General features: G+C 63.5%; 50 protein-coding genes, 4 tRNA genes and 1 other RNA gene (1 of these 55 running past the window's edge). 15 read left to right on the plus strand and 40 right to left on the minus strand.

All coding sequences use genetic code 11. The annotated features are described in order from the left end of the window. A protein-coding gene (gene rnr, locus R2676_RS07510; RefSeq protein WP_206275362.1) for a ribonuclease R crosses the window boundary here: on the minus strand, positions 1–255 show its 5' end (the start). It extends 2,340 nt beyond the left edge of the window; the window shows 255 of its 2,595 coding nt (coding positions 1–255); its start codon is at positions 253–255; its stop codon lies beyond the left edge, outside the window. Positions 256–325: 70 nt separating this feature from the next. Here rnr and R2676_RS07515 point away from each other — a divergent pair. Next, positions 326–410 (plus strand) — tRNA-Leu (locus R2676_RS07515). Between the two features lie 370 nt (positions 411–780). Here the strand turns inward: R2676_RS07515 and R2676_RS07520 are convergent. The 17 genes from R2676_RS07520 to ndk all read right to left on the minus strand — a co-directional run bounded on the left by R2676_RS07520 (position 781) and on the right by ndk (position 18,351). Continuing rightward, positions 781–1,353: a phosphoribosyltransferase gene (locus R2676_RS07520; RefSeq protein WP_027677618.1), complete on the minus strand. Its 573-nt coding sequence runs from the start codon at positions 1,351–1,353 to the stop codon at positions 781–783. 116 nt (positions 1,354–1,469) lie between these two features. Then, positions 1,470–2,810, minus strand: a complete 1,341-nt coding sequence (locus R2676_RS07525; protein WP_206275363.1) for an adenylosuccinate synthase — start codon at positions 2,808–2,810, stop codon at positions 1,470–1,472. Positions 2,811–2,905: 95 nt separating this feature from the next. After that, on the minus strand, positions 2,906–4,069 hold the full coding sequence (locus tag R2676_RS07530) for an ATP phosphoribosyltransferase regulatory subunit (RefSeq protein ID WP_206275364.1): 1,164 nt from the start codon (positions 4,067–4,069) through the stop codon (positions 2,906–2,908). 56 nt (positions 4,070–4,125) lie between these two features. Further along, positions 4,126–4,326, minus strand: coding sequence for a DUF2065 domain-containing protein (locus R2676_RS07535; RefSeq protein WP_027677621.1), 201 nt, complete (start codon positions 4,324–4,326; stop codon positions 4,126–4,128). A 76-nt stretch (positions 4,327–4,402) separates the two neighbouring features. Beyond that, positions 4,403–5,317 carry a protease modulator HflC gene (hflC, locus tag R2676_RS07540; protein WP_027677622.1) on the minus strand — a complete coding sequence of 305 codons (915 nt, stop codon included), beginning with the start codon at positions 5,315–5,317 and terminating at the stop codon, positions 4,403–4,405. Positions 5,318–5,329: 12 nt separating this feature from the next. After that, positions 5,330–6,706: an FtsH protease activity modulator HflK gene (hflK, locus tag R2676_RS07545; RefSeq protein ID WP_206275365.1), complete on the minus strand. Its 1,377-nt coding sequence runs from the start codon at positions 6,704–6,706 to the stop codon at positions 5,330–5,332. 55 nt (positions 6,707–6,761) lie between these two features. Next, on the minus strand, positions 6,762–8,015 hold the full coding sequence (hflX, locus tag R2676_RS07550) for a GTPase HflX (RefSeq protein WP_206275366.1): 1,254 nt from the start codon (positions 8,013–8,015) through the stop codon (positions 6,762–6,764). A 73-nt stretch (positions 8,016–8,088) separates the two neighbouring features. Further along, complete coding sequence (gene hfq / locus R2676_RS07555) at positions 8,089–8,328, minus strand: RNA chaperone Hfq (RefSeq protein WP_027677625.1); 240 nt, start codon at positions 8,326–8,328, stop codon at positions 8,089–8,091. 299 nt (positions 8,329–8,627) lie between these two features. Then, complete coding sequence (der, locus tag R2676_RS07560) at positions 8,628–9,971, minus strand: ribosome biogenesis GTPase Der (RefSeq protein ID WP_027677626.1); 1,344 nt, start codon at positions 9,969–9,971, stop codon at positions 8,628–8,630. 197 nt (positions 9,972–10,168) lie between these two features. After that, positions 10,169–11,347: an outer membrane protein assembly factor BamB gene (gene bamB, locus R2676_RS07565; RefSeq protein ID WP_206275367.1), complete on the minus strand. Its 1,179-nt coding sequence runs from the start codon at positions 11,345–11,347 to the stop codon at positions 10,169–10,171. A 48-nt stretch (positions 11,348–11,395) separates the two neighbouring features. Beyond that, positions 11,396–12,031: a YfgM family protein gene (locus tag R2676_RS07570; RefSeq protein ID WP_206275368.1), complete on the minus strand. Its 636-nt coding sequence runs from the start codon at positions 12,029–12,031 to the stop codon at positions 11,396–11,398. A 65-nt stretch (positions 12,032–12,096) separates the two neighbouring features. Further along, entirely contained in the window at positions 12,097–13,419 is a 1,323-nt protein-coding gene (gene hisS / locus R2676_RS07575; protein ID WP_027677629.1) for a histidine--tRNA ligase, read from the minus strand. Between the two features lie 98 nt (positions 13,420–13,517). Further along, the gene (gene ispG / locus R2676_RS07580) at positions 13,518–14,804 is read right to left on the minus strand and encodes a flavodoxin-dependent (E)-4-hydroxy-3-methylbut-2-enyl-diphosphate synthase (protein ID WP_206275369.1); all 1,287 of its coding nucleotides are present in this window, start codon (positions 14,802–14,804) and stop codon (positions 13,518–13,520) included. A gap of 49 nt (positions 14,805–14,853) precedes the next feature. Further along, positions 14,854–15,945 (minus strand): RodZ domain-containing protein, encoded by a 1,092-nt coding sequence (locus R2676_RS07585; protein WP_206275370.1) that lies wholly within the window; start codon positions 15,943–15,945, stop codon positions 14,854–14,856. Further along, entirely contained in the window at positions 15,938–16,735 is a 798-nt protein-coding gene (pilW, locus tag R2676_RS07590) for a type IV pilus biogenesis/stability protein PilW (protein WP_206275371.1), read from the minus strand. The genes R2676_RS07585 and pilW overlap by 8 nt, the downstream gene beginning before the upstream one ends. Further along, a complete protein-coding gene (rlmN, locus tag R2676_RS07595) occupies positions 16,732–17,883 on the minus strand; it encodes a 23S rRNA (adenine(2503)-C(2))-methyltransferase RlmN (RefSeq protein WP_102067006.1) in 1,152 nt (383 codons plus the stop codon). The genes pilW and rlmN overlap by 4 nt, the downstream gene beginning before the upstream one ends. 42 nt (positions 17,884–17,925) lie before the next feature. After that, on the minus strand, positions 17,926–18,351 hold the full coding sequence (gene ndk, locus R2676_RS07600; RefSeq protein WP_004626298.1) for a nucleoside-diphosphate kinase: 426 nt from the start codon (positions 18,349–18,351) through the stop codon (positions 17,926–17,928). Between the two features lie 366 nt (positions 18,352–18,717). Here ndk and R2676_RS07605 point away from each other — a divergent pair, with 366 nt between their 5' ends. Beyond that, positions 18,718–19,419, plus strand: coding sequence for a Bax inhibitor-1/YccA family protein (locus tag R2676_RS07605; protein WP_027677634.1), 702 nt, complete (start codon positions 18,718–18,720; stop codon positions 19,417–19,419). A gap of 93 nt (positions 19,420–19,512) precedes the next feature. Here R2676_RS07605 and rlmD read toward each other — a convergent pair whose 3' ends face one another. Continuing rightward, a complete protein-coding gene (rlmD, locus tag R2676_RS07610) occupies positions 19,513–20,865 on the minus strand; it encodes a 23S rRNA (uracil(1939)-C(5))-methyltransferase RlmD (RefSeq protein ID WP_206275756.1) in 1,353 nt (450 codons plus the stop codon). 160 nt (positions 20,866–21,025) lie between these two features. Between rlmD and R2676_RS07615 the strand changes: the two genes are divergently transcribed. Then, entirely contained in the window at positions 21,026–21,889 is an 864-nt protein-coding gene (locus R2676_RS07615) for an endonuclease/exonuclease/phosphatase family protein (protein ID WP_206275372.1), read from the plus strand. A 37-nt stretch (positions 21,890–21,926) separates the two neighbouring features. Here the strand turns inward: R2676_RS07615 and rpoS are convergent, their stop codons facing one another. Genes rpoS through surE form a run of 4 tightly spaced genes read right to left on the minus strand, consistent with a single transcriptional unit; the run spans position 21,927 to position 25,616 of the window. Continuing rightward, the gene (gene rpoS, locus R2676_RS07620) at positions 21,927–23,063 is read right to left on the minus strand and encodes an RNA polymerase sigma factor RpoS (protein WP_206275373.1); all 1,137 of its coding nucleotides are present in this window, start codon (positions 23,061–23,063) and stop codon (positions 21,927–21,929) included. Between the two features lie 8 nt (positions 23,064–23,071). Beyond that, positions 23,072–23,899 carry a peptidoglycan DD-metalloendopeptidase family protein gene (locus R2676_RS07625; protein ID WP_206275374.1) on the minus strand — a complete coding sequence of 276 codons (828 nt, stop codon included), beginning with the start codon at positions 23,897–23,899 and terminating at the stop codon, positions 23,072–23,074. 1 nt (position 23,900) lies between these two features. After that, positions 23,901–24,845: a protein-L-isoaspartate(D-aspartate) O-methyltransferase gene (locus tag R2676_RS07630; RefSeq protein WP_206275375.1), complete on the minus strand. Its 945-nt coding sequence runs from the start codon at positions 24,843–24,845 to the stop codon at positions 23,901–23,903. A gap of 15 nt (positions 24,846–24,860) precedes the next feature. Beyond that, on the minus strand, positions 24,861–25,616 hold the full coding sequence (gene surE / locus R2676_RS07635; RefSeq protein ID WP_206275376.1) for a 5'/3'-nucleotidase SurE: 756 nt from the start codon (positions 25,614–25,616) through the stop codon (positions 24,861–24,863). A gap of 211 nt (positions 25,617–25,827) precedes the next feature. Between surE and R2676_RS07640 the strand changes: the two genes are divergently transcribed. Then, positions 25,828–26,802: an NADPH:quinone oxidoreductase family protein gene (locus tag R2676_RS07640; protein WP_009238416.1), complete on the plus strand. Its 975-nt coding sequence runs from the start codon at positions 25,828–25,830 to the stop codon at positions 26,800–26,802. A 75-nt stretch (positions 26,803–26,877) separates the two neighbouring features. On the opposite strand, the gene R2676_RS07645 is transcribed toward R2676_RS07640, so the two are convergent. From R2676_RS07645 to R2676_RS07675, 7 genes are all read right to left on the minus strand, one after another. Beyond that, positions 26,878–27,984, minus strand: a complete 1,107-nt coding sequence (locus R2676_RS07645) for an alkene reductase (RefSeq protein ID WP_102066998.1) — start codon at positions 27,982–27,984, stop codon at positions 26,878–26,880. Between the two features lie 97 nt (positions 27,985–28,081). Continuing rightward, on the minus strand, positions 28,082–28,711 hold the full coding sequence (locus R2676_RS07650; protein ID WP_206275377.1) for a TetR/AcrR family transcriptional regulator: 630 nt from the start codon (positions 28,709–28,711) through the stop codon (positions 28,082–28,084). Between the two features lie 91 nt (positions 28,712–28,802). Beyond that, positions 28,803–29,594, minus strand: coding sequence for an ABC transporter permease (locus R2676_RS07655; RefSeq protein WP_027677644.1), 792 nt, complete (start codon positions 29,592–29,594; stop codon positions 28,803–28,805). 23 nt (positions 29,595–29,617) lie between these two features. Continuing rightward, positions 29,618–30,430 (minus strand): ABC transporter ATP-binding protein, encoded by an 813-nt coding sequence (locus R2676_RS07660; protein ID WP_206275378.1) that lies wholly within the window; start codon positions 30,428–30,430, stop codon positions 29,618–29,620. Between the two features lie 64 nt (positions 30,431–30,494). Next, entirely contained in the window at positions 30,495–31,544 is a 1,050-nt protein-coding gene (locus R2676_RS07665) for an ABC transporter substrate-binding protein (RefSeq protein ID WP_206275379.1), read from the minus strand. A gap of 89 nt (positions 31,545–31,633) precedes the next feature. After that, positions 31,634–32,842, minus strand: a complete 1,209-nt coding sequence (locus R2676_RS07670; protein ID WP_206275380.1) for a CaiB/BaiF CoA transferase family protein — start codon at positions 32,840–32,842, stop codon at positions 31,634–31,636. A gap of 22 nt (positions 32,843–32,864) precedes the next feature. Then, a complete protein-coding gene (locus R2676_RS07675) occupies positions 32,865–33,779 on the minus strand; it encodes a LysR substrate-binding domain-containing protein (protein ID WP_206275381.1) in 915 nt (304 codons plus the stop codon). 211 nt (positions 33,780–33,990) lie between these two features. On the opposite strand from R2676_RS07675, the gene R2676_RS07680 reads away from it, so the two are divergent. After that, on the plus strand, positions 33,991–35,331 hold the full coding sequence (locus tag R2676_RS07680; RefSeq protein WP_206275382.1) for a carbohydrate porin: 1,341 nt from the start codon (positions 33,991–33,993) through the stop codon (positions 35,329–35,331). Positions 35,332–35,345: 14 nt separating this feature from the next. Here R2676_RS07680 and recR read toward each other — a convergent pair whose 3' ends face one another. From recR to R2676_RS07700, 4 genes are all read right to left on the minus strand, one after another. Then, positions 35,346–35,966 (minus strand): recombination mediator RecR, encoded by a 621-nt coding sequence (gene recR / locus R2676_RS07685; RefSeq protein ID WP_102066993.1) that lies wholly within the window; start codon positions 35,964–35,966, stop codon positions 35,346–35,348. After that, on the minus strand, positions 35,966–36,265 hold the full coding sequence (locus tag R2676_RS07690; RefSeq protein ID WP_102066992.1) for an antibiotic biosynthesis monooxygenase family protein: 300 nt from the start codon (positions 36,263–36,265) through the stop codon (positions 35,966–35,968). Before R2676_RS07690 ends, recR begins: the two co-directional genes overlap by 1 nt. 23 nt (positions 36,266–36,288) lie before the next feature. Next, positions 36,289–36,636, minus strand: coding sequence for a YbaB/EbfC family nucleoid-associated protein (locus tag R2676_RS07695; protein WP_027677651.1), 348 nt, complete (start codon positions 36,634–36,636; stop codon positions 36,289–36,291). 85 nt (positions 36,637–36,721) lie between these two features. After that, positions 36,722–38,926, minus strand: a complete 2,205-nt coding sequence (locus R2676_RS07700; protein WP_206275383.1) for a DNA polymerase III subunit gamma/tau — start codon at positions 38,924–38,926, stop codon at positions 36,722–36,724. A 126-nt stretch (positions 38,927–39,052) separates the two neighbouring features. Between R2676_RS07700 and ffs the strand changes: the two genes are divergently transcribed. Further along, an RNA gene (ffs, locus tag R2676_RS07705) (signal recognition particle sRNA small type) lies at positions 39,053–39,151 on the plus strand. A 53-nt stretch (positions 39,152–39,204) separates the two neighbouring features. Here the strand turns inward: ffs and R2676_RS07710 are convergent. Further along, positions 39,205–42,726: a UvrD-helicase domain-containing protein gene (locus R2676_RS07710; RefSeq protein ID WP_206275384.1), complete on the minus strand. Its 3,522-nt coding sequence runs from the start codon at positions 42,724–42,726 to the stop codon at positions 39,205–39,207. After that, positions 42,723–45,566, minus strand: a complete 2,844-nt coding sequence (locus R2676_RS07715) for a PD-(D/E)XK nuclease family protein (RefSeq protein WP_316856986.1) — start codon at positions 45,564–45,566, stop codon at positions 42,723–42,725. The genes R2676_RS07710 and R2676_RS07715 overlap by 4 nt, the downstream gene beginning before the upstream one ends. A 216-nt stretch (positions 45,567–45,782) precedes the next feature. Between R2676_RS07715 and trxA the strand changes: the two genes are divergently transcribed. The 3 genes from trxA to R2676_RS07730 all read left to right on the plus strand — a co-directional run bounded on the left by trxA (position 45,783) and on the right by R2676_RS07730 (position 49,200). Beyond that, the gene (trxA, locus tag R2676_RS07720; RefSeq protein WP_004626253.1) at positions 45,783–46,109 is read left to right on the plus strand and encodes a thioredoxin TrxA; all 327 of its coding nucleotides are present in this window, start codon (positions 45,783–45,785) and stop codon (positions 46,107–46,109) included. A gap of 188 nt (positions 46,110–46,297) precedes the next feature. Continuing rightward, the gene (rho, locus tag R2676_RS07725) at positions 46,298–47,560 is read left to right on the plus strand and encodes a transcription termination factor Rho (RefSeq protein ID WP_027677655.1); all 1,263 of its coding nucleotides are present in this window, start codon (positions 46,298–46,300) and stop codon (positions 47,558–47,560) included. Positions 47,561–47,826: 266 nt separating this feature from the next. Further along, a complete protein-coding gene (locus R2676_RS07730) occupies positions 47,827–49,200 on the plus strand; it encodes a sigma-54 dependent transcriptional regulator (RefSeq protein ID WP_206275386.1) in 1,374 nt (457 codons plus the stop codon). Between the two features lie 132 nt (positions 49,201–49,332). Here the strand turns inward: R2676_RS07730 and R2676_RS07735 are convergent, their stop codons facing one another. Further along, a complete protein-coding gene (locus R2676_RS07735) occupies positions 49,333–49,971 on the minus strand; it encodes a hypothetical protein (RefSeq protein WP_316856988.1) in 639 nt (212 codons plus the stop codon). 377 nt (positions 49,972–50,348) lie between these two features. On the opposite strand from R2676_RS07735, the gene R2676_RS07740 reads away from it, so the two are divergent. The 6 genes from R2676_RS07740 (at position 50,349) to R2676_RS07765 (ending at position 56,303) form a co-directional block, all read left to right on the plus strand. Beyond that, on the plus strand, positions 50,349–51,017 hold the full coding sequence (locus R2676_RS07740; RefSeq protein ID WP_009238433.1) for a LuxR C-terminal-related transcriptional regulator: 669 nt from the start codon (positions 50,349–50,351) through the stop codon (positions 51,015–51,017). A 62-nt stretch (positions 51,018–51,079) separates the two neighbouring features. Continuing rightward, complete coding sequence (locus R2676_RS07745) at positions 51,080–51,946, plus strand: M90 family metallopeptidase (RefSeq protein WP_206275387.1); 867 nt, start codon at positions 51,080–51,082, stop codon at positions 51,944–51,946. Then, positions 51,943–52,500 (plus strand): hypothetical protein, encoded by a 558-nt coding sequence (locus R2676_RS07750; protein WP_206275388.1) that lies wholly within the window; start codon positions 51,943–51,945, stop codon positions 52,498–52,500. Before R2676_RS07745 ends, R2676_RS07750 begins: the two co-directional genes overlap by 4 nt. Before the next feature lie 203 nt (positions 52,501–52,703). Continuing rightward, on the plus strand, positions 52,704–52,964 hold the full coding sequence (locus R2676_RS07755) for a type B 50S ribosomal protein L31 (RefSeq protein WP_027677659.1): 261 nt from the start codon (positions 52,704–52,706) through the stop codon (positions 52,962–52,964). A 182-nt stretch (positions 52,965–53,146) separates the two neighbouring features. Beyond that, on the plus strand, positions 53,147–54,937 hold the full coding sequence (locus tag R2676_RS07760) for an ArnT family glycosyltransferase (protein WP_102066985.1): 1,791 nt from the start codon (positions 53,147–53,149) through the stop codon (positions 54,935–54,937). A 19-nt stretch (positions 54,938–54,956) separates the two neighbouring features. Continuing rightward, the gene (locus R2676_RS07765; protein WP_206275389.1) at positions 54,957–56,303 is read left to right on the plus strand and encodes an MATE family efflux transporter; all 1,347 of its coding nucleotides are present in this window, start codon (positions 54,957–54,959) and stop codon (positions 56,301–56,303) included. Between the two features lie 104 nt (positions 56,304–56,407). Here the strand turns inward: R2676_RS07765 and R2676_RS07770 are convergent. The 3 genes from R2676_RS07770 to R2676_RS07780 all read right to left on the minus strand — a co-directional run bounded on the left by R2676_RS07770 (position 56,408) and on the right by R2676_RS07780 (position 56,819). Continuing rightward, positions 56,408–56,484: transfer RNA gene (locus R2676_RS07770), tRNA-Asp, on the minus strand. A gap of 64 nt (positions 56,485–56,548) precedes the next feature. Next, a tRNA-Glu gene (locus R2676_RS07775) sits at positions 56,549–56,624 on the minus strand. Between the two features lie 119 nt (positions 56,625–56,743). Beyond that, a tRNA-Ala gene (locus tag R2676_RS07780) sits at positions 56,744–56,819 on the minus strand. Positions 56,820–56,890 lie beyond the last annotated feature (71 nt).

Raw genomic sequence — 56,890 nt, forward strand, 5'->3', positions numbered from 1 at the left:
GAAGCCATCGCGATGGCCAATGACGCGGCCTTCGATGAAATTGGGCTGGTGCGCCAGTTCGTAGCGCCCCTTGCGGTTGAGTTCGATCTGACCATCCCGCTCCATGGCGGTCAGACGCTTGATAAAGCCGTCATGCTCCTTGCGCGTGACCGACAGCGCCTTGGCAATGTCGGTGGCAGACAGCGGAGACCCCGACGTGCGCAGCACACCGAGGATTTCCTCGCGGCTCGGGATCGGATAAGTCGGTTGATTCAATTTTTTCTTCTAGAGTGTTGACAGGATCGCTGGATCCCGTAATAATTACAGCTTCGGTACACGCACACCTGCCCAGGTGGCGGAATTGGTAGACGCACTAGTTTCAGGTACTAGCGGGTAACTCCGTGGAGGTTCGAGTCCTCTCCTGGGCACCAGAGTTTAGGAACGGCGCAACGCAAGTTGCGCCGTTTTTCTTTTCCGCGACCGGATTATCGTTATTCAGTAGCTGACGCGACATTCCGCGAAGGACGACGTGCATTGTGTCTTGGCTATCACGCCAGGGCCGAGCCAGGATCACCGGCCTCACCTGCCCTAGACGCTGGGTGGGTTCAAAGCCTGGCACATCGACATCGATGCACCACGCTTCGATCAACCGCGCTGCTCGTATTGGCATGTCCTGCAAAGCCAATCCGTACGCGGGTTTCGGGCCAATGTTGCGGCCCGTGACGTCAGGTTACCGAAGTGGCACGCACGACGCAAGCCGCACACGCCACTCCATTCACACTCGACGCAATCGACCAACGCTCAAGCCGCCGATGCTTCGCCGTTACCGGCCGAACGCGACTTGCCGCGCTTGATCCACGCCGCCAGGTTGTGGGGGCGCAGCGTGTCGTACTCCTCGAACGGCTGATGGATCCACGGATTGGTCGCAAGAAACTGCACGGCGTAATCCGGTTTGATCTTCGAGCATGCCTTGTGCCACAGCACAGCGGTGCGCACGTCGGTCACGGCCGGATAGCGCTCTTTCAGGTGACGCCCGACGCGCTCCAGCGTGACGCCCGAATCCACCAGATCGTCCACCAGCAACACGCGGCCCGACAGCTCGCCACGCGTCATCGTGATGTATTGCGCGATGTCGAGATCGCCCTGCTGTGTGCCGGCGGCTTCGCGATAGCTGCTGGTCGCCAGGATGGCCAACGGCAGGTCGTAGATGCGCGAAAGCTGATCGCCAACACGCAAGCCGCCACGCGCCAGGCACAGGATCTTGTCGAACTTCCAGCCCGACTCGTGCACGATGAGCGCCAGACGCTCGATCAGGCCATGGTAGTCATCCCAAGACACCCACAGGTGCGAGTCGTCGTTGATCGGCTGGTTCATGGTGTACCTCTTCGTATCGTGAATGCGGCGTGAGTTGCCGCTATCGTGTTCTATGAAAAACGGCGCTCCATGCAAATTCGCCCGGCGAATCACCGGGCGAATCTGGGAGCAACGCGTCAGTCCTTGTAGGGATGACGCAGCAGGATGGTTTCGTCGCGGTCGGGGCCGGTCGAGATCATGGCGATCGGAATACCGGCCACTTCTTCGACACGCTTCAGGTAAGCCTGAGCGGTTTCGGGCAGCGCATCCCATTCCTTCAGGCCGAAGGTGGAAGTGTTCCAGCCCGGGAATTCTTCGTAGATCGGCTGGCAACGCGCCACGGCATCGGAGCCGCGCGGGAGGATGTCGATTTCCTTGCCGTCGAGCGTGTAGCCGACGCACAGCTTGAGCGTTTCCAGGCCATCCAGCACATCGAGCTTGGTCATGCACAGGCCCGAGACACCGTTGATCTGGATCGCGCGACGCAGCGCAGCGGCATCCAGCCAGCCCGTGCGGCGCGGACGGCCCGTGACCGAACCGAATTCCTTGCCGACATTGGCCAGACGCACGCCGATCGGATCCTGGCGCGCCGGGTTATCCGCATCGTACAGCTCGCTCGGGAACGGGCCAGAGCCCACGCGCGTGCAATACGCCTTGGTAATACCGAGGATGTAATGCAGCTGGCCCGGGCCGACGCCTGCACCCGCGGCGGCATTACCCGCGACGCAGTTGCTCGACGTAACGAACGGATACGTGCCGTGGTCGATATCGAGCAGCGTGCCTTGCGCGCCTTCGAACATCAGGTTCTTGCCGGCAGCGTTGGCGGCAAACAACTCGGCCGATACGTCCGTCACCATCGGGGCGAGGCGGTCTGCATACGACAGCATCTCGTCGAGCGTCTGCTGGAAATCCAGCGCCGGGTGATTCAGGTACTGCGTCAGAACGAAATTATGGAAATCCAGGTTTTCGCGCAGACGCTCGGCAAAGTAAGCCGGGTCGAAGAGGTCCTGTACGCGCAGCGCGCGGCGGGCTACCTTGTCTTCGTACGCCGGGCCGATACCGCGGCCGGTAGTGCCGATCTTGGCGGCGCCACGCTTGGCTTCGCGCGCCTTGTCGATGGCGACGTGGTACGGCAGGATCAGGTTGGTCGCTTCCGAAATGCGCAGTCGGTTCTGCACCTGCACGCCGGCCGATTCCAGCTCGTCGATTTCCTTGAACAATGCCTCGGGCGACAGCACGACACCGTTGCCGATGTAGCACGCGACGCCATCGCGCATGATGCCCGACGGGATCAGACGCAGGATCGTCTTCTTGCCGCCGATGATGAGGGTATGGCCTGCGTTATGTCCGCCCTGGAAACGAACCACGCCTTGCGCATGATCGGTCAGCCAATCGACGATTTTCCCTTTACCTTCGTCACCCCATTGGGTGCCGATGACGACGACATTGCGTCCTTGGCTCACTGCTGGTGCGGACATGTTGAATTTGCAGATGGGTTAAAAACGTATTCTACCCTTGTTGCCAGGGGCTTCCCTGAAATTACGGGGTATTTACACAACGTTATGCAACAGCTTCAGATGGAAGCGTTGCGGGGCTTGACGATCCAGCGACCGCCCTCTTCGACGAGCTGCCGGTCGTAGGCGAATTCCTCCAGATCTTCGGGGTGGCCCGGCAGCGACTGGATCACGATTTCGCCTGCGGCGCGCAACGCGGCAATCGCCTCGCGCAGCTTGGCATCACCCGACCAAGGCGCATGGATGGCAGCGGCGCGTGCCTCCACCGGCGAGATACCCGCCACTTCGCGCAGGTCCAGTGAAAAGCCTGTCGCCGGGCGGGCGCGGCCGAACGCCTCGCCGACCTTGTCATACCGGCCACCGCGCGCCACGGCATTCGGCACACCGGCCACATAGGCAGCGAACATCACACCGCTGTGGTAGTGGTAGCCGCGCAGATCGGCCAGATCGATGTTGACGGTCGCTCCGCCTGCACGCTCGGCCAGCGTGGCCAAGTCGTCCAGCGCGCGGCCGATGGAAGGCAACGCCGGCAACTGCTTGCGCGCAAGCTCGAGCACGTCGACGCCGCCGTACAGCGCCGGCAACAGATTGATGGCGTCGCGCTGGGCCGCCGGAAGATCGGCCGTGATAGCACGCAAGGCGGGCACGTCCTTGGCGGCCAGCGCCGTGAAAAGATCGTCCTGAATGCGTGCGGCAATCGGCGACTGCTCCAGCAACGCGGCCACCACGCCGACGTGACAGAGATCCAGACGCACATCGGCCAGACCCGCGGCCGACAGCGCGGCGAGCATCAGCTCCTGGATTTCCAGATCGGCTTCCAGCCCAGCGTGGCCATAGATTTCCGCACCAATCTGCAGCGGCTCACGGGTGACGTGGAATCCACTCGGACGCGTGTGCAATACCGACCCGGCGTAGCACAAGCGCGTGACGCCGGCGCGGTTCAGCAAGTGGGCGTCGATGCGGGCCACTTGCGGTGTGATGTCGGCGCGCAGGCCGATGGTGCGGCCGGAAAGTTGGTCCACCAGCTTGAATGTCTTCAAATCCAGGTCATGCCCAGTGCCGGAGAGCAGCGACTCGATGTATTCCAGCATCGGCGGCATGACGAGTTCGTAGCCGTAAGTGCGGAACAGGTCGAGCATGCAGCGGCGCAACTCTTCGATCTTGCGCGCCTCGGAAGGCAGCACATCAGCAATGGATTCAGGCAGCAGCCAATTGGTCGGCATGGCGGTCTCGCTCGGGAGTCTGGTACGGCAGAAATTCGGTAAAAACAGGAAGTGCGCTAGCGATGCAGCAACCGCAGGAGGATCAGCCCAATCGCCATCGACACCAGGCCGATCACGCGCAGCTTTTCGTCGGGCAGATCGGTCAGCGTCTGGAACGCGCGTCGCCAGGCTTGCGGCGCCACGAACGGCAGAATGCCCTCGAATACGAGCACCAGCGCGCACGCTGCCAGCAAAACGTTGGGGAGTGACTCTTCCATGGGATGCGGTTGGCGAACGAACAAAACCCCGGCAAGCCGGGGTCTGTCCGCCTCAAATGATCAGCGACGCATTGTACTAGCGATGGCGCCCCGTCTGGGCAGCCGGTGCTGCCGCGGAGTTGCCGCCGTTCGGGCTGCGCATGTATTTGAAGAAATCGTTGTTCGGCTGCAGCACCATCACGTCCTTCCGATCGCGGAAGGACGCACGATACGCTTCCATGGAGCGCCAGAATGCGGCGAACTGCGGATCGCGGCCAAACGCATCGGCATAAATGTCAGCGGCGCGGGCATCGCCCTCACCCTTGATCTTCTGCGCGTCGCGGTAGGCATCGGCGAGGACGACTTCGCGCTGACGATCGGCATCGGCGCGGATCTTTTCACCCTCGGCGGCACCCGTTGATCGCAGCTCGTTGGCCACACGCTTACGCTCGGCCTCCATGCGGCGATAGACGGACTCTGTCACGCTGGCCAGCAGATCGACACGCTTCAGGCGCACGTCGATGATGTCTACGCCGACGGACTTGCCATACTCCTGCACGCCTTTGAGAATGCTCTGCATCACGGCTTCACGATCTGTCGAGACCACATCGGACACCGTGCGGCGTGCAAACTCATCGCGCGCGATGGAGTTGATCTTCTGCGTCATGCTGTCCTGCGCGAGGCGGTTGTCGCCTTTGAAGCTGACGTAGAAGAGACGCGGATCGGACACGCGCCACTTCACAAACCAGTCGACCAGCAGGTTCTTCTTCTCCGCCGTGATGAAACGATCGGCGCCGGCCACATCGATAGTCTGCAAGCGCTTATCCATGAACACCACGTTCTGCAGCGGCGGCGGAAGCTTGAAGTGCAGCCCCGGCTCCTTGATGACCTGCTTGATCTCACCAAAGGCAAACACCACGGCGTACTGCCGTTGATCCACCACGAACACCACCGACGAAAACACCGCCAGGGCAATGACCAGCGCCACGAAGGCAGAAATCAGACGATTCATAGTGCCCTCCTGTTAGCGCGAATCACGGTCACGGTTGCGCAGTGCTTCGCGCGAGCGCGAGTCTGCGTCATTGGCCGGTGACGGATTGGAGGGAGTCGGTACGCCCTGCGCAGAACCGCTGTCCTGCGCTGAGGCGCCAGGCGCAGCGGCCGGACGCGACGTGTCGCCTTGCGTTTGCGCGATCAGCTTGTCCAGCGGCAAATACAACAGGCTGCCATTGCTCTGGTCGACCATGACCTTGGTCGAGTTGGCGTAAATGTCCTGCATGGTTTCCAGATAAATGCGGTCGCGCGTAACCTGCGGCGCCTTCGCATATTCGCGTTGCACCGAGGCAAAGCGGGCCGCATCACCCTCCGCCCGTGCAATAACACGTGCCTTGTAACCTTGCGCCTCTTCACCCAGACGGGCGGCCGTACCCTTGGCACGCGGCACCACGTCATTGGCGTAAGCCTGACCTTCCGAGATGGCACGCTCGCGATCCTGGCCCGCCTTGGTCACATCATCGAATGCGGCCTGCACCTGCTCCGGCGGCTGCACGCTCTGCACGTTGACACTGAGGATGCGGATGCCGGTCTTGTAAGCCGACAAAATGCGTTGAATCGACTCGGCAAGATTGCGCCCAACGGCATCGCGACCTTCGTACAGCACCGCGTCCATCTTGTTGCGGCCGACGATCTCGCGTACCGAAGTCTCTGCCGCCTGTGTCACCAATTCTTCATCGCCGCCGCGGTCCGTACGGTTGTAGAACAGGTAATCGACCGGGTTGGCAATGTTGTACTGAACCGAGAAGCGCACGTCGACGATGTTCTCGTCCTGCGTGAGCATCGAGGAGTCTTTCAGGTTCGTATCTTTGATCTGGGTAGTCCGACCGATTTCAAGCGTGCGCACGCCTGACAGGTTCACGATTTCGTGCGATTCGATCGGATACGGCAGACGCCAATTGATACCCGGCGTTGCCAGATACTTGAAACGACCGAACTGCAGGATCACGCCTGTCTGGCCTTCCTGCACGATAAAGAAACCGCTGGCCAGCCACAGGCCAACCAGCACCGCCAGCAGCACGCCGACGCCCAGCCCCGAGCCACCTCGGCTGCTACCGGGACGCAGCGGCGTGGGACCGTCGTTACCGTTACCGCTATCCTTGCGGCCGAACAGGTTGTTCAGACGGCGATTGAAGTCGCGCCACAGCTCGTCAAGGTCGGGCGGGCCATCCTGGGGCGGCTTGCTTTGGCGCTTCGGCTCATCTTTGTCTTCGCGCTCGGCGTTGTTGTCATCGCCGCGACCCCACCGGGGATCATTCAGCGAAAGCAGCACGCGCAAGCAGTGCCACAAACCTCGCGCCGAACGCGGCGAGGCCATGGAAGAAGACTGGGTCGAAATCTCGGGCATGAGCGGTCGGGCTTGTCCTGATTGTCTGACTGCGAAGAAGTAACGGGGCATTCTATCAGCCCTCTTCGTCACCTTTGGCGGAAGAGCCGCTGCTCGGCAAGCTTTGCGACAGTTCGTCACGGTGCTCCGGCAGCAAATCGCGGCGCGTGTCGAAGCGCGGATCGAAATCGCCGCCATGCGACGCGGGATTCTCACGCAGGCGGATCGCGGTCTCGACCAGCGCTTCGCGCAACAGATCGAGCCCGGTCCCTTCGATGGCGGAAACGAACACGCGCCGCACGGCGCCGGTCTCGTCGCGCTCGATACGCGGGCCAGCGACGCGCAGCTCCTCCGCCGCGTCGATCTTGTTCATCACCAGAATCTGAGGGATGCCGCTCGCGTTGATTTCATCCAGCACGCGATCGACCTGCTCCATCTGCTCGTGCTTGACGGTGCTGGCGGCGTCCACCACGTGCAGCAGCACGTCGGCGTGCACCGTTTCTTCCAACGTGGCGCGGAAGGCGGCCACCAGCTGCGTCGGCAAATCGCGGATAAAACCCACCGTATCCGACAGCACCACATTGCCCAGCCCCTCGAGGTACAGCCGGCGGGAGGTGGTGTCCAGCGTGGCAAACAGCTGGTTGGCAGCGTACGCGCGCGCCTTCGTCAGCGCATTGAACAATGTCGATTTGCCGGCGTTGGTATAACCGACCAACGAGACGGAAAAAGCGTCGTTGCGGCTGCGCGAACGGCGCTGCGTGTCATGCTGACGCTGGAGTTTGTCCAACTCGGACGACAGACGCTTGGCGCGCTCATCGAGCATCCGGCGATCCAACTCGAGCTGACGTTCACCCGGGCCGCCGCGCAGGCCGACACCGCCCTTCTGACGCTCCAAGTGACTCCACGCCCGGACCAACCGGGCTGCCTGGTAACGCACGCGCGCCAGTTCGACCTGCACCTTGCCCACGTGGCTTTGCGCGCGCTGGCTGAAGATGTCGAGGATAAGGCCGGTCCGGTCCACCACGTGGCGACCGAAAAAGCGCTCGAGGTTGCGCTGCTGAGCCGGGCTCAGCGCGTGGTTGAAGATGACGATCTCTGCGTCTTCCTCGTCGGCAGCGATCTTCACCTCTTCCGCCTTGCCGGCGCCGATGAACAGCGCGGCGTCGGGCCTGGAGCGCTTGCCCGTGACGGCGCGCACCGGTTCAGAACCGGCCGTTGAGGCCAGCAGCGCCAGTTCGCTCAAACTTTCCTGAAAATCGTGTTTGCCGAAATCGACGGCGACCAAAATGGCGCGAGTCGGCTCCGAGCTGGAGGTGGGATGGGATGCCAAACGGGGAAATAAGGAAGGGAGAAACGGGGTGGGTGCGTCCCGCCGCGCGGAGGGCGGCGGGAGCGAGGCAGAATCAGGCGTCAGGCGCGTCGTCCACGCGGAAATTCACGGCACGGGCCGGCACCACGGTGGAAATTGCATGCTTGTACACCATCTGCGTCACGGTGTTACGCAGGAGCACGACGTATTGGTCGAACGACTCGATGTTGCCTTGCAGCTTGATACCGTTGACGAGGTAGATCGACACCGGCACATGCTCCTTACGCAGCGCATTCAGAAACGGGTCTTGTAGCAATTGCCCTTTGTTGCTCATGGCACACTCCAGATTTATAGGTTTAGTGGTGGGTTATGGGGCTAGGAAGCCCGGGTTCAAGCAGGCGACGCAAAAAAAGTTCGTCAAAAGAGTCGGCCAGACGCGTCCAAATGACGCCAATGGCGCCTGGATTTGTCGACACCAAGCGCCATGTCTCGAGAATTTAGCCTTAGAAATGAGGGAAAGCAAACGGAAAACCGAAGACCCCGCCATATGAAATGGCTCGGCCTTTTTGGTCATCCTCCGTTCGAATGCCCCGCATCACACGCTCCCGCCGTCGAGCACCGCCCGCGCGGCGCTCACTCGTTGGATTGGGCGTACGGATTTTTGTTCGTACGAAATTCGATCCGCAGCGGTGTGCCCTTCAGTTGGAAGGCTTCGCGGAAGCGCCCCTCCAAATAGCGGCGATAGGTCTCGGGAATATTCGACAGCGCGTTGCCGTGAATCACCACGATCGGCGGGTTGGAACCGCCCTGGTGCGCGTAGCGCAGCTTCGGACGAGAGACGCCTGCGCGTCGCGGCTGCTGGTACTCGACCGCCTCCATCAGCACGCGCGTGAGCTTCGGCGTCGGCAGCTTGACCATGGCGGCAGCATAGGCGGCGTCCACGGACTTCATCAGCGCGCCAATGCCAGTGCGCTCCTTGGCGGAGATGTAATGCACGTTGGCGAAGGACAGGAACTGCAGCTTGCGCTCCATATCGTGCTTGATGCGATCGCGAGCATGTCCGGTGAGACCGTCCCACTTGTTTACGCCGATCACGAGCGCACGGCCGGATTCGACGATGAAGCCGGCGATATGCGCGTCCTGGTCGGAAATGTCCTGCTGCGCGTCAAGAATCAGCACGACCACGTTGGCGTCGGCAATCGACTGCAGGGTCTTCACGACCGAGAACTTTTCGATCGCCTCGAACACCTTGCCCCGCTTGCGCAGACCGGCCGTATCGATGAGTGTGTACGGCTTGCCGTTTCGCTCGAAATCCACGTAGATGGCATCGCGTGTGGTGCCCGGCATATCGAACGCGATCACGCGCTCTTCGCCGATCAGCGCATTCACGAGCGTCGACTTGCCTACGTTCGGACGGCCGACGATGGCAATGCGGGTGCCGTGGTCATGCGCATCGGCTGCCTCGGCAAGCTCAGGGCGCTCGGCAAAGGCCAGATCCAGCGCCTCGGCCACAAGGTCGTTGACGCCATCGCCGTGCGCAGCCGAGATTGCGGCCGGGTCGCCAAGACCAAGCTCATAGAAATCGCTGGCAACCGCGGTGTAGCGCATGCCCTCGGCCTTGTTGACAGCCAGGAGGATGCGGCGTCCGGTTTTGCGCAGGTAGTCAGCGATCACGCGATCCTGCGGGGCCAGCCCCAGCCGGCCATCGACGATGAAGATGACGACATCGGCTTCGACCACGGCCTGACGTGTCTGCTTGGCCATCTCCGCAACGATGCCTTCCTTGGCGACGGGTTCGAAGCCGCCGGTATCGATGGCGATGAATGGACGGTCGCCCACGCGGCCTTCACCGTAGTGGCGATCGCGCGTCAGGCCCGGAATATCCGCCACCAACGCGTCACGCGAGCGCGTCAGACGGTTGAAGAGGGTCGATTTGCCGACATTCGGCCGCCCCACGAGGGCAATGACTGGTTTCATGCTTGTGTGCCGCACGCGAATGGCGCCACGGCAAATTCTGATTATTGCAACTGCGGTTGGCATCTGCACGGCTGAATGCCTGATGACACAGATGCAAGACGCCCGCGGAGTACGCGGGCGCAAGTTCAAGGCGGCGCTGCCACCCTGAGGTGATGCGTGTGCCGCCCCAGCCCCCCCTCGGGCCAAAGCGGGCAATGTTACTTTGGCAGATAGCCGTAGACGCCACCACCGCGGGTCTGAACGACCAGCGTCTGGCCGACCACCACCGGCGCTGCGCCAATGGCGCTGCTGTCGGTCTTCACGCGGGCCACGAACTTGCCGTCGTCACGCGACAGGAAATGCAGCCAGCCTTCGGAATCGCCGACGATGACCGCGCGGCCGAAGGCCAGCGGCGTGCCGAGGTAGCGCCACAGCAGGGCGTCGTTCTTCCACAGGTCGGCGCCATTCTGTGCGTTAAAGCCGTAGACGACCGACTTCTCGTCAGCAGCGAACAGCCCGTCATCATCTTGCGTCACACCGCTCGGCGACGAGAAATCTCGTCCCCAGCGCGGTGCGCCGGTGCTCGTATCGAAACACGCCACGCGCCCCTGGAAGCTGGCTGCGCAGACTTGCGAACCGCTGATCGACGGTGCGCCGGTCACATCGTTCAGACGCTCGATCTCCGACACGCCGCGCGGATACGACACGGCGGCTTCCCAGCGAAGCGCGCCGTTGCTGGCCGAAAGCGCACCCAGCTTGCCACCCGCAAAACCGAGGATGACGTTATCGCCGGCAAAAACCATCGGCAGGCTGCTGCGGAGGTTCAGCGCCGAGGGAGAACGCTGATAGATCCACTTGCGTTCGCCATTGGCGGGGTCCAGACCCAGGACGCGGCCGTCCGTCGTGCGAACGATCACCAGCCCCTGACCCACCAGCGGCGCTGTGAGGACTTCACCGTTGACGGCGACCTTCCACTTCTGCGCACCCTTCTCGTCGAACGCGACGACCGCGCCCTTCTCACCCGCCACCGCCGTCAGCGTGCCATCGCTGCCGGGGCCGGACGTCAGGTCCACATCCGCCTTGCCTTGCCAGATGGTGCGGCCGGTAGCGCCGTCCAGGGCGGTCACAGTACCGCCGGCAGCCGACACGTAAACGTTGTTGCCTGCCACAGCCGGCTGCATCACGTAGCGACCGCTCTTCCCGACGCTCACGCTCCACACCTGCCGCACGGCCAGCACTTGCTGAACATCCTTCAGCTTGGCCGGCTCATGCTTGTTCTTGCTGCTGAACAGCGAGCAACCGCCAAGGACAGCCGTCGCTGCCAGTGCCAGCACTGCCACGCGTGCCGCCTTGGCAACACCGCGCGCGACACCACCCTGCTCAAGTGCGTGAATCATGAAATCGGGATCCTTTTGTTATGCGTTGAATTGCTCGGGTTACGCCAATCAGGCACCACCCAGGGCATCCAGCTTGAACTGCACGATCTGGCGAGCCGAAGCATCAGCCGGACCGAACTTCTCCAACGCCAGCTTGTAAGCCGCGCGGGCGTCTTCGTTCTTGTTCTGCGCGGCCAGCAGATCGCCGCGACGATCGGCGTACAAGCCGGCAAAGGCCGGAGCAACGTCGCCGGAGACTAGCGCGATGCCCTGATCGTAGGCTTTCTCGTCGAGCAGAAGCCCAGCCAGGCGCAGCTTGGCGAGCGCCTTGTACTCATCGTCGCGCGCGTGATCGACCGCCCATTGCAGCTGCGCCTTGGCGCCCGCCGCATCGTTGGCTTCGTACAGCGCCTTGGCCGTGGCCAAAGCAGTCATCTGCGCATAGGCCGTGCCGCCAAACTTGCCTTCCATGTCAGTGGCGGCACGCTTGATCTTTTCAGCGTCCTTGCCATCAACCGCCTTCTGTACCTGCTCGTACAGCACGGACGCTTCACCGGCCTGCTTACGCTGCCAGTTCTTCCAGCCGAACCAACCGGCCACGGCCAGCAGCACCACGATGGCGATCCACGTGATCACGTTGCCGTTGTCACGCCACCAGTGCTTGAGACTCTCTATCTGTTCCTGTTCTTCGAGATCGTAGGCCATGCTTTGCAGAGCTTGAATATTGGAGGTGAATCGCGGTCGTTCGCTGGCGAGCGGTACTGCCGCGGTTAGTCGTTGTTGGCCACCATGGCATCGATCAGGCGGTCGACCAACTGGTCCGACGGCACGGTCTGCTGGGCATCCGCGGTCGGATCACCACGCAGCGGCTTGATCTGCGCAACACCTTGGGTGACTTCATCGTCGCCAATGATAACCGCATAGGATGCGCCGCTTGCGTCAGCGCGCTTGAACTGCGACTTGAAGCTACCGTTGCGCCCTTCCGGCGATGCGTGAAGGATGACGTCGAGGCCGGCGTCGCGCAGTCGCTCTGCGGCGATCAGCGCCTGCACCTGCGCCTCATCGCCCTGATGGACGATGTAGACGTCGCAGCCCTGCGCTTCTGGCTCAAGCTTTTCTTCGCGCAGCAGTTCGATGATGCGCTCGACACCCATCGCCCAGCCGCATGCGGGGGCCGGCTTGCCGCCGATCTGTTCGATGAGCGGGTCGTAGCGGCCGCCGCCGGCCACGGTGCCTTGGGCGCCCAGCTTGTCGGTCGTCCACTCGAAGACGGTGAGGTTGTAGTAATCCAGGCCGCGCACCAGACGCGGGTTGATCGTGAACGGAATGTTGTTCGCCTTGAGCAGCTTTTGCACGCCCTCAAAGTGCGCGCGCGATTCGTCGCCCAGGTAGTCGATGAGCTTCGGCGCGCCGGCGGCCATGTCCTGCAGCGCCGGGTTCTTGGTGTCGAGCACGCGCAGCGGGTTGGTGTAGAGGCGGCGCTTGCCGTCCTCATCCAGAATGTCCTGGAAACCTTCCAGATATTTGATGAGATCGGCACGGTGCGCAGCGCGCTCTTCGGCCTGACCGAGCGAGTTCAACTCGAGCTTTAGGCCGACAAGGCCGAGGTCATCCCACAGTCGCTGACACATCAGGATGACTTCTGCGTCGATGTCGGGGCCAGCAAAGCCCAGCGCTTCCACGCCCACCTGATGGAACTGGCGATAGCGTCCACGCTGCGGACGCTCGTGGCGGAACATCGGGCCGGTGTACCACAGGCGCTTAGGGCCGTCGTACAGCAGGTTGTGCTCGATCACGGCGCGCACGGCGGCAGCGGTGCCTTCGGGGCGCATGGTCAATTGTTCGCCGTTCAACGCATCGGTGAAGGTGTACATCTCCTTCTCGACGATGTCCGTCACCTCGCCGATGCCACGCACAAACAATTGCGTCTGCTCAACGATCGGCGTACGGATCTGCTGGTAGCCATAGGCGCGCAGCATGCTGCGCACGGCGTTGTCAAAGTGCTCCCACAGCGGGGCGTCGCTGGGCAACAAGTCGTTCATGCCTTTGACGCCGGCGATTTTCTGCACGCGTTGTTTTTGTGTATCGCTCATGATGTCACGTAAAAAACCGGCCTCTCACATTTGGCTCCATGCGGGGCCGGCCGGTCGTTTCCTGCTTCGACTTCGAGTCCCGAAGCCTGATGCCGTTTTTAGACTGTCGCCGAGGCCTGTGCGCCGTAATGCGTCCGCACGTATTCGTCGACGATCGTCTGGAATTCTTCTGTAATGCGTTCGCCGCGCAGCGTTTTCACTTTCACGCCGTCAACGAACACCGGCGCCGCCGGCGACTCACCCGTGCCCGGGAGCGAGATGCCAATGTTGGCGTGCTTGCTCTCCCCAGGCCCGTTGACGATGCAGCCCATCACGGCCACATTCATCTCTTCGACACCTGGGTACTGCGTTTTCCACTTCGGCATCTGCTCGCGCAAGTACGACTGGATGCGCGCAGCCAGTTCCTGAAACACCGTGCTGGTCGTGCGTCCGCAACCAGGGCATGCAATGACCATCGGCGTGAAATTGCGCAGACCCATGGTCTGCAGAATCTCCTGCGCGACGATGACTTCCTTCTCGCGCGGCGCGCCGGGCTCGGGCGTGAGAGAAATGCGGATCGTGTCGCCGATGCCTTCTTGCAGAAGCACCGACAACGCCGCCGTGGAAGCCACGATACCTTTGCTGCCCATGCCGGCCTCCGTCAGGCCGAGGTGCAGCGCATAGTTACAGCGACGCGCCAGTTCGCGATACACAGCAATCAGATCCTGTACCGCAGAGACTTTGCACGACAGGATGATCTGGCTGCCCGGCAAGCCCAGTTCTTCCGCCTTTTGCGCCGACTGGATCGCTGAAGTGATCAGCGCCTCGACCATCACCGCGCGGGCATCCCACGGCGTTGCGCGTTGCGCGTTCTCATCCATGATCCGCGCAAGCAGATCCTGATCGAGGCTGCCCCAGTTCACGCCGATACGCACCGGCTTCTCGTAGCGGCAGGCGATCTCGATCATCTGCGCGAACTGCGTATCACGCTTGGCGCCCTGCCCGACGTTGCCCGGATTGATGCGGTACTTGGACAGCGCCTGCGCGCACTCCGGATAGTCCTGCAGCAGCTTGTGGCCGTTGTAATGAAAATCGCCGACCAGCGGCACATCGACGCCCATTCGGTCGAGCTGCTCGCGGATGGCGGGCACCGCGGCCGCAGCGGCGGGCGTGTCCACTGTGATACGCACCAACTCGGAGCCCGCCCGCGCCAATTCCTTCACCTGGATCGCGGTGCCGATGGCGTCCGACGTGTCGGTATTCGTCATCGACTGCACACAGACTGGCGCGTCGCCGCCAACGTGCACGACACGGTCACCCCAGCGGATTTGCGCGGCGCGCGAGTTCCGGCGCGGCAGCGGACCCACCAAGGCTGGAGCGCAATCGAGAGGCGTGGAGATTTCCATGATCAGACAAGGCGCGCCGCCACAGGCACCGCGCCATTTACAAAACGGTTCAGGGCAACGTGGCCCGTGCCACGCGGTTGCGGGCGTACTTCTGAAGATCGACGGACGCACCGCCCACAGCCAGCGATTCAACCGCTTCTGCATTGCCGAAAACGACCTTGAACGGCGGCGTGCCGGTCAGATCGCGTGCGTCACCTTCCTTGGAGATGCCGCTGGCGAGCGTCTTGCCGGTTTTGTCCTTGATTTCATACCAGGAGGAACCGGAGAAGCGCACCGACACCGTGCCGCTGCGACTCGCCGATTCAGCCGGTTTGACGGTTTCCGTCGGCTGAGCAGCAACTGGAGCATCGACGTTGACCACAGCGGCCTTGACACCTGCAACGCCTACGGCTGCCGCCGGAACAGCAGCACCGCTGTCTGAACGCGGCAGCGTTGCCGGTGGGGCCAGCGGCGCAGTTACCACGCCCGAGGCCGGGGCCGCCGGGGCAACCGGGGTCAACGGTGTCGGCATGGAAGCGGCTGGTGTTTCAGCCGGAGCCTGCTCAGCTGCCGGAGCCGCTTGCGCGGGTACAGTTTGCCCGGCCGCCGGCACTTCCTTCGCGGTGGATTCGGTGTTTTGCGTGGCTGCCGTTTGCGAGGCAAACCACTGCTTCAGACGGTCCATACCAGCCAACGCACCGCCTGCTACGACCACCGCAACGACCACACCAATCAGCCAGCGGCCACCGCCACTGCGACGCTTCGCAAAGCTCGGCTTGTCGGAGAACGATTCACCCAACCCGCCTTCGGGGCGCAAGCCGATGTTAGTGACCGGCGCACGGGCATTCAAACGCGCAAGCTGGTCATCGACATCCACCTGCAAAGCGCGTGCGTAGGCGCGGATGAGCCCTTTGGTAAAGGTCATGTCAGGCAATGCACTGACATCTGCCGATTCCACCGCCGACAACTTGCCAGGTGCGACCTTCAGGCGCCCCGCCAGATCGTCGACCGTCAGCCGCTGCCGTTCTCGGCCGGCACGCAGGCGTTCGGCGATCTCGCGCAGCGCATCGTCGCGGTCCGGCGAAGCAGCGGCAGGCGGATTCGAGGCAGGCGTCGCGCCGTGAGAGAAGTCGGCTGCGCTTGCCACGTCGCGGTCAGTCATCCCAGGCTCCTCGTTCGAATGCCGCCTCTTCGGGCGCATTGGCGAAGCGGCGCTGCAATTGCGCGCTCCATGCGTTCTGCTGTGAAGTGTCGCCGAGGCGGCGTGCGATGCGAGCGCCCAGCCACAGGCTTTCTGCCGTCGGATTCCCGCGGCCATTCACACGTTCGATAAACGGCATGGCACGTGAATATTCGCGTCGTTTGTAGTACAGCTGCGCCAACGTCAAGTTGGTCAGCGGATTGTTTGCGTCGATATAGGTGGCGCGGGTGAGGCTCTTCTCCGCGCCATCCAGATCGCCCTGACGCATCTGGCAGACACCCAGATTCGTCCATGGTTTCGCGGGGCTGCCGGCGGCCGGCGCCTCGATGGCCTGGCGCAGCATCGCCATGCCTTGATCGGGCTTGCCGCCTTGCGAGCACAGGAACCAGCCGTAGTTGTTCAGCAAGTCGCCATCTTGGGGCGTCGTAGCCAGAGCGCTGCGGAAGCTCTCATCAGCCTGCTCGCGCTGGCCGAGGTTCATGTAAGCCAACGCGCGGATGTGATACGCGTTCGGCACATTCGGATCGATTGCGATGGCGTTCTTGATTTCCTCAAGCGCTGTCGCATTCTGGCCGGCTTCCAAGTATTGCGTCGCGAGTTGTAATCGGATTGCAGCCCGGCGACCGGCGTCAGCCTTTTGATCGGGGGCGGTCGTGACTTCTCGTGTCTGTGTCTGGACCGGCGGCGACAATGCGCACCCGGCGGCTGCCAGCGTGAAGACCAGACTGACAGCAGTCGACCAACGCTTCATGCGGTACCCATGCGGTGAGTGGAGTCGGCCCCGACCACGGGGATCTCGACGATCTTGCCAAACTTGCCGCGCTCGGCCAGGCGTGTTCGGTCCTTGACCTCGCCGGCGAGCTGCCCGCAAGCCGCATCGATGTCGTCGCCTCGCGTCTTGCGGATGGTGGTGACAATGCCTGCATCCAGCAGCACTTGCGAGAAGCGGCGGATCTGCTCATTGTTCGAGCGCTTCAACCCCGATTCCGGGAACGGGTTGAACGGGATCAGGTTGAACTTGCACGGCACGTCGGCCACGACGCGCAGCAGTTCACGGGCATGCTCGACGGTATCGTTGACACCATCCAGCATGCAGTATTCAAAGGTGATGAAATCGCGCGGCGCGAACTCCAGATAGCGACGGCAGGCAGCCATCAATTCGGCCAGCGGATACTTCTTGTTGAGCGGCACGAGCACGTCGCGCAGCGCATCGTTGGACGCGTGCAGCGACACAGCGAGCGCCACGGGCACATCGCGCGCGAGGCGGTCCATCATCGGCACCACGCCCGAGGTGGATACCGTTACGCGACGGCGCGAAAGGCCATACGCGTTGTCGTCCAGCATCAGCGACAGAGCAGGCACCACGGCGTCGTAATTCAGGAGCGGCTCGCCCATGCCCATCATCACAACGTTGGTGATGACGCGGTCGTCCTTGGGGCCGCGACCGAGCTGCTTGCGCATGGCGAACTCCGCCATCCACAGTTGGCCGATGATCTCGCCAGTACTGAGGTTGCGCGAGAAGCCCTGCTTGCCGGTCGAGCAGAACCGGCAGTTGACGGCACATCCCGCCTGAGACGACACGCACAACGTGCCGCGCGTCTCTTCGGGGATGTAGACCGTCTCGACGGCATTGCCCTGCCCTACGTCGACCAGCCACTTGCGCGTGCCGTCCGACGAAAGGTGATCGGTAATGACCGCCGGCGCCTGGATGTTGGCGCGGGTCGCAAGCTTTTCGCGCAGCGACTTGGCGAGATCGGTCATCTCGCCAAAATCGGACGCCCCCGACTGGTGAATCCAGCGCTGCAACTGCTTGGCGCGAAACGACTTCTCACCCAGGCTCTCGCAGTACGCGAGAAGGCCCTGTGCGTCGAAATCGAGGAGATTCACCACATCGCTCATGACTTGCAACCCGAAACCACAATCCCAGTCTAGTGTTGACGCTTAGCGGCTGTAAATGTTCAGGCCCGGGAAGAAGAATGCGACTTCCACGGCGGCCGTTTCTGCAGCGTCCGAGCCGTGCACGGCGTTGGCGTCGATGCTGTCAGCGAAGTCGGCGCGGATCGTGCCCTTCTCGGCCTTCTTCGGGTCGGTTGCACCCATCAGATCACGGTTCTTGGCGATTGCGTTTTCGCCTTCCAGCGCCTGGACCATCACCGGGCCCGAGATCATGAAGTCCACCAGATCCTTGAAGAACGGGCGCTCCTTGTGCACGGCGTAGAACTGCTCGGCTTCTGCGCGCGACAGGTGGATCATCTTGGCTGCGACGATCTTCAGGCCGGCGCCTTCGAAGCGGGCGTAGATCTGGCCGATGACATTCTTGGCCACGGCATCCGGTTTGATAATCGACAAAGTGCGTTCGAGCGCCATCAAAAACTCCAAAAAATGAAGGTGTTACGTGAAAGATAAACGTTAGATTCTAACACGGGCGGGAACGGGATGGATGTCAAGCGGTGCAACCGGATGCCGCGTACGCCGGGAGCACAAGGAGGCGATATCGTCACTTGTCTTTGCAGGCCTCGTCGGCTTGACGAACCCGCCTTAGCATCCCCTTATGGGGAGCACAAAAAGTCACTCACCAAAGGCACCTTCCGCCGCAAACACCGACCAGGAGCCGGAACCGCGTGGCATCCTGACTCTCCAAGTAAGGAGATGTGGCTTGCAAAAGCCCGCCTCGGATGCCACATTCGCTGTGTCGTCGCATTGTCTGCAATGTCATTCACCCAAGGAGTTCGCATGGACAACCAACTCAACACGTACGGTTTTGGCGCTTCCGGCACCGCCGGCGCGTTGGCCGTCCGTAACCGCGTGCTGCGCAATACTTATTGGCTGCTCGCGCTTTCCATGATCCCCACCATCCTCGGCGCCTGGATCGGTGTCGCCACCGGCTTCAACCTGATGGGGCGCAACCCGCTGATGGGTTTCGTCATCTTCATGGCGGTGGCTTTTGGCTTCTTCTACGCCATTGAGCGTTTCAAGAACAGCGGCGTCGGCGTGGCATTGCTGCTCGGCTTCACGTTCTTCATGGGGCTGATGCTGTCGCGGCTGATTGGCATGATTCTGGGCTTCTCGAATGGCGCGTCACTCATCATGACGGCGTTCGGCGGCACCGCGGTCATCTTCGGCGTGATGGCGACGGTGGCCACGGTCAGCAAGCGCGATTTCTCGGGCCTGGGCAAGTGGCTGTTCATGGGCGTGCTGGTGCTGATCGTTGGCTCGGTGGCCAACATCTGGCTGCAATTGCCCGCGATGATGCTGACGATCTCGGTGCTGGCCATCGCGATCTTCTCGGCATACATCCTGTTCGACGTGCAGCGCATCGTGAACGGCGGCGAGACCAACTACGTGACGGCTACCCTGGCCATCTACCTGGACGTCTACAACATCTTCACGAACCTGCTGGCGATCCTGGGGATCTTTGGCGGAAATCGGAACTGAGCCAAATTCAGCCTCACAAGCGCCAGCGATGGCGAAAAAAACCGGCGCACCAGGCGCCGGTTTTTCTTTGTCTGCGAGACGCCCGACGAACGGTCAGTCGCGCTCGAATACCGCCATCGACTCCACGTGCGACGTGTGCGGGAACATGTTGACCACGCCCGCGCCGGCCAAACGATAACCCGCTTCATGCACGAGCAAACCCGCATCGCGCGCCAGCGTCGCCGGATTGCATGACACGTAGACGATGCGCTTCGGCAGCAGATCAGCCGCCTCGCCGCCTCGCTGAGACAACTCGGCGAGCGCCTTGGACACGGCCAACGCCCCTTCGCGCGGCGGGTCGATCAGCCAGCGATCGAACTTGCCCAGCGCGGCAATATCATCGGCCGACACTTCGAAGAGATTGCGGCAAGCGAATGTCGTTTTCGCATCCAAACCGTTGTGCTGAGCGTTGGCGAGCGCCCGGGTTGTCAGCGCCTCGCTGCCTTCGATGCCCATGACTTCGCGTGCCCGTGTAGCCATTGGCAGCGTGAAGTTGCCGATACCGCAAAACAGGTCAAGGAGCCGATCGCTGGGCTGAGCGTCGAGCAGCTTCAGCGCCCGCGACATCAGCACCCGGTTGATCTGGTGATTGACCTGCGTGAAATCCGTCGGCTTGAACGGCATCGTGATGCCGAACTCCGGCAGCGTGTACGTCAGCGTGCGGTCAAGGGGATGGAACGGATAAACGGTGTCCGGCCCCTTGGGCTGCAGCCAAAACTGGACGTTGTGCTGATCGGCAAAAGTGCGCAGCTCGGCCTCATCCTCGGCGGTGATGGGCTCCAGATTGCGCAAAACCAGCGCGGTCACGTCCTGCCCGACCGCCAGTTCGATCTGCGGCATACGTTGCACGATCGACAGGCGCCCCACCAACTCGCGCAACGGCACCAGCAGCGCGGATACGTGCGGCGGCAGCACCTCGCACGACGTCATGTCGGCCACGTAGCTGCTCTTGCGCTCGTGGAAGCCCACCAGCACACCACCTTTGGCCGCAACATGGCGCACGGTCAAGCGGGCGCGGTAGCGGTAGCCCCAGTCGGGGCCGGCAATCGGTCGGAACACGACGTCCGGACGCAGCTTGGCCAAATGCCACAGGTCATCTTCCAGCACGCGCTGCTTGATCGCGACCTGTGCACGCGAATCCAGATGCTGCATCGAGCAGCCACCGCATACCCCAAAGAACTTGCACTGCGGCGTCACGCGGGAAGCGGACTGGCGCAGAATGTTCACCACACTCGCCTGCTCGTACGACGGCTTCACGCGGTGACTCCGATACATCACGCGCTCACCAGGCAATGCGCCTTCCACGAAGACCACCTTGCCCGGCGTGCCATCCTCGTTGGCCAGACGACCGATACCGCGTGCTTCACCGTCGAGCGAAACGATTTCCAGGGGGCCAGCCACGGGCATCTCGGGCTTACGGCGCCCACGGGGCTTAGCGGGCGGCGCGTCCGGAGCGGCGATTGCTGAATCAGGAGAGGAAGGCGTGACGTTAGGTGCAGCTTGAGACACGAGCGAGCCTGGGCAAAATGAGGACAAGGGCGGCATTGTAAGACACCGGAGGACCAGCATGGGCACCGTCATCCTGACGTGGAATATCCAGTGGGGCCGTGGCGCCGACGGGCACGTCAGCCTGACGCGCCAACTGACGCAAGCACGTGAGATGGTCGAGTTCGATGTGCTGTGCCTCCAGGAAGTCACGTCCGGTTTCAGCGATCTGCCGGGCCAACCAGGCATCGATCAATGGAGCGAACTGGCCGACGCGCTTGGCCCCGACTACACCGTGATCGCTGGCTTCGCGCTGGAGCGCCACAACGGCATGCATGTGCAGCGCTTCGGCAACGCGATTGCCACACGCCTACCCGTGCATCACATCCGGCGCCACGCTTTGCCTTGTCCGGCGGATGCCACACCGTATATGCCGCGCATGGCCATCGAGGCGATCGTGCAGGCGCCGTTCGGCTTGTTGCGCATCATCACAACGCATCTGGAGTACTACTCGGCGCTTCAACGGCTGGCGCAAATCGACGCATTGCGCGGCATCCACTCGGAAGGGTGTGTGCGTGCAAATCAAGGATCGGTGCTTGGCACAGAGTCCGAGGCCGGTCCCTTCCGCCCGCTTGCACAGACGACGTCAACCATTGTCTGTGGCGATTTCAACTGCAAGCCGGACTCCACGCCTAAACACCTAGCGACCGTGCCGTTCACTCAGGAACCCGCTTTGCACGACGCGTGGGAAATTGCTCACGGCACAACGCCGCAACCGCCGACGTTCGGCGTGCACGACCGCACCGGCTGGACCGAACCGGCCTACGCGTGCGATTTCATGCTGATCAGCGATCCATTGAGACCGCGCGTGCTGCGGATGGAAGTCAACAGCACCACGCAAGCGTCGGATCACCAACCGATGCTGCTGGAGCTGCGGAACGACTGAATGAAACTGGAGAAGAAAGAAGAGAGGCAGCAGCGCCTTACAGCACCGCATCCTTACGCACGCCCTGCGAAGCGAAATGGCGCTTGAGCTTGACCAGCGCTTCCTGCTGAATCTGGCGAACGCGTTCGCGCGTCAGGCCCATCTCGGCGGCCAGCTCTTCCAGCGTCGCAGGCTCGATGTAGTTGAGGCCGAAGCGGCGCTCCACCACATAACGGTGCTTGTCCGACAAGCGCGCAAGCCACGACTTCATCAGCAGTGAAAGCTCCCGATGTGCCACTTCCTGGTCCGGCGACGCGCCATGCTCATCCGAGAGGAAATCGAGCAGGCTCGTGCCCGGATCAAGATCGAACGGTGTATCCAGCGAAGTCGTGTGCTCGTTGAGCGAGAGCACGTCCTGCACTTCCTCCGTGGTCTTGCCGAGCAAGTGAGCGATGTCTTCAAGGCTCGCGTCCCGGCCATCCACGCCGCTCTTTTCCAGATGACGCTTGGCACGCAGCACCTGGTTGAGTTCGCGAATCACGTGCACCGGCAGACGAACCGTACGCGCCTGGTTCATGATCGCGCGCTCGATGCTCTGGCGGATCCACCACGTTGCATACGTCGAGAAGCGGAACCCGCGCTCCGGATCGAATTTTTCGATCGCGTGCATCAGCCCCAGGTTGCCCTCCTCGATCAGATCGAGCAGCGGCACACCGCGGTTCAGATAGCCTTTTGCAATGCTCACGACCAAGCGGAGGTTGCGCTCGATCATGACCTGGCGCGCGGCAAATTCACCCGCCTTGGCCAGCGTCGAGAAATGCAGTTCTTCCGCTGGCGTCAGAAGCGGCTTGATGCTGATGCGATTGAGATAGTGCTGAACCGTGTCGGCGGCCAGTTCAGCCTGCAGCACCTTGCGGAAATCTTCCTCGGGTGCGGCCTCCTCGGCCTCTTCACCCTCCTCCTCTTCTTCATCCGGCTCGTCGGCACTGTCCGACGTGTCGTTGAGATCAGCAGAATCGGAGGCGGGCAGATCGTCGACCAGCGCGTCGACGACTTCGATCTCTTCAGCAGGAGACTGTGCCGCGCCACGCGCACGCCGCCCCGCGCGCCCATTTGGGGTGCGCTGGCCCTCTACAGCAGCGTCGATGTTGTCATCGGCGGGGGTGGCGGGCGTGGCAGCTTTCTGGCGCGGCATGCATTCCTCTATTGAGGCGGCAAGTAGCGCATCGGATCGACCGGCTTACCGTTGCGGCGCACTTCAAAATGAAGCTTCACGCGATCCGCATCAGTACTGCCCATTTCAGCGATCTTCTGCCCTTTCTTGACCGTGGATTGCTCGGTGACCAGAACCTTGTCGTTGTTGCCGTAGGCGGTCAGGAACGTGTCGTTGTGTTTGATGATGACAAGATTCCCGTACCCACGCAAGGGTCCAACGTGGATCACTTTTCCGTCGTCGGCGGCGACCACGGCATCGCCACGTTTGCCGCCAATGTCGATGCCCTTGTTGCTCTTGTCATCGAAACGGTTGATGAGCGAGCCGCGTGCCGGCCAGGCCAGCGAGATTGCGCTGTCGCTTGCCCCGGCAGGAGCGCTGGACGATGCTGCGGACGGCGGCGTGGCGGGCGTCGAATCGACCGGTTGCGTAGTCGTGTTAGGCGGGCGAACCGGTGTGACCACGGCCCCGGTGCTGCTGACATCGGCGTTTGGCGGAACAACGCGTAATAGCTGATCGACTTCGATCTGGTTCGGATTGGCGATGTTGTTCCACGCCACCAGGTCTCGCGGCGCCTGGCCGTTACGCAGGGCGATGCTGTACAAGGTATCGCCGCGCTTGACCCGATAGTAGCCGGGGGGCGGCGGCTCTTGCGACGTGGCCCCGGTGCTACCGGCGCGCGAGGTGCGGTCGAGAACGGGGGCCTGATTGCCGGAGGATGCGCAAGCCGCCAATAGTGCGGCCGACACCATCGCCACGGCGAGCCGGCCTGCGCGTGCGGGGCTTGGACGGTTCATGGAGCTCCGGGAAATGAACATGCTAAACAGTTCCTGATTTTAACGGGACAAAGAAAACGCCTTCAAGCGCGGTACTGTGAAACTGGAAGCGGCTGCGGCGCTCGATGAGAACGAGCTGCTGCGCCGGGCCGTTGCTGCGGTCGGTGGCCACAGGCGCAATCAGCCGGCCGCCAACGGTGAGCTGGTCGAGCAGCGCCTGCGGCACCTCCAGCCCCGCCGCCGCCAGGATGATGGCGTCGAACGGCCCGGCCTTCGGCAGCCCGAGCATGCCGTCGCCATAGTGCAGACGGATGTTTGGCACCCGGAGTGGCCGCAAGTTCGCTTTGGCTTTTTCGTGCAGCGGGCGAACGCGCTCGATCGAGTACACCTCGTCGGCGAGTTGCGCCAGAACGGCAGCCTGGTAGCCGCAGCCGGTACCGATTTCCAGCACGCGCGCGAGCGGCAGGCCGGTGCGACTGGGCCGCCCACTCAATAACAACTCAATCATCCGTCCGACCACCGACGGCTTCGAGATCGTTTGCTGATGGCCGATGGGCAACGCGGAATCTTCGTAGGCTTGCGAGGCCAGGCCGGCATCGACGAACAAATGGCGTGGCACGGTGCCGATCGCTGCCAGCACGCGCTTGTCGCTCACGCCGCCGGCCTGCACCCGACCGACCAATGCCTGACGCGCACGATCCGAGGCCATACCGCCAGCCGCCGCATGCGCTGCCGCGGTGCGGGCCTGCACGGCGCTCGCAGCAACGGCGCCAACCGCAGGGTCGACACCCGCCACGCGCTGCGGTGCAGGTGCCGGGGCAGAAGCCGGTGACGCGCGTTCGACCGATGCCGCACGCGCCGGTGTAGGGCGTGACACCGCGCTCACCCCGGACGAGATGCGCGTTTCACGCTGGCGTTCCACGGGCTTGCGCTCGACGACTGCATCGAGCGTCAACGGAAAACGCCGGTCGCGCGGACGTTCAGACATGAGCCACCATGCCGATCATGGCGTCTGCCAGCGGCGCACGGTGCGCAGTTGGGCCGTATCGGTCAGATCCAGCTGCAGCGGCGTCAGCGAGACGAAGCCGTGCGCAACGGCGTGGAAATCGGTGCCTTCGCTCGCATCCTTTGCATCGCCGGCGGCACCGACCCAGAAGATCGGCTCGCCGCGCGGATTGGCCTGACGGATCACCGGCTGCGACTGGTGCCGCTTGCCCAGACGCGTCGCACGCCAGCCCGCGAGCTCGGCGTACGGCAGATTCGGGATATTGACGTTCAGCAGGACCGGCCCGTCCAGCGGATCGGACAGATAGCGCTCGACCACCTCGCGGGCCACGCGCTCGGCGGCGTCGAGGTGCGTCCAGCCCTTGTCAACTTGCGAAAACGCAATCGACGGAATACCGAACAGATAGCCTTCGATGGCGGCGGCGACCGTGCCGGAGTACAGCACGTCTTCACCCATGTTCTGGCCCTGGTTGATACCGGAGACGACCAAGTCGGGCTTCTCTTCGATCATGCCGGTCAGCGCGATGTGCACGCAGTCCGTCGGTGTGCCGTTGACGAAGCGGAAGCCCTTCTGGGCACCGTCGGTCGCTTCAAACACCGAAAGCGGACGTTGAAGCGTAAGCGAGTTGGAGGCGCCGCTGTGGTTCTGCTCCGGCGCGACCACCGTCACGCGGCCCAGCGGGCTCAGCGCACGATGCAGCGCCGCGAGCCCAGGGGCGAGGTATCCGTCGTCGTTGGCAATGAGAATATGCATGGCGCGGATTGTAACCGAGCAACGTTCGCGAATCGTGCTCCTGCACACGTTCTACGCGCTTACAAAAAATGCATCGACAAGCCGCGGGATCCATCGCGCCCAGCCAAATCGAACGATCGTGCTTTTATTCGGTTACACTGCCGGACGAGATCGCGTGCAATGCATGCGAGATGGCGAACAATCCAACGCAAGACTGTTGAGGAGACACATGATGAAAGCCGTCGTCTGCAAGACCTGGGGCCCGCCCGAATCGCTGGTGATCGAAACGCTGCCGGACCTCTCGCCCGGCGCCGGTGAAGTCGTGATCGACGTAAAGGCCGCGGGGGTGAATTTTCCTGACGTGCTGATTATCCAGAACAAGTACCAGTTCAAGCCGGAGTTGCCGTTTACGCCCGGCTCGGAAGTCGCGGGCGTGGTCAATGCGGTCGGCGAAGGCGTGTCGCACCTGAAGGCCGGCGACCACGTGATCGCGTTTCTTGGCCAGGGCGCGTTTGCCTCACAGGTCAAGGCATCGGCCAAGGTGGTCATGCCGATGCCGCCAGGCATGGCGTTCGACACCGCCGCCGCGTTCACGCTCACCTATGGCACGTCGCACCACGCGGTGGTCGATCGCGGCCAACTGAAGGCCGGCGAAACGATGCTCGTGCTCGGCGCGGCAGGCGGTGTCGGACTGGCGGCTATCGAGATCGGCAAGGCGATCGGTGCGCGCGTCATCGCTGCGGCATCGAGCGACGAGAAACTCGCAGTCTGCAAGGACCACGGCGCCGACGCCCTCATCAACTATTCGACCGAAGACCTGCGCGAGCGCATCAAGGAATTGACCGACGGCAAGGGCCCTGACGTGATCTATGACCCGGTCGGGGGCATCTACGCGGAACCGGCGTTCCGCTCGATCGCTTGGCGGGGCCGCTACCTCGTGGTCGGATTTGCCAACGGAGAGATCCCCAAGATGCCGCTGAATTTGGCGTTGCTGAAAGGCGCGTCGCTGGTGGGCGTGTTCTGGGGCGAATTCGCGCGCCGGGAACCGAAGGCGAATCTGGCGAACATGATGCAGATGCTCGGCTGGATGCAGGAAGGCAAGATCCGGCCGCATATCTCTGCGCGCTATCCGCTGGAGCAGACGACGCAGGCGCTGCTGGACATGGCGGCGCGCAAGGTGACGGGCAAGGTCGTGATCCAGCCGTAAAAACGTCACCGCTGAACAAAAAAAGCCGCGCAGGTTGATCGCCTGCGCGGCTTTTCTCTTTGGTGCAACGGTTTATCAGGCTGCTTCTTCCAGCGTCGGATAGTCGGTGTAGCCCTTTTCCTGGCCGCCGTAGAAGGTTGCGCGATCCGGCTTGTTGAGCGATGCGCCGGCACGGAAGCGCGCCACCAGATCGGGATTGGCGATGAACGGACGACCGAACGCAACGGCATCCGCCAGACCGGAGGCAATCATCTGTTCGCCCTCTTCCGCCGTGTATTGGCCGCACACGATGAGCGTGCCCTTGAAGGCATCGCGCAGTTGGCGACGGAAATCGTTGCTCAGCTCGGGGCCGCCGGCCCAATCCGGTTCGGCGATGTGCAGGTAGGCGATGCCACGCTTGGTCAGCTCGCGCGCAAGGTACAGCGCGCTTTCTTCAGCTTGTTCGTCGGCAATGTCGTGCGCGACGAAGTGCGGCGAGAGGCGGATGCCGACGCGGTCTGCGCCAATCTCGGCGATGGCGGTGTCAACGACTTCGAGAATCAGTCGGGCGCGGTTTTCCAGGGAGCCGCCGTACTGGTCGGTGCGCTGGTTGCTGTTGGTCGACAGGAATTGGTGCAGCAGGTAACCGTTGGCGGCGTGGATTTCAACGAAATCGAAGCCGGCGCGGCGTGCACGCAGCACGGCCTGGCGGTATTGCGCAATCACACCGGGGATTTCTTCCGTGGCCAGGGCGCGCGGCTCGCTGGTCGGCACATTGGCGGGCGTGCCGTCCGGCTGCACGACAAAGCTCTGCGCACCCTTGGCGACGATGGCTGACGGCGCGACGGGAGCCTGGCCGTTTTCCTGCAGCAGCGTGTTCGAAATACGGCCCACGTGCCACAGCTGTTGCGAGATGCGGCCGCCCTTGGCGTGCACGGCATCCACCACCGCCTTCCAGCCGGCTTCCTGTGCGTCGGTGTACATGCCCGGCGTCCAGGCGTAGCCCTGCCCCTGGCGGGAAATTTGCGTCGCTTCTGTGACGATGAGGCCAGCAGTGGCACGCTGGGCGTAGTAGGTCACGTTCAGTTCGGTCGGCACGTCACCCGGCTGGCCGGCGCGCGAGCGCGTAAGCGGCGCCATGACGACACGATTGGCGAGGGTCGTACGGCCGGTCTGAACCGGGGACAGCAGTTGTTGAGTCATATCAGCTCCTGAAAGGCACTATTCGACCGGTCATCTAGAACCGGAATCAAAGAAAAAGCGAGGAACGTGCCTCGCCGGCAATGGGTTGCATTCGACGTCAGTGTTTGGGCTTGGCCAGCAGCATTTCGGTTTGCGCGACACAGCTCTTGAACGCGTCGACCGTGCGGTGCGCCTTGGCCAGCAGTGCACCGCCCATCCACATGGCGTACAGGCCTTCGGCCAGTTCGTGCGCGTCCTGCACAGGCGCCAACGAACCGTCGGCGACACCGGCCTCGATTGCGGTGGCGATGCGCTCGACCATCCGCGTCATCCCTGCCGACAACACCTTGCGCATCGGCTCGGACAAATCGGACACCTCTCCTGACAGCTTGACCGCGAGGCACGTGACTTCGCATGCGCTGCGCTCATGCAGATCAATCCAGGCCATGAAATAGCGCAGCAGCCGTTCACGGGCGGAGATGCGCGTGTCGTTGAAGAGGCTGACAACGCCCGCGTCGTAGTCCTGGAAATAGCGCTCCAGCATGGCAACGCCAAAGTCTTCCTTGGACCCGAAGTAGTAATAGAACGAGCCCTTCGGCACCTGCGCGCGGCCCAGGATTTCCGCCAATCCGACGGCCGAAAAACCGCGCCCGAGGATCAGCTCGGCACCGGCGTCGAGGATGCGGTCGCGGGTGTCGTGCCGGGCTTCGGCGCCTTCAGCGGTGACGGGTTCGGGGTGCTTGCTCATGATGGGTCGCATTGTAGTAGACCGACCGTCTAGTTGCATAACCCTGCTTGCGACAGGGTCGATGTGACGTTTGCGTCGTCCGCGCGCTCGCTCAGAGCTTTTCCGTCTCGCCGCTCTTCGGCTGCCAGCGCATCAGGCGCTTTTCCATCAAGCCGACGAGCCAATCCAGGACCAGCGCAAAGACCGTCAGCACGACGATGCCCGCAAACACGGTGTTGATGTCGAACGTGCCCTCTGCCTGGAGGATCAGGTAGCCGACACCGCGTGCGGAGCCGAGATACTCCCCCACCACCGCCCCGACGAACGCCAGGCCCACCGACGTATGCAGCGACGAGAACACCCAGCTCGTCGCGCTCGGCAGATAGACGAAGCGCAGTAGTTGCCGCTGCGATGCGCCCAGCATGCGCGCATTGGCCAGCACGACCGGGCTCACTTCCTTCACGCCCTGGTAGACGTTGAAGAAGACGATGAAGAACACCAGCGTCACCGCCAACGCGACCTTTGACCAGATCCCCAGCCCGAACCACACGCCGAAGATCGGCGCCAGGATCACGCGCGGCATCGAATTGGCCGCCTTGATGTACGGATCCAGCACTGCCGAAGCCGCCGGGCTCAGCGCCAGCCACAAGCCGGCGCCCAGGCCAGTAGCGGTGCCGATGGCAAAGGCCAGCACTGTCTCGGCCAACGTCACGCCAAGGTGTTGATAGATATCGCCTTCAGAAACGAACCACGCCCAGATGCGCTGGGCAACGATGAGCGGTTCTCCGAAGAAGAACGCAACTTCCTGCGAGCGCGTGGCGAAGTGCCACACGCCCAACGTGACGACCAGCAGGCCAAGCTGCCAGGTGCGCAGCGCGAATGGAGAAAGCGGACGGTTAGCCATGGATGCAATCGATCAGATTCAGGTCAAGCCACGCGGCGGTGCTGCGCATAGCCCTTGAGGACTTCCTCGCGCAGGACGTCCCAGATGCGCGAATGCAGGTCGACAAAGCCGGCCTGGTCACGAATCTCGGCCACATCGCGCGGGCGCGGCAGGTCGATGGTGAATTCGCCGATTGGGTGCGTGCCGGGGCCGGCGGCCAGAACGACCACGCGGTCGCTCATGGCAATCGCTTCGTCCAGATCGTGCGTGATGAACAGCACCGCCTTGCGCTTGGCGGCCCAGAGGTCGAGCACCTCGTTTTCCATCAGCTGGCGCGTCTGGATGTCGAGCGCGGAAAACGGCTCGTCCATGAGGATGATGTCGGGGTCGAGCACCAGCGTTTGCGCCAGGCTCACGCGTTTGCGCATGCCGCCCGAAAGCTGATGTGGATAGCGGTCTTCAAAGCCAGCCAGCCCGACGCGCGCGAGCCACGACATGGCCAGGTCGCGCGCTTCCTGGTCGGGCATGCCCCGAAACTCCAGCCCAGCCATCACGTTGTCGAGCGCGCTGCGCCACGGCATCAGCGCCTCTGCCTGGAACATGTAACCGGCACGACGATTGATGCCGACCAGCGGTTCGCCAAACACCCGGACCTGCCCCGAAGACGGCTGCAACAGCCCCGCCGCCAGATTCAGCAATGTTGATTTGCCGCAGCCGGTGGGGCCGACCACCGAGACGAACTCGCCAGCCTGCACCTCCAGCGACGTGTTTTGCACGGCGGTGTGACGCTGGCCCGGCGTGTCGGGCGAGATGAACGTGCAGGTGATCTGATCGAAAGAAAGCGCGGGATGGGACATGGTCTGCGATCCAAAAGCAATGCGCCCGGGCGAAACCGGGCGCGTTGCTGAAAGCCTGTGGAACTTACTTGTATTTCGCGTTGGCCTTCTGCACGAAGGTATTGGTGAAGGTCTGGTCGAGCTTGATCTGCTTGCCCTTCACTTCCGCATCAAACTCCGACAGCGTGCGCAGCGCCGTGGTCGGGCCGTCGGCGGGCATCGTGCCGTCCGGCGAGATCGCCTCACGCACCTTCTCCCACGCCGCCAAATACAGCGCACGGTCGCCCAGCAGATAGGCTTCGGGCACCGTCTTGACGATGTCCGAGGGGCCCGCCTTCTGCAGCCACTTGAGCGCGCGCACCATGGCGTTGGTCATCGCCTGCGTCGTGTTCGGATTCTTCTGGATGAACGCGGTGGACGCGTACAGGCAGCCGGCCGGCATGTTGCCGCCAAACACCGCCTTGGTATCGGCCAGCGTGCGGGTATCGGAGACGACGCGGACTTCATTCTTCTGCGTGAGCATCGACATCACCGGGTCCAGGTTGGCCAGGGCGTCGATCTGGCCCGCACGCACGGCCGCAATCGCCCCGCTGCTCGGGCCCACGCCGATGATCGACACTTCGTTCGGCTTGATGCCGGCGCGCGCCAGCACGTAGTTGACCATGATGTTGGTCGACGAACCCGGCGCCGTCACGCCGATCTTCTTGCCCTTCAAATCGGCAATCGACTTGAAGTTGGGCATCGTCTTATTGTTGACCGCCAACACGATCTGCGGTGCGCGCCCTTGCAGCACGAACTCCTGATACATCTGGCCCTTGGCCTGCAGCACCAGCGTGTGCTCGTAGGCACCGCTCACGACATCGGCGCTACCTCCCACCACAGCCTGCAGCGCTTTTGCACCGCCGGCAAAGTCGACGATTTCAACGTCCAGGCCTTCGTCCTTGAAGTAACCCAGACGCTCGGCAATCGTCAGCGGCAGGTAGTAGAACAGCGCCTTGCCGCCCACCGCGATGGTGACCTTGCTTTTTTCAGGTTTGCCCTGTGCCAGAACGGCGGGGCTGGCAACCAGCAGGCTCGTCGCGCACAGCGCTGCGCCCACCCACTTTGCCCAGCGCCCAATGACTCGTGTCCCCATGCCTGACTCCTGTTCTGTGGCCTTCACTGCCTTGGCGGCGATATTACCGCAACGATTTGCAACACAACATGCGGGATCGTCCTAGCTGCTTAGCTTTTGGCTTCGGCAACGATGCCCTGCGAAACGAGCGCGTCGATCTGCGCATCCGTCAGGCCGTGGCCGCGCAGGACATCGCGCGTGTGCTGGCCCAGGCGCGGCGCGCTCGCCTGCACAGCGCCCGGCGTGGCGGAAAGCTTGGGCACCACGCCCGGCATCTCGACCTCGATGCCCGACTGCGCGCGCACGGTTTCGATCACGCCGCGTGCGCGGTAGTGCGGGTCGGCGGCAATGTCCGCGATGGTGTAGATCGGGCCGCTGGGCACTTCGGCCGCATGCAGCGCGGCCAGGACATCTGCGATGGGCAACGTGCTCGTCCACGCGTTGATGGCTGCGTCGATTTCCTCGGCACGCGCGGCGCGGCCGTCGTTGCGGGCCAGGCCCGGATCGTCGGCCAGATCTTGACGGCCCATGTGTTGCATCAGGCGGCGGAAGATGTTGTCACCGTTGGCGGCGATCAGAACGTATTCGCCACCGGCGCAGCGATAGGCGTTCGACGGTGCGATACCCGGCAGCGCCCCGCCCGCCGGCTGGCGGATCGCGCCAAACACCGAATACTCCGGCAGCAGGCTCTCCGTCAGGTTGAACACGGATTCATACAGCGCCACGTCGATCACCTGCCCCTTGCCGCCGCGCGCGTCGCGTTCGTACAGCGCCAGCAGCACGCCCAACGCGCCATGCAAACCGGCGATGGTGTCGCCGAGCGACAGCCCCGCCCGGGCAGGCGGGCGCCCCGGCTCACCGGTCAAATAGCGCAGGCCGGCCATGGCTTCGGCAATGGCCGCAAAGCCCGGCTCATCCCGTTTGGGGCCCGTCTGGCCATAGCCAGACACACGCAACATGATCAGTTTCGGATTGATGGCGGAAAGCGCCTCGTACGACAGCCCCCACTTCTCCATCGTCCCCGGGCGGAAGTTCTCGATCAGCACATCGGCTTCAGCAGCCAGCTTGCGAACGACTTCCTGCCCTTCCGGGACACGCAAGTCGACGCAGACCGACTGCTTGTTGCGCGATTGCGCCTCCCACCAGACTGACGTGCCCTCATGCAGCATCCGCCATTTGCGCAGCGGATCGCCCTGCCCCGGTGGCTCGATCTTGATGACGTGTGCGCCGAAGTCGGCGAGCGTCTTGGCAGCAAACGGCCCGGCAATCAGTTGCCCGAGTTCGAGCACACGGATGTCCTGCAAAACCTGTGTCGGCATGGTCGTATGGAAAGCGTTGAATTCAGAGTGCGGCGGGATTGCCGAGCAGATGCGTCATCAACAGGCGCGCGGAACTGGTCAGCGCATCGGGGTCGCGCACGCCCACCAGCAGGCGGCGATGCGCCCATTCGTCTTGGAGCGCCACGAGCGCCAGACCGGCGCCCGGCAGGCTCGATACATGTCCTTGCGCGGCGATGCGCGGCAACACGCCCACGCCCAGGCCAGAGGCCACCATCCGGCAGACGGCTTCGAAGCTGCGTACCTGGATGCGCAGGCGCAGCGGCTTGCCGAGCCGAAGGCTTTCGTCGACGAGTTGCGCCGCCAGCGACGTGCCCGGCGGCAGGCTGACGAAATCGAAATCCACGGCGTCCGCGAAATGGACCTGCTTGCGCCCGGCCAACGGATGCCCGCGCGGCGTGACCAAGGCGAGATCGTCTTCGCGGTAGTCGAACGATTGCAGCCCATCGCACGGCGTACCGGCCGCGAAGATGCCCAGATCCGCCCGGTTCTCGCGCAGCGCGGCAACGATATCGCCGCTGTCCTGCTCCTCCAGCGCGATACGGATGGCCGGATTGGCCAGCATGAACGCCGCCAGGTCATCAGCCAGGAATTGCGTAATCGACGAGGTGTTGGCCCACACGCGCACCAGCCCCCGCGTGCCGGCGGCAAAGTCCGACAGCGCACCCGCCATGCGCTCGACGTCCTGCAGGATGCCGACAGCGTGGCGGAAGCACGCCTGGCCGGCCTCGGTCAGCTCCACGCCTGCGGCATGGCGATACAGCAGCGGCGCGCCTACGGCCGCTTCGAGATCGGAAATCCGCTTGCTCGCCGCGGCCACGGCCAAGTGCGATTGGCGGGCCCCAGCCGAGATGCTGCCCAGCCGGGCCACCGCCACAAACAGGCCAAGGGTGACGAGATCGAAGCGGGCGAGATTCATGATGCGGATAATCCGGCGGAGTTGGACAAACGCGACAGGTCAATGCGAATCGTTACAGTTTTCATCGGCAAGTCATGACATAGCGCTTAGGATGGCCGGGTTTTTTGCACCATTCCGGCTGCACCAGCCCGGATTCTAGCGGTTGCCCTATTCGTCGTAACTCATGCCCTCGCTGCCTCTTCACGTCACCCCTCGCCGTCCATTTCCTCTGATGGGCGCTGCGCAACAAGCGATGGCGGCCTTTATGCTCGCATTGAGCCTGCAAGGCGCGGCGCTGGCGGCTGGCACCGAAGCGCCCGCTGCGGACATCCCTGAGCCTGAGCGATGGAACGTGCATGGACAGTTCACTAATGTGACGCAGTGGCACCCGTCGTTCCGCTCGCCGTACAGCGGCACCAATAGCCTCACGCCCGAAAATACCAACAAGGAAACGGTCGACGTCACGCTCTATCTCGGCCTGCGCCTGTGGCAGGGCGCCGAACTGTACGCCAACCCGGAAATCGACCAAGGTTTCGGGCTGAGCAATACAGTCGGCCTGGCCGGCTTCTCAAGCGGTGAGGCCTACAAGATCGGCAACAATGCTCCCTACCGCAAGCTGCCCCGCCTGTTCCTGCGACAGGTCATCAATCTCGGCGGCGAGCAACAGGCAGTAGAGTCGGGCCCCAACCAGCTTGCCGGCAGCCGCTCGGCAGACAATGTCACTATCACCGTCGGCAAATTCTCGGTGGTGGACATCTTCGACACGAACACGTACGCGCACGACCCCCGCGGCGATTTCCTGAACTGGGCGGTCATCGATTCCGGCGCATTCGACTATGCAGCCGACGCGTGGGGCTACACCCATGGCCTGGCGGTGGAATGGACGCAATCGTGGTGGACGCTGCGCGGAGGGCTCTTCGCGCTGTCGGTGGTACCCAACAGCGTCACGATCGACACCACTTGGAAGCAATACCAATGGGTGGGCGAATTTGAAGCACGCCACGATTGGTTCGGCCGCCCGGGCAAGCTCAAGCTGCTGGCCTTTGCAACGCGAGGCCGGATGGGCGGCTATGGTTACGCCGTCAGCCTCGCCCAACAGACGAGCAGTACGCCCGACACGGGCCTCGTGCGGCGCCTCGCTTGGCGCCCCGGCATTGCCCTGAACCTGGAGCAGGAGGTCACCTCCGACCTGGGCGTCTTCGCACGGGCCAGCATGAACGACGGCAGCAAGGAAACATACGAGTTCACCGACATCAACCGGTCGGTGTCGGCTGGGTTCTCGCTAAAGGGCAATCGATGGGGGCGCCCGAACGACACTTTCGGTGCTGCCGTGGTGGTGAACGGTTTGTCGCGTGCAGCACGCCAGTACTTCGCGGCCGGGGGTATGGGCGTGCTGATTGGCGATGGCGCCCTCAACTACGGCACCGAACGCATCGCCGAGCTGTATTACAACTGGGCCGCCATCAAGCACCTTACGCTCGGCCTGAACTATCAATACGTGGTCCATCCGGCGTACAACCGGGATCGCGGCCCGGTGTCGATCGTCGGGGCGCGCATCCACGCCGAATTTTAAGCAGTTGCGAAAGATCAGAGCTGGCGCCGATCCAGCACCGCGCGGGCGATGGTGCCCGCGTCCACGTATTCCAGCTCGCCGCCCACCGGCACGCCACGCGCCAGACGCGTTGCCTTGATGCCGCGGGCCTTCAACATCTCGCCGATGTAGTGCGCCGTCGCCTCGCCTTCGCTAGTGAAGTTGGTGGCGAGGATGACCTCGGTGCACGGCCCGCCCAGCGCAGGATCGGTCGCACGGGCCAGCAAGCGTTCGAGGTGAATCTCTTTCGGGCCGATGTTGTCCAGCGGCGAGAGCCGCCCCATCAGCACGAAGTATTGGCCGCGATAGGTCAGCGTCTGCTCGATCATCATCTGATCAGCGGGCGTTTCCACCACGCACAGGACCGATGCATCGCGGCGCGTGTCCAGGCAGGTCTCGCAAACTTCCTGCTCGGTAAAGGTATTGCAGCGGCTGCAATGCTGGATGGATTCCGTCGCGTCAGACAGCGCCTGGGCCAGTTGCGCCGCGCCCTCGCGATCATGCTGCATGAGGTGATAGGCCATCCGCTGGGCAGACTTGGGGCCGACCCCCGGCAGCACGCGCAAGGCCTCGACCAGCATCTGCAGCGCCGACGGCGTACCTGGAGCGTTACGCATCACGCGTGCTCCAGAACAGTCGTGTGGTGCAGCACTTCCGGCATCGGGTCGTAAAAGTGGTGCAGCAGCGCACGCCAGCGCTGGTACTCGGGCGACTGCCGGAAGCCGATGGTGTGGTCTTCCAGCGTCTGCCACTGCACGAGCAGCAGATAGTCGCTCGCCCGCTCCATGCAGCGCGACAACGACAGCGAAACGAAACCCCGCATCGCACCGATGAGGTGACGCGCCTCGCCGAAGGCCGCCTCGAAGGCAGCCTCCTGGCCGGGCCTGACGTGCAGCAGCGCGGATTCCAGCACCATGGCGCGATCCCGGCGGGCTTTGTTCAGAACGGCAGCTTGAAGCCGGGCGGCAGCATGCTCGCCATGCCACCCAGGCCGGAAGTGAGCGAGCCCATCTTCTCTTGCGTAGTGGTCTCGGCCTTGCGCACGGCGTCGTTGAACGCTGCGGCGATCAGGTCTTCCAGCAGATCCTTGTCTTCGCCTTCGGCGAGCAGGCTCGGGTCGATCGACACACGCTTCACGTCGTTCTTGCAGGTCATCACCACCTTCACGAGGCCCGCGCCGGACACGCCTTCCACCTCGATCAGGGCGAGCTGCTCCTGCGCCTTTTTCATGTTTTCCTGCATCTGCTGGGCCTGCTTCATCAGCCCGGCGATCTGGCCTTTCATCATGGTCGTTGCTCCTTGAAATGGGTCATGCAAGGCGCGCCGCTCTGATGGGCGCGCCGATGTTCAATGTTCAGTCTTGGAATGCGGTTCAGTGCGCGTGCGGTTGGATTGAACCGGGGACGACCTGCGCCGCGAAGTCCCGCACCAGCGCCTGCACAAACGGGTTGGCGGCGATGGCGTCTTCGGCATTGCGTTGGCGCTCGGCGCGCTGCTCGGCGTCGGCGGCTGCGGCGGTGGCGCGTGCCGGTCCGATATCGCACGCCACACGAACGGGCGTGCCGAAGTGTTCCGTCAATGCGGCTTCCAGGCGCTCGACGACGTTGGCGTCGGTCAGCGGAGGCAACGGCACACGCAGGCGCATCGTGGCGCCTTCCACGGCTGCCAGCTCACTCTGGTAAGCCAGTTGCTGGGCCAGACCGCGTATCGGCAGGCTGGCGGCCAACGCCGGCCAGTTGCCATCGAAGGTGGTGAGGCCGCTGGCGCTCAGGTCAGGCGGCGTAGCTGCGGCTACCGGCTCTGGGGGGACTGCCTTTGTCGGTGCCGGTGCCGATGCGGCTACCGGCGCCTCGATCTGTGCCGGACGTGCTGCCGGCTCAGACGCTCCAGGGCGCACGCTCGAAGCGGAATCCCATCCGGCAAACGCCGCATCCATCTCTTCAAGCGACGGCGAAGCCAATTCGCCTGGCATTTCATCCCAAGGCGGCGGGCCGTCGTCGGAAGGCGCAGCAGCCGCAACCGATGGTTCACGCCGCTGCGGCGATGATGCTGATGCCGGCACAGCAGGATTCGGGCGCGGGCCTGCCACGGGAGCAGGACGCGCGACAGGCGCCGGCGCAGCTACCGGCGTGGCGGCAGGTGCAGAAGCTCCGCCCCGACCACGGCTCGACGCTTGGCGCGCAGCGGCCAATGCCTCCATGGCCGGCGAGCGACGCGCGGGCGCCGCAGCCGGCGCCTGCACAGCGGCTGCAACGGGTACCGGCGCGGGCGCAGGCGGGGTCGCTTGATAAGTCGCACGCGGCGCCTCAACCATCGGCTCCGCACGCGTCGCCACTGGCGCGGCCTGGGTGACCGGTGCGGTGAGCGGCGCAGTCGCTGTGACGGCAGGACGCGTCGATGTGGCCGGTGTTGCCGCCAGCGGCATCGCGCGCTTCCCGCCGCCGCCACCCGAAGGCGGCGCTGCGCCCCCACCCGACTGCCCGGGCTGGAACGCCAGCATGCGCAGCAGCGTCATCGTAAAGCCGGCGTACTCGTCCGGCGCCAGCGCCAATTCGTTGCGGCCAAGATTGGCAAACTGGTAGAACAGTTGCACCGACTGCGCATCGAACCGCTCGGCAAGCCGACGTACATCGTCGGCCTCGGGCCAGTCGTCTTGCACAGCGGCGGGCACAACCTGCGCCAGCGCAATCTTCTGCAGCAGCGATGCAAGATCCTGCAGCGCACCCGAAAAACTCAGGCTGCGCCCGGCCATCTCGTCCGCAATCTCGACAAGCGCGGCGCCGTTCTCATCCGCCAGCGCGTCGAGCAGCCGCACGAGGTAGCTTTGATCAATCGCGCCGAGCATGCCGCGCACGGCGGCTTCGCTGACCTCGCCCGCGCTGTACGCGATGGCCTGGTCGGTGAGCGAAAGCGCGTCGCGCATCGAACCTTGTGCGGCCGCCGCGAGCAGACGCAGAGCGTTCGGCTCGTGGGCGATGCCCTCTTCCCCGAGGATGCGGTCGAGGTGAGACACGATGTGTCCCGGCGGCATCTGCTTGAGGTTGAACTGCAAGCACCGCGACAGCACCGTCACCGGAATCTTCTGCGGATCGGTGGTGGCGAGGATGAACTTGACGTGCTCGGGCGGCTCTTCCAGCGTCTTCAACATCGCGTTAAAGGCGTGGTTGGTCAGCATGTGCACTTCGTCGATCATGTAGACCTTGAAGCGACCGCTTGTGGGCGCGTAGACCGCGCGGTCCAGCAGCTGCGCCATCTCATCGACGCCGCGGTTGGACGCGGCGTCCATCTCGATGTAATCGACAAAGCGCCCGGCATCGATCTCGGTACAGGCGCGGCACACGCCGCACGGCTGCGCAGTGATGCCGCCCTGCCCGTCCGCGCCGACGCAATTGAGCGATTTGGCAAGGATGCGCGACAGCGTCGTCTTGCCGACACCGCGCGTACCCGTGAACAGGTATGCGTGGTGCAGGCGCTGCTGTTCGAGCGCATGCGTGAGCGCTTTCACCACGTGTTCCTGACCGACCAGCGTGGTGAAATCGCGAGGGCGCCACTTGCGGGCGAGCACTTGATAACTCATGCGGCGGATTGTAGCAAAGCGAGGTGGATTTCCGACGCGGTTTTGGAGGGGTCAACCGCCATGCGCGCCGAGCGAATTGCAAGGATATTCAAGTGGGGACGTGCGAGTCGGTTACAATGGCGGTCGGACGGGCCTCCTCGCATGGTGGCGCGGTCAACCTGGTCAGGTCGGGAACGAAGCAGCCACAGCCGTTTTCCGCCAGTGCCGAGGGTCAGGCTCGTCCCCCTTCTCTTTTGCCTTCCGCATCACCCTTCCCCTTTTCGTCTGTGCCGCCCGCGTCAGAACAACGCGCCTTGGCTGTCGTCGTGTGACGCCTGTACCGGCTTGGGCAGCGCATCCAGGTCGATCCACTCCGCCTGCGCAGTCGCCACGCCCGCGCGCACGCTGCGCCCGGGATACATCGGCGCAACGGCGGCCACATAGCCGCGCAGCTGGTCCGCATAGGCGGCGCGTTCGACGGGCAGCAGGCGCAGCTTGTAGTCGACCACGAGGATGTCGTTGCCGCGTTCGATCAGGCGATCGATGCGCAACAGCGCGCCGTCGGGGCCGAACAGTTCCACCTCGTTATGCGCGGCGTCGAAGTGCGCGGGGTCGAAGACATGCGCCAGCGCTGGGGCGGAAAGCATCCGGCGCACGGCATCGGCGGCGCGTGTGGCATCGGCTTGCGTGACGCCGGTCGCGCCGAACCAGCGCGCGATCGTCTCGGCGTCGGGCGCCTGTTCGGGCAAGCCGCGGCGCGTCAGGCGCTCGAGCACCGCATGCAGCAGTTCGCCCTGCGCCACGGCGCCTTGGTCGAAGACGATATCGGCGGGCCCCTCGGCGGATGCGCCAGCCGCACCGACACGAACCGTCACCGTCAGCGGCACGCGGAAGTCGTGGTAAGAAACAGCCTCCGCCGCGGCCGCGTTGACGGCCGAATCGGTTGCGCCATCAAGCATCGGCGCGGGTGATGCGACGCCCGCCGTGGCGAGCAACGTGTACCAGCTGGCCGTGCCGTCAACTTCGGGCGCATCGCCCTCATCGACAGATTGGGCCGCCGTGGCATCACGCTTGTTTGCGACGCCGGAAACGATCAGCGCTTGCCGCGCGCGCGTCATCGCCACGTAGAGCAGGTTCCAGTTCTCGCGCTCCGCAAGCTCGTTTTCCTGCTTGAAGAGAGGCTCGCGCGCCAAGCCCCGCTCGGATGTCTTGCCAAACGCCAAGAAATGCGCGGGTGCCGGCGCGCCGGGCGGCCAGTCGATCAGGATCCCGGCGGTGTCGACGCGCGCGTCGCTGTGGTGGCTGTCGAGCAAAACGACGAACGGCGCTTCGAGCCCCTTCGACGCATGCACGGTCAGGATCTGCACAGCGTCGAGCCCTTCGCTGGCGACTTCGGCGTCGATGGCATCCGGCGCTTCCGTGTCGCCCTGCATGCCTTCGTCGGGGCTTTCGTCCTCGTCGCCTTGGCGGATGGCGCGCAGCTCCGCCATGAATTTCGGCAGGCTCGGATACCGGCCGCCGTCCAGATCGAGCGCGAGCTTCAAAAACGCATCCAGATTGGCGAGTACCTGGTCGCGATTGGCGGCGGGCGCGCGTTCTGCGTAGCGGCGCTTGAGTTCGCCGGTGTAGGCGATGTGATCCAGCAGATCGTGCACCGGCAGTGTGGGCGCAACCGCCAGCCAACGCGACAGCATGCGGTGCGCGTAACGGAAAGTCGCCGATGCGTCAGCCTGGCCCGCCAACGCGGTCAGCCGCTCCCACCATGTCAGCGCGACCGCGCCTTCGCCAAACTGGGCCAGCGCGATGAGGTCGTTGTCCGAGGCGGCAAAAACCGGGCTGCGCAGCACATGTGCAAGCGACAAATCGGCTTGCGGCGTCATGAGGAAATCGAGCAGCGCGCACAAATCGAGCGCTTCGAGCGTTGCGAGCAGACCGCCGCGGCGCGGACTCAGATAAGGCACACCCGCGTCGCGCAACGCGCGTTCGTAATCGGCGAGATAGCGCTTGCGGCGGACGAGCAGCTGGAAATCGCTCCAGCGCACAGGGCGCTCGACACCGCCTTCGCGAATGCGCTCATTCGCGTGCAATGCATGCAGGCACGTGGCCACTTGGCGGCCTTCTGCATATCGCTGCGAATCGCCGGCCTCTTCGCGCGGTTCGGTGAGCGTGTCGCGGGGTGCAGCTTCGTCGGCCTGCTCCACTTCAGGCACGGGCACCAGCGGCAACAGCAACGCTTGGCCCACAGGCGCATCCACGGCGGTGCTTTGCTCAGCGTAGATGGGATAGTCGCCGCGCGCCCGCGCCTGCAGGAACACGGCATTGACCCACTCCAGCACGGCCGGCGCATTGCGGCGCGTGCGGTTGGTGCGCAGCACGGTCGCGTTGAATTCAGCGACCAGCATTTCCCGCGCAGCATCGAACAATCGCGCATCGGCGCGGCGGAAACGGTAAATCGATTGCTTCGGATCGCCCACCAGAAACACGCTCGGCTGCGTGCCGGTGCCCGCATAGCCGGCCAGCCAGCCTTGCAGGATGCGCCACTGCATCGGGTTCGTATCCTGAAATTCGTCGAGCAGCAGATGCTTGTAGCGCGCGTCGAGCCGCACCTGAAGGTAGGCGGCGGTATCGTCTTGCTGCATCAGGCGCGCCGCTTCCCATTCGAGATCGGTGAAGTCCATCGCCCGCGCCTGGCGCTTATACGCCTGATAGCGGTCGATGAGTGCGTCGCCCAGCGCAAACAACGCTGCGTTGACGGCGCGCACGCGGGCTTCCTGCCGGCGGGCCTGGATGGTGGTCAGCGCTTCGCAGAGCGTCGTGTGCAAGGTCACCAGCGTTTGCGCGTGCTCATCGCCGACGGCTTTGATAAGCGCCTTGGTCGGCTTGCACGCGCGCGCCTTGCCGGCCTGCGTGTGGAATGCGGCAAACAGCGCCTCGAAGGCTTGCGCGCGGGCCGCCTCATCCGACAGGTCCATTCCGCGCGCGGCGGTAACCGCAGATTCAATGGCCACCGCACGCTTGCCCTCGGCCGCACCGCCTTGCCCGAGCCAGCCGGAGACGCGCAGCATGTCGGCGAGCAACGCTGCATCCTGCAGCGCTTCGATCAGCGGATCGACCGTCGCATCGTCGCCGAGCAGTGCGTCCAGCGCATCCAGCGGACGACCGCCCGCCTGGGTCTTGTACGCCCACCAATCGCTGCGCTGATGGAACATGGCGTCGAGCAGGCGACCGGCCTGGAAATCGCCGACCAGATCGGCAAGCGTTTCATACGCGGTGCGCAATTCCGCGTGATCCTCGGCCAGCAAGCCGCGCCAGAACGGCGCCCACGCTTCACGCCGCAGCCGCCCGGCGTCTTCACGCAACGACGCGCCCTGCTGCACGCCAGACGACAATGGCGCCCCGCGCAGCAGCGAACCAAACCAGCCGTGAAACGTATCGATCGCCATGCGCGACGGCGATTCCAGCACGCGCGCATACAGCCCGCGCGCGGTTTCGATCAGCGCCGGCGCATCGCGTTCATCCACCGTGCGGGCGATGAGTTCGCGCACGACGCCTTCATCGTCAGCGCTGGCCAGTTGCGCGAGGATGTCGAGCAGACGCTGCCGCATCTCTTCGGCCGCCTTGCGCGTGAACGTGATGGCGAGAATGTCCGCCGGCGCAGCGCCTGCCAGCAGCAAACGCAACATGCGCGTGACCAGCAGCCACGTCTTGCCGCTTCCCGCGCATGCTTCCACGACCACCGAGCGCTGCGGATCGCACGCCGCGCGCGAAAAAGCCTCGGGCGAGACGGCCGCGCCGTCGCGTTCGTAAGCGTGATCGCTCATGCCGCGTCCTCCGGTTCGCGGGGCGCGCCGTCGGTCCAATACCCCTTGCGGCACAGGCCACGCGCCGCGCAATAGCGGCACGCCGATTCATCACCGAATGCCGGCAGCGGCGCCCCGGCGGCGAGGGCCGTCATGTCCTTTTGCATCTGTTCGATCAACCACTCGACGACTTGCGTGAAGTCGGGCAATGCAACATCGCGCTTGTCCCCGCGCGCCTCGCCGTCCAGCGAAACCCAGCCGCCGGAGTCCGCACGCGCGTCGAGCACGCCGTAAAACGGCAGCTGGCAATCCTCAAACGGCGTCTTGGCGCGACGCACGAGCACCATTTGCGATTGCGTCTTGTAGTCGAGGACGGCCACACCGTGTTCGTCGTGCACGTCGATGCGGTCGATGCGACCGCGCAGGCGCAGCGGGCGCTCGTCCGGCAACGTGATGGACGTATCGACATCGACTTCGCCCGCCTCAAAGCGCCAGCCGTCGGCCTCGCGCGCGGCCTGCCATGCCAGGTACGAGGGCATCACGCCAAGCCAGCGCCGATAGAAGCGCAGTGCATTGCCGTCCTCGGCCAGGAGCGGGCCGAACTGCTCGTCGCTGATCGCCTGCAGCAGTGCCTGGCGATCCGCCGGATCGTGCATCGGCGCTTCCAGCAACTGCCGGTGAAAGCGATGCAGGATCGCGTGCAAAATCTCGCCGATGTCGCGTTTCTCCAGCTCGTCGGACACCTCTTCCAGCTCGCCCAAGCGCAGCATGCGGCCGACGAAAAACTGGTAAGGACAGCGGCGCAGGCTGTTGTAAGCAGCCGCACTCAGCGTGGACGGCACTAGCATCGGGGCGGAGGGTGCCGGCATGTCGGTCGGCTGGCTGGTGGTCTGCAAGCTGGGCAACGTGACGGACGTATCGATACGCACGCCGCTCACTGCCAACCGGCGTTGCAGGCGTTCGAGCCAGCCGGAAAGGCGATGCGGCTCGCCGCGTCCGCCGTGGCGTTGCCAGGACAACACCACCTCGGGCTGATTGAGCAGCACTTCGGCCAAGTCCCGCGCCTGCTGCGCAAAGCGCTGGGCGCGGTCGGGCAGGCCCAATTCTCGGCGCACGTCGTTGGAGAAAAACAGCCACTCCGGCTGTGCGGACGGCAGCTGCGCATCGTCGCAGCCGACCACCACCACGCCATCAAAGCGCCGCATGCGCGCGCCATTCAGCGGCAGGATGACAACGCGCCGGTCCGCCGGCGGTGAAGGCTCGCTGAAGACCGCAGATTCGAGCAGCATCGACAGCAACGCCCGCCACTCGGTGAGCGAGAACCGCGCGCCCGCATCGGTGCTGCCGTGTATCGATGTGCGCAGACGGTCAATCCAATCCAGCAGCTGGCGGCCTGCATCGTCGTTCTGCAAGCCGGTGCGCATATGCAGGCGATCGAGCGTACCGGCCAGCAGCGTTACCCACGCGTCAAGCGTCGCGCTGCCTGCCCGGCGCCACAACGCCGCTTCGTCGGCCAACACGCCGAGGCGATCGGCCAGGCGGCTGACCTTTGCTTCGCCATCGGCTTCATTGGCGGAGCGGTCGGCCACCAGTCGGCGCAACCGTCCCCAACCGCCCGAAACGTTATGCCGGCGCACCCGGCGCTCCAGCTCTGCGACCCATGCGGGCGTCGCAGTGCCGGCATCGGCGTCACGCAAACAGAATGGGCTTTTGACGAGATCCAGCAGCGCCGCGGTATCGCCGTCGCCCTGCACCACGTCGACCCAGCGCATGAGCGCTGCCGCGGCGCGCGTCGTCGAAAGCTTCCAGCCGGTCTCATCCCGCACCGGCACGTTCACGCGCGCCAGCAACGCGCGAACACGCCGCGCCACGATGCGATCCTGCGCCACCAACGCCAACGAGCGGCGCCCGGCGTTCAGCCAATCGACCAGCGTATGCGCAGCGAAGGCCGCTTCGTCCTCAAAGCGCGCGGCGCCGGCAATGCGCAGGATTGGCGCCGGCATCTGCGCATCGTCGCCATCGTCCGCAGCCTGTGCGGCTGTCGCACACTCGGGCCAGGCGTGCAGCAGCAGGTCGCGAAAATCCGCATGCGTGGAAGGCGCCGCAGATGTGCCGGTCTCGGGCGCATTCCAGTCGTAGCCGATGCTCAGCACCGGCACGCGCTCGGCGGCGCGCTGCAGGAAATCCAGATCCACCGCTTCGGCGTCCGTCGGGCTCATCCACACGATCGGCCCATGCAGTTCGTCCAGCAGACGCCGCATGGCACGCAGGCGCATGGGAATCGGGTCCGTCGCGCCTGACAGCAAGCGCCAGAATGTCAGCACAATGCGCGATTCGGTACCAAGAAAGCGTTCGGACAATTGCGCGTAGGTGCGTTCCAACGCCTCGGCCAATGCCGACTCCAACTCATCGGGCCGCCCATCTGCGCCGCTATGCGCAGCGTCCAGCGTCAACCAGCGTTGCGACAGTTCATCGGACACCGTCACGAGCACCTGCGCGACGCCCCAGAGTGCGGCATCGTCCTGCGCGCCGAGCGCTTCACGCAGCCAAGCCTGCGTCTTGAGGGCCTGCTGCACCGCAAGCAATCGCGACAGCGGCGTGCGCGCGGCGGGCAAACCTGCTTCCGGCGGCAAATCGAGCAGCCAATGTCCCAGGGTCAGAATGCGCGGCAGCAAACGCGGCGTGCCGGCCGCCTGCGCGCTGGCATGCAGGGCACTGCGCACGCCCGGAATCTGGGCGGCGGTCGGCACGACGATCGTGGCGCTACCAGAGTTTTGCGCATGCGCATCCAGAAAGCGCCATGCAGCGTCGGCGGCACGGAAAAGGAATGCTGGGCCAGGCGCGAAGGCAAGCGTCTGCATGCGTGGAATAGGGCGATATACCGGGAAGCGAAGACCTGCAGCTATCGGCGCGATAGCCACAATCAACGGTCAAATCGGTTGAAAACGGGGGCCTCGGTACTATATCAGCAGCACCCGCGCCGACAGTGGTCCCAATACACGCCGGTTCGTGTAATCGTGTAATGTATGGGTTCGGCGCACGTCGCCAGCTTTTACGAAATAACAGAGGTTCCCGCCATGAGCGAACAGATCAAGTATGTGAGCGACGCGTCCTTCGAGGCAGACGTGCTCAAGTCCGACAAACCCGTGCTGGTCGATTTCTGGGCCGAATGGTGCGGTCCCTGCAAAATGATCGCCCCGATCCTGGACGAAGTTTCCAAGGACTACGGCGAGAAAGTGCAGATCGCCAAGATCAACGTCGATGAGAACCAGGGCGTGCCGGCGAAGTTCGGCATTCGCGGCATCCCGACGCTGATTCTGTTCAAGAATGGCGCTGTGGCGGCCCAGAAGGTCGGCGCGCTGTCCAAGTCGCAACTGACCGCATTCCTGGACAGCCACCTGTAAGCCGTTTTCGGCTGCGGGCGACCCTTCGCGTTGCCCCACACACACGCTGGCGCACTTCCGCCTGGAAGCTCGCCAGCGTTGTGCTAAGATGGCAGCCAATCTGTTTCCCCGAGCGTTCGCTCGACCTTTCCCCCCTCCCCCGTTTCTCGTTTCGCCGCCCGTTCGGGCCCTTCCCTCATCTTTCGTCTATGCATCTGACAGAACTGAAATCCTTGCACGTGTCCCAATTGCTGGAAATGGCGGGGCAGCTGGAGATCGATAACGCGCAGCGCATGCGCAAACAGGAATTGATGTTTGCCATCCTGAAAAAGAAGGCGAAACAGGGCGAAACGATTTTCGGTGATGGCACGCTTGAAGTGCTGCCCGACGGCTTCGGTTTTCTGCGCTCGCCCGAGACTTCGTATCTGGCCAGCACCGACGATATCTACATCAGCCCGTCGCAGATCCGCCGATTCAATCTGCACACCGGTGACACGATCGAAGGCGAAGTCCGCACGCCGAAGGACGGCGAACGCTACTTCGCGCTGGTGAAGGTCGACAAGGTCAACGCGCAGCCTCCTGAGGCGGTCAAGAACCGCATCATGTTCGAGAACCTGACGCCGCTGCACCCCAACAAGCCGCTCACGCTCGAACGCGACATCAAGGCCGAAGAGAACATCACCGGCCGCATCATCGACATGATTGCCCCGATCGGCCGCGGCCAACGCGCGCTGCTGGTGGCAAGTCCGAAGTCCGGCAAGACCGTGATGCTGCAGCACATTGCGCACGCCATCGCGACGAACCATCCGGAAGCCGAGCTCTTCGTGCTGCTGATCGACGAGCGCCCGGAAGAAGTGACCGAAATGCAGCGCACTGTGCGCGGCGAAGTGGTGGCATCGACGTTCGATGAGCCCGCCGTGCGTCACGTGCAAGTGGCTGAAATGGTCATCGAAAAAGCCAAGCGCCTGGTCGAGCTGAAGAAAGACGTGGTGATCGTGCTGGACTCGATCACGCGTCTGGCCCGTGCCTACAACACCGTGGTGCCGACCTCGGGCAAGGTGCTGACCGGCGGTGTCGACGCCAACGCGCTGCAGCGCCCGAAGCGTTTCTTCGGTGCCGCACGTAACCTGGAAGAAGGCGGTTCGCTCACCATCATCGGCACGGCGCTGATCGAAACCGGCAGCCGCATGGACGACGTGATCTACGAAGAATTCAAGGGCACCGGCAACATGGAAGTGCACCTGGAACGCCGCTTGGCCGAGAAACGCGTCTACCCGGCCATCAACCTGAACAAGTCGGGCACGCGCCGCGAAGAGCTGCTGATCAAGCCGGACATCCTGCAGAAGGTGTGGATTCTGCGTAAGTTCATCCACGACATGGATGAAGTCGAGGCGATGGAATTCCTGCTCGACAAACTCAAGACGACGAAGAACAACGCCGAGTTCTTCGACATGATGCGACGCGGCGGCTAAGTCTCCTGCCTGCATAGCGAAAAGCGCACCCGTTGTGGTGCGCTTTTTTATTGCCCGGTCAACTGCCTGTTTTCCAAGCGGATTTTGTCGTCAATGTTGTGAAATTCGCTAGTTCATTTGCATTACACGTGCCGGGCGCAAGCGTTTGCCACCATCGTCCTTAAACTTCATCGCAAAACAGAAACCCGCCAACCATACTGCAAGCCTGCTCTGGCTGAGCCGCCTCGGCAAGAAGGAACCACACCAAAAATCGAACGGGGGAAACCATGCGCGAAGAGTCGCTGGAATGTACTGCTGCGTGCCGAACCGTCGTAGTGGCGTCACGTGCGGGGATGGGGGAGATCGACGAGACGATTCTGGGTGCGGACTGGCACGTGCGACGCGTGACGTCGATGCGTGAGCTCGGCTGTGCCATTCGTGACGGCGTTCCCAAGGCGGGGTTGGTCGATTTCGGCAGCGCGTTCTCGGCTGCGGAGCTGGATTTGCTCGAGCGCTGCATGCAGGTGCCGCATGTGGGTTGGGTGGCCGCCCTGCCGCCGGCCATGCTGAATCACGAACGCGTACGCCAGCTCGTGCGCGATTACTGCGTGGACTACGTGCAGATGCCGCTGCGTACGGACGAGACCGCGTATTCGCTGCGTCACGCCTGGGGCATGGCGTCACTCGCGCAGGAAGTCACGCCAGCACCGAAGGCCAATCATGCGCGCATGCTGGGCGAGTGCCCCGCCATGCACGGTCTGTTTCGCGCCATTCGCAAGGTCGCCCAAAACAGCGCACCCGCGTTCATCGCGGGCGAGTCGGGCACCGGCAAGGAGCTGACCGCGCAGGCCATTCACGAGGCGTCCTCGCGCGCAGGCGGCCCGTTCATCGCCATCAATTGCGGGGCGATTCCGCCGCATCTGATCCAGTCAGAATTGTTCGGCTACGAAAAAGGCGCCTTTACCGGCGCGCACCAGCGTCATATCGGTTGGGTCGAGCACGCCAACGGCGGCACGCTGTTCCTCGATGAAATCGGCGACCTGCCGCTCGAGAGCCAGGTCAGCCTGCTGCGCTTCCTGCAGCAAGGCACGATTACGCGGCTTGGCGGGCACCAGGCGATTCCGCTGGACATCCGCATCATTTCGGCCACGCACGTGGATCTGGAAGCGGCCCAGCACCACGGCGGATTTCGCACCGACCTGTTTCACCGACTGTGCGTGCTGACCTTGTCCGTGCCGCCGCTTCGCGAGCGCGGCAGCGACATCGTGCTGCTGGCCGAACACATTCTGGCGCAGCACGCGAGCGAAGCCTCGCACCGCATCCGCGGCTTCACGCCCTGCGCGTTGCACGCGATGATGCATTACCCGTGGCCGGGCAACGTACGCGAACTCATCAACCGCGTGCGCCGCGCACTGGTGATGACCGACAACCGCAAGATCTCCGCCGCCGATCTGCACCTCGAAGGCTACGCATCCGTGTCGGGCCAGACGCTGGAGGAAGCACGTGAAGGTGCGGAGTCGGATGCCATCCGCACGGCCATCGCCCGCAACGGCTTTCATATGGGCATGACGGCACGCGAACTGGCGGTGTCGCGGGTCACGCTGTATCGGTTGATGCAGAAGCACGGCATTCGGGCGGAGCATCCGCTGCATCCGGCTTAGGCGTCGTCGCATCGGAGCGATTCCTCTCAGGAGGGCGCGGCTTGAGGCTGCGCCCTCTCGCGTGCTTGGATGCGGCAGGAACGCTCGATCAGGACGCGCTCCTTCCCTCATCCGATCCATCCATGCCCTGGTTCAATGCACCGGATTGAACTGCGGACGCCAATAAAGCGGCGGCGCCAGCGCGGCGAACGCCGTGAGATTGGCTTGCATCGTGACCCCACTCGAGGATAGCGGCAGAGAAAAGAGTGCCCGCCGGGGGACGGAGCACGAAACCGTTGAACAGCTGTAGCGACAGGGCGTTCGCCGCACGTTGCGAAAGCGCCACATTCTGGTACGTGCGGCGTCGCGCAACGCGTAACGAGACCGGCCAAAGACGGTCGCGGCGTGTGGAATCCGGCATGGCAGCGGGCCTATATGGACGCAAACCCGCTTCCGAGGGGATTGCGCAAGCCCCGTCGCCGTTGGATTGTTAAGCCACGCATGCGACGTACTCAGTTCGCCGTCCGTGAGCGCGGACATGACAGAATCGGTGGATGGATCGAATGCGCGGGTGGGAATGACACCGAAGGCGAGTCGCGCCGGCAACGTATCGGCGAGAACACTTCGAAGGGCGATCAGCAGCGTGATTACACGCTGCATGATGAAATCGCCGTCTACTCCGGACGCCGGCCTCATGACGACCATGGCCGTGCGATTCGCGGCCACTCCGGTCTTCTCGACCGTCCACCCAAACGGCAAACGTCGAGCACAGCGCTGCGCGAATATCGGCATGGCTCGCTCCTCCCGATGGGTGTAGAGCGACATCCGTGCCATGACGGCTAACGCCTTGTTTTAACGGGATATTTTCCACGCAGAGAACCAAGCAACCCGGCATTGCAGGCGATTTTCGTGTCGCGATTGAAACAGCTGGCGCGATAAAACTGCCGCAGACGACGGGTGCAGGCTCTCAGGTGGTCGAATTGCGCACCCTGGCAAACGGTGGGCTACAGTAGCCAGGACTCGCCAACGAAGGTCCCGAGGCATGGCCGTGGCGGCTGTCATTTTTGACTTCCGCCACTAAAATGATTCGGAACGGGGGTCTGCTCCGGCCTGTATCTCGCCTGGGCGACAAGGATGTTCGCAAGATCGGTAACAGGTCGAGAACAACGATGAACACTGTTTTGATCGAAGCCCATCCGTTGGTGCGTACAGGCATTGCGCACCTGCTACGGACGCTCAAGGGCGTCACTGGCGTCACTGTCGTCGAGCCAGACGAAGGGATGTTCGACGCCATCGAAACCAATGCCGACGCGGGCCTTCTTGTCATCGGCCTGCCGCTGCCGCATCTCGATGAGCTGTCAGCCATCGGCGAAATCATGCACCGGCCGCACGCGCGCCACGTGGTCGTGCTGGCCGAATCCGAATCGCCCGACATCATTCGCACGCTCATGCAGATGGGCTTGTCCGGCTACACGCTCAAGCATTCGCCCGGCGAAGTCATCGCGGCCTCTCTTGAACTCGTGCTGGTGGGCGGACAGTACATTCCCGCCAGCGCCCTGCTGCCGGAGTCGCGCCTGGATGGCGCGCCTAACCCGGCGCTGGCGGGCGATCCGCAGACCGATCCGAAACTGCTCGGGATTACGCCGCGGCAGTACGAGATTCTGGTGCTGCTCTCGCGCGGGCATCCGGTCAAGACCATCAGCCGCATGCTGAATATCTCCGAAGCAACAGCAAAGGCGCATATCAGCACGCTGTATCGGCGCCTGAAGGTCCGCAGCCGTACCGAGGCGGTGTACGTCGCCAATCAGCGCGGCGCGCGCCTGCTCTCGGTCGCCTGATTCCATCCCCAGACGAAAGCGCGCGCAGCAAACTCGCACGCGACGGCCGATATACTGGCCGCATGCTTTCGTCCGTTTTCCGCTGGTTCTCAGGCCGCGCACGTACGCGGCGCCTGGCGCGTTACGCCATCTCCGACGCGCTGTGGTCACGCGCGCTCGATGGCCTGCCCTTTCTGCTCGACTGGTCCGACGCCGACCTCGCACGCCTTCGTGAAACGGCCACGCTGTTCATCGCCGAAAAGGAATTCACCACCGCGCACGATTTGCCGCTCACCGACGACATGGTGATCAGCATTGCCGTGCAGGCCAGTGTGCCGATCCTGGAGTTGGGCATCTCGTGGTACAGCGGATGGCACGGCGTGGTGATCTACCCCGGCGAGTTCATCATCCGCAAGGAAGTCATGGACGAAGACGGCGTTGTGCACAACGTGCGTGAAGAAGCCGCCGGCGAAGCATGGGAGCACGGCCCGGTCATCCTGTCGTGGCAGGACATCGAGCTTGGAGGCGCACTGGCCGAGCCCGGCGCGCAGCCGTACAACGTGGTCATGCATGAGTTCGCGCACAAGCTGGACATGCTCAACGGCGAGTCGGACGGCATCCCGGCGTTTTCATCGCGCCTGCATGGCAGCGTCGACCGCGAGCAATGGGCCGATGACCTCCACGCCGAGTACGACGCCTTTGCCCATCGTTGCGAGCAGATTCCGGAGCACCGGTGGAGCGACGATCCGATCCTGTCGTTGCTCGACCCTTATGGCGCAGAGCATCCGGCTGAGTTCTTTGCGGTCGCGTCGGAGGTGTTCTTCGTCGAACCGGCGGCCATGCTCCAGACGCTGCCGTCGTTGTACGCGCTCCTGCAGGCCTTCTACCTGCAGGATCCGGCACGGCGCGTGCTGGAATCTGAACAACGCCAGGAGGGCTTCCTGCCATGACGATTCGCCAAGCGCTTCGTGCAACGCTGCTCGGTAGCTGGCTCGCTGCCGGTACGGGGTTGGCACAACCCACCGTGCCCGCGGTCCTCAGCGTCACCGCGCAATTCGATGGGCAATCCGAAACCAAGCGCGTCACGCTTGCAGCGGACGCATCCACCCCGGGGCAGCACGTCGCCTTGCTCGAACGTACGCATACGTACGACGTGGGCGGTTCGATGCCGCGCAAAGAATGGGAGACGCGTTTCGCCGCCGGCCTGCCCGACGACACGATCCCGCAAGGCTGCGACACCACCACGTGCCAATTCATACGTCACCGCTGGGCCAAGACCGGCGTCGACGTCACCCTGCGGCCGATGGTCGTGTCGGGCGAGTTCCAGACGCTGTCCATCGGCGTAACGCTGCATCGGTTCCAGCCCTCACCCGACGCTGAGGCGCCTGCCCGGGTCGATACGTGGACGCGCAATCTGGACACCTCGTTGCGCATCGGCGACACCAAAACGATGGATCTGGACGGCCACGGCGTGCTGACGATCGAACGCTTGGCCGCGCCTTGATCGAAATAGGCTTGATTAGTCACTTTTCGATGTGCGGGCACGACGGATTTTGCGGCAAGCGCGTTGCTCAAGCCTTTGTTTCTCTGGCATAATTCTCGTTTCTCCACCCGGCAAGTGATTCGAGGGCTGGTCGCACGGTGGCTCCTACCCTGTGAGCACCTGAAGCGCGCCGCGAATTGGCTACCTCTACCCCAGGGCCCATCATGAAAGAAGGCATTCACCCGAATTACCGCGAAGTCGTGTTCCAGGACATGTCCAGCGACTTCAAGTTCATCACCCGCTCGACCATCCAGACCAAGGAAGTGATCACGCTGGACGGCAAGGAATATCCGCTGGCCAAGATCGAAGTCTCGTCCGAATCGCACCCGTTCTACACGGGCCAGCAAAAGGTTCTGGACACGGCCGGCCGCGTCGAAAAGTTCCGCAACAAGTTCGGCAGCAAGATCGGCAAGGCTGCCAAGTAATACCGGCGCCGGAGACGGCTCAGCGCATGACCCGCTCAGTGCAGACCGTCTTAGTGGTCAGAAAAAGGCAGCTCCGGCTGCCTTTTTTGTTTCTCGGCACATGGTAGGCCATTGATTCGGCCTCTCTTTACGATCCGCACGTCGCTGTGCAACCCCGGCTGGCTCGCCCGGTCTGACACTCGATGAACACCACCCGCGTCTCGCGCATCCGCCTGACTGCCGCAGCCACCCGCGAGTTGCCGCGTTGGCTGCTGCTCGCCATCTGCGTTATCTACGGCCTGTCGGGGCTGTTCTCGCGCGACCCGTGGAAGAACGAAGACGCCGCGGGCTTCGGCGCGATGTGGACGCTGGCCACGGGCAATGCGCAGGACTGGCTGATGCCCAACATCGTCGGCCGCCCGATCGTGCAATCGGGGCCGCTGGTGTTCTGGATCGGTGGTGCGTTCATTCGCCTCTTCGGACAATGGCTGGGCCCGGCAGATGCGTCGCGCCTGGCCACCGCTCTCTTCTTCTTCGTCACCAGCGCGTGCATCTGGTATGGCGCGTATCTGCTGGGTCGCCGCGCAGAAGTCCAACCGTTTGAATTCGTCTTCGGCGGCCAGCCCAACACGCGTGACTACGGCCGTACGCTGGCGGATGGTGCGCTGCTGATCTTCCTGGCCTGTGTGGGCCTTGCGCAGCGCGGCCACGAGACGACACCGCTGGTGGGCGCGCTGTGCTTCGTGGCGGTCGCGGTGTATGGCTTGATCCGAGCGCTCGACAAGCCGGTGCACGGCAGCCTCATCTACGGCATCGGCATCGGTTGCCTGTCGCTGGCTGGCGGCCCGATCCTGCCATTGGCGATCACGGTGGCCGTATTGATCGCCGCACACGCTACGCGCGTGGTGCCATTGCGTCCGCTGCTGACAGTGGCGCTGCCCGTGTCGCTCGTACTCGGCTGCTCGTGGCCGGCGATGGCGTACTTGCTCGCAAATAATCCGACTGACGCCGTGACCTACATCCGCGAATGGGCGCGCTTCGATCGCCACCAATACGCGGGCCCGACCGCCCATTCGCTTGGCTTTGTCGCACGTAACCTGCCGCTGTTTGCCTGGCCGGTCTGGCCGTTGGCCGCATGGGCATGGAAGAGCTGGGGCGGCATGCGCACCGCTCCGCATATCACGTTGCCGCTGGCTGTCTTCCTGCCGCAATTTGTGTTGCTGCTCATGCAGCCTCACCCGGGCGACGATGGTTTCCTCTTGCTGATTCCGCCGATGGCCGTGATGGCGACGTTCGCGCTGCCCACGCTCAAGCGTGGCGCGATCAGCGCAATCGACTGGTTTGCGCTGCTGGCCTTCACCATTCTGGGTGGCACCCTGTGGCTGCTGTGGATTGCCAAGATGACGGGCTTTCCGCCTCAGCTTGCGCGCAACGTGTACCGCATCGTGCCGGGCTATCGGCCCGAGTTCAGCTGGACCGCACTGGTCTGCGCGCTGCTCGTGACCGCGGCGTGGGTGCTGATCGTCGTCTGGCGCACATCACGCGCGCCCAAGGCCATCTGGCGCGCGGTGGTGATCTCGGCCGCCGGCACCACGCTCATGTGGGTGCTGATGATGACGCTGTGGCTGCCCACCATCAACTACGCCAAGACGTACCGCGATGTCGCACAGTCAGCCGCCCTGGCGCTGCCGCGCACCTACACGTGTGTGCAGCCGATCCGCATGGGCGATGCGCAGCTCGCGTCGTTCGCGTACTTCGGCCATATCCGTTTTGGCAGCGCCGAGGACAACTGCGACATCCTGCTGCGTCATGACCCGTACGACTACGGCGCGCCGACGAGCGTGTCGAACTACGAGTGGCGCCTGATCTGGGAAGGCCGCCGCCCTGCCGACCGCGACGAGCACTTCCGCATGTACCGCCTGACCGAGGCTGCTGCCGCCACACATCCGCCGCCCACACCGGCCACCACACGCCGACGCAAGCTGCGCCCGTAACGCATCCGGTAGCACGCACATGTTTGTCGCCGACGTCCGCCGCATTACCGCACTGGCTTGGCCGGTACTGATCGGCCAGTTGGCTGTGATTGCCTTCGGCGTATTGGATACGGCGATGGCCGGTCGCGCCTCGGCGGCGGATCTTGCTGCCATCGGGCTCGGCGGGTCGATCTACGTGACGGTCTACATCAGCCTGATGGGCGTGCTGCAAGCGCTCTCGCCCATTGCCGGACAACTGTACGGCGCGCAAAGGCACAGCGAGATCGGCGAAGAAGTGCGCCAGGCCGTTTGGCTCGGACTGGTACTCGCGGCGATCGGCATGCTGATCCTGTGGTTCCCTGCCCCACTCCTGCAGCTGGCGGACGCCACGCCGGAACTCACCGAGAAAGCCACCGCCTACCTGCGGTATGAAGCGCTCGCATTGCCTGCCGCGCTCGGCTTCCGGATCTACTCCGCGTTGAACAACGCGCTGTCGCGGCCTGTGATGGTGACGGTGCTGCAGCTTGCCGGCCTCGTCCTCAAATTTCCGCTGAACGCGCTGTTCCTGTATGGCGGCATGAGCATCCCGGCGATGGGCGGCCCGGGATGCGCCCTCGCCTCGATGATCATCAGTTGGCTCTGGTTTGTCGCAGCGGCTGCCATCCTGATGCGTAATCCAGCGTACAAGCCGTTTGCGATTTTCACGCAGTACTCGCCGCCCAATCGGGCGCGGCTGTGGGCGCTGGTACGCCTGGGTGTGCCGATGGGCTTCACCTACCTGATCGAGATCACGTCGTTCACGTTGATGGCGATCTTCATCGCACGCCTTGGCACGGTGGTCTTGGCAGGGCATCAGATTGCCGCCAACCTTGGCGCGGTGGCCTACATGGTGCCGCTGTCCCTGTCGATCGCGACATCGACACTGGCTGCGCAATTGATCGGCGCGCGCGATCGCGTGGCGGCCCGGCGCATCTCGTTGAACGGCATCAGGTTGGCGGTCGTGTGTGCGGTTGTCGTTGCCGCGGCGGTGTTGTTCCTGCGGCGGGAGCTCGTGAGCCTCTATACGAACGATGCCGCTGTTCTAGCGCTTGCAGTGCCGCTGCTGCCTTTCATTGCCTTCTACCAGATGTTCGATGCGGTGCAGGTCATGACGGCATTTATCCTGCGCGCATACAAGATCGCGCTCATCCCAACCGTTATCTACGCGCTCTCACTGTGGGGCGTAGGTCTGGGCGGCGGCTATGTGCTCGGATTTGGACTGCTGGGAGATGTTGCGACGGCACTGCGTGGCGCAGCCGGCTTCTGGGCGGCCAATGCGCTCAGTTTGATGGTGGCCGGTGCATTGCTCCTCAGCTATTTCAATCGCGTCAGCCGCACCGCCGATTAAAGCAAGCCATTCGGGGCGGCTTTAAAACGACATCAATCCGGATCGACCGGAATTGAATAGAAAGCGCAAAAGAAAAAACCCGCTGCAAGCAGCGGGTTTTGATTTGGCGGAGCGGACGGGACTCGAACCCGCGACCCCCGGCGTGACAGGCCGGTATTCTAACCGACTGAACTACCGCTCCGTGTCGGTTGCAAAATCAGCTAGAGACTGATTTCGCTAATGAGCTTCTGGTTAAGCTCTTGTTTTGGCGTCCCCTAGGGGATTCGAACCCCTGTACTCACCGTGAAAGGGTGATGTCCTAGGCCTCTAGACGAAGGGGACAGAAACTGTTTTGCAACGCTTTCTGTCTTACGCTGCGAAGTCCGCTACTATAACGAACTTTTTTGCGTTTTGGAAGCCTCTTTTCAAAATTTATTTTTGAATCGAATCTTCCGGCATTTTGGTGGAGCTAAGCGGGATCGAACCGCTGACCTCTTGCATGCCATGCAAGCGCTCTCCCAGCTGAGCTATAGCCCCAAGGTACTGCCTTTTACTGCTTGCTTCTTACTGCATTTCGCTTCGTGTTGCAGCGAAAACAAGAGTATAGG

It is taken from the genome of Ralstonia flatus (assembly GCF_958439105.1).
In the GTDB taxonomy this organism is placed as follows: domain Bacteria; phylum Pseudomonadota; class Gammaproteobacteria; order Burkholderiales; family Burkholderiaceae; genus Ralstonia; species Ralstonia flatus.

What these genes read in the sequence shown, in the direction of transcription:
- R2676_RS07735 (WP_316856988.1), bottom strand. Translation starts at nt 49,971, where the DNA reads ATGCCGATATTCGCGCAGCGCTGTGCTCGACGTTTGCCGTTTGGGTGG.
- R2676_RS07740 (WP_009238433.1), top strand. Translation starts at nt 50,349, where the DNA reads ATGAACACTGTTTTGATCGAAGCCCATCCGTTGGTGCGTACAGGCATT.
- R2676_RS07745 (WP_206275387.1), top strand. Translation starts at nt 51,080, where the DNA reads ATGCTTTCGTCCGTTTTCCGCTGGTTCTCAGGCCGCGCACGTACGCGG.
- R2676_RS07650 (WP_206275377.1), bottom strand. Translation starts at nt 28,711, where the DNA reads ATGAGCAAGCACCCCGAACCCGTCACCGCTGAAGGCGCCGAAGCCCGG.
- pilW (WP_206275371.1), bottom strand. Translation starts at nt 16,735, where the DNA reads ATGAAGCGTTGGTCGACTGCTGTCAGTCTGGTCTTCACGCTGGCAGCC.
- R2676_RS07680 (WP_206275382.1), top strand. Translation starts at nt 33,991, where the DNA reads ATGGGCGCTGCGCAACAAGCGATGGCGGCCTTTATGCTCGCATTGAGC.
- R2676_RS07730 (WP_206275386.1), top strand. Translation starts at nt 47,827, where the DNA reads ATGCGCGAAGAGTCGCTGGAATGTACTGCTGCGTGCCGAACCGTCGTA.
- R2676_RS07630 (WP_206275375.1), bottom strand. Translation starts at nt 24,845, where the DNA reads ATGTCTGAACGTCCGCGCGACCGGCGTTTTCCGTTGACGCTCGATGCA.
- trxA (WP_004626253.1), top strand. Translation starts at nt 45,783, where the DNA reads ATGAGCGAACAGATCAAGTATGTGAGCGACGCGTCCTTCGAGGCAGAC.
- hfq (WP_027677625.1), bottom strand. Translation starts at nt 8,328, where the DNA reads ATGAGCAACAAAGGGCAATTGCTACAAGACCCGTTTCTGAATGCGCTG.
- R2676_RS07605 (WP_027677634.1), top strand. Translation starts at nt 18,718, where the DNA reads ATGGACAACCAACTCAACACGTACGGTTTTGGCGCTTCCGGCACCGCC.
- R2676_RS07695 (WP_027677651.1), bottom strand. Translation starts at nt 36,636, where the DNA reads ATGATGAAAGGCCAGATCGCCGGGCTGATGAAGCAGGCCCAGCAGATG.
- R2676_RS07530 (WP_206275364.1), bottom strand. Translation starts at nt 4,069, where the DNA reads ATGCCGACCAATTGGCTGCTGCCTGAATCCATTGCTGATGTGCTGCCT.
- ispG (WP_206275369.1), bottom strand. Translation starts at nt 14,804, where the DNA reads ATGGAAATCTCCACGCCTCTCGATTGCGCTCCAGCCTTGGTGGGTCCG.
- R2676_RS07765 (WP_206275389.1), top strand. Translation starts at nt 54,957, where the DNA reads ATGTTTGTCGCCGACGTCCGCCGCATTACCGCACTGGCTTGGCCGGTA.
- rho (WP_027677655.1), top strand. Translation starts at nt 46,298, where the DNA reads ATGCATCTGACAGAACTGAAATCCTTGCACGTGTCCCAATTGCTGGAA.
- rlmN (WP_102067006.1), bottom strand. Translation starts at nt 17,883, where the DNA reads ATGAGCGATGTGGTGAATCTCCTCGATTTCGACGCACAGGGCCTTCTC.
- R2676_RS07520 (WP_027677618.1), bottom strand. Translation starts at nt 1,353, where the DNA reads ATGAACCAGCCGATCAACGACGACTCGCACCTGTGGGTGTCTTGGGAT.
- hflK (WP_206275365.1), bottom strand. Translation starts at nt 6,706, where the DNA reads ATGCCCGAGATTTCGACCCAGTCTTCTTCCATGGCCTCGCCGCGTTCG.
- R2676_RS07660 (WP_206275378.1), bottom strand. Translation starts at nt 30,430, where the DNA reads ATGTCCCATCCCGCGCTTTCTTTCGATCAGATCACCTGCACGTTCATC.
- ndk (WP_004626298.1), bottom strand. Translation starts at nt 18,351, where the DNA reads ATGGCGCTCGAACGCACTTTGTCGATTATCAAACCGGATGCCGTGGCC.
- rlmD (WP_206275756.1), bottom strand. Translation starts at nt 20,865, where the DNA reads ATGCCCGTGGCTGGCCCCCTGGAAATCGTTTCGCTCGACGGTGAAGCA.
- hisS (WP_027677629.1), bottom strand. Translation starts at nt 13,419, where the DNA reads ATGAGCGATACACAAAAACAACGCGTGCAGAAAATCGCCGGCGTCAAA.
- R2676_RS07665 (WP_206275379.1), bottom strand. Translation starts at nt 31,544, where the DNA reads ATGGGGACACGAGTCATTGGGCGCTGGGCAAAGTGGGTGGGCGCAGCG.
- R2676_RS07675 (WP_206275381.1), bottom strand. Translation starts at nt 33,779, where the DNA reads ATGAATCTCGCCCGCTTCGATCTCGTCACCCTTGGCCTGTTTGTGGCG.
- R2676_RS07715 (WP_316856986.1), bottom strand. Translation starts at nt 45,566, where the DNA reads ATGCAGACGCTTGCCTTCGCGCCTGGCCCAGCATTCCTTTTCCGTGCC.
- R2676_RS07655 (WP_027677644.1), bottom strand. Translation starts at nt 29,594, where the DNA reads ATGGCTAACCGTCCGCTTTCTCCATTCGCGCTGCGCACCTGGCAGCTT.
- R2676_RS07535 (WP_027677621.1), bottom strand. Translation starts at nt 4,326, where the DNA reads ATGGAAGAGTCACTCCCCAACGTTTTGCTGGCAGCGTGCGCGCTGGTG.
- R2676_RS07640 (WP_009238416.1), top strand. Translation starts at nt 25,828, where the DNA reads ATGAAAGCCGTCGTCTGCAAGACCTGGGGCCCGCCCGAATCGCTGGTG.
- R2676_RS07750 (WP_206275388.1), top strand. Translation starts at nt 51,943, where the DNA reads ATGACGATTCGCCAAGCGCTTCGTGCAACGCTGCTCGGTAGCTGGCTC.
- R2676_RS07570 (WP_206275368.1), bottom strand. Translation starts at nt 12,031, where the DNA reads ATGGCCTACGATCTCGAAGAACAGGAACAGATAGAGAGTCTCAAGCAC.
- R2676_RS07525 (WP_206275363.1), bottom strand. Translation starts at nt 2,810, where the DNA reads ATGTCCGCACCAGCAGTGAGCCAAGGACGCAATGTCGTCGTCATCGGC.
- R2676_RS07585 (WP_206275370.1), bottom strand. Translation starts at nt 15,945, where the DNA reads ATGACTGACCGCGACGTGGCAAGCGCAGCCGACTTCTCTCACGGCGCG.
- R2676_RS07625 (WP_206275374.1), bottom strand. Translation starts at nt 23,899, where the DNA reads ATGTTCATTTCCCGGAGCTCCATGAACCGTCCAAGCCCCGCACGCGCA.
- R2676_RS07755 (WP_027677659.1), top strand. Translation starts at nt 52,704, where the DNA reads ATGAAAGAAGGCATTCACCCGAATTACCGCGAAGTCGTGTTCCAGGAC.
- R2676_RS07700 (WP_206275383.1), bottom strand. Translation starts at nt 38,926, where the DNA reads ATGAGTTATCAAGTGCTCGCCCGCAAGTGGCGCCCTCGCGATTTCACC.
- R2676_RS07670 (WP_206275380.1), bottom strand. Translation starts at nt 32,842, where the DNA reads ATGCCGACACAGGTTTTGCAGGACATCCGTGTGCTCGAACTCGGGCAA.
- hflC (WP_027677622.1), bottom strand. Translation starts at nt 5,317, where the DNA reads ATGAATCGTCTGATTTCTGCCTTCGTGGCGCTGGTCATTGCCCTGGCG.
- R2676_RS07710 (WP_206275384.1), bottom strand. Translation starts at nt 42,726, where the DNA reads ATGAGCGATCACGCTTACGAACGCGACGGCGCGGCCGTCTCGCCCGAG.
- R2676_RS07690 (WP_102066992.1), bottom strand. Translation starts at nt 36,265, where the DNA reads ATGGTGCTGGAATCCGCGCTGCTGCACGTCAGGCCCGGCCAGGAGGCT.
- bamB (WP_206275367.1), bottom strand. Translation starts at nt 11,347, where the DNA reads ATGATTCACGCACTTGAGCAGGGTGGTGTCGCGCGCGGTGTTGCCAAG.
- R2676_RS07615 (WP_206275372.1), top strand. Translation starts at nt 21,026, where the DNA reads ATGGGCACCGTCATCCTGACGTGGAATATCCAGTGGGGCCGTGGCGCC.
- der (WP_027677626.1), bottom strand. Translation starts at nt 9,971, where the DNA reads ATGAAACCAGTCATTGCCCTCGTGGGGCGGCCGAATGTCGGCAAATCG.
- R2676_RS07645 (WP_102066998.1), bottom strand. Translation starts at nt 27,984, where the DNA reads ATGACTCAACAACTGCTGTCCCCGGTTCAGACCGGCCGTACGACCCTC.
- recR (WP_102066993.1), bottom strand. Translation starts at nt 35,966, where the DNA reads ATGCGTAACGCTCCAGGTACGCCGTCGGCGCTGCAGATGCTGGTCGAG.
- rpoS (WP_206275373.1), bottom strand. Translation starts at nt 23,063, where the DNA reads ATGCCGCGCCAGAAAGCTGCCACGCCCGCCACCCCCGCCGATGACAAC.
- surE (WP_206275376.1), bottom strand. Translation starts at nt 25,616, where the DNA reads ATGCATATTCTCATTGCCAACGACGACGGATACCTCGCCCCTGGGCTC.
- R2676_RS07760 (WP_102066985.1), top strand. Translation starts at nt 53,147, where the DNA reads ATGAACACCACCCGCGTCTCGCGCATCCGCCTGACTGCCGCAGCCACC.